The organism is Pseudomonas germanica, assembly GCF_019614655.1.
Taxonomy (GTDB): domain Bacteria; phylum Pseudomonadota; class Gammaproteobacteria; order Pseudomonadales; family Pseudomonadaceae; genus Aquipseudomonas; species Aquipseudomonas neuropathica.
In genome coordinates this window covers 4,760,001-4,817,671 of the sequence record NZ_CP071586.1, presented here as the reverse complement: position 1 = coordinate 4,817,671, position 57,671 = coordinate 4,760,001, and the positions used below count along the sequence as shown (strand labels likewise).

48 protein-coding genes (1 of these 48 only partly in view) are annotated in these 57,671 nt (G+C 60.4%); 19 read left to right on the top strand and 29 right to left on the bottom strand.

Annotation, left to right across the window (positions count from 1 at the left end):
- The 5 genes in view from J0G10_RS21200 to J0G10_RS21180 are tightly spaced (at most 30 nt apart) and all read right to left on the bottom strand, a layout consistent with a single transcriptional unit that may run on beyond the window.
- On the bottom strand, positions 1 to 93 hold the 5' end (the start) of the coding sequence (locus J0G10_RS21200) for an enoyl-CoA hydratase/isomerase family protein (RefSeq protein ID WP_220556640.1). It extends 705 nt beyond the left edge of the window; the window shows 93 of its 798 coding nt (coding positions 1-93); its start codon is at positions 91 to 93; its stop codon lies beyond the left edge, outside the window.
- On the bottom strand, positions 90 to 1,247 hold the full coding sequence (gene atuD / locus J0G10_RS21195; RefSeq protein ID WP_095048430.1) for a citronellyl-CoA dehydrogenase: 1,158 nt from the start codon (positions 1,245 to 1,247) through the stop codon (positions 90 to 92). Before atuD ends, J0G10_RS21200 begins: the two co-directional genes overlap by 4 nt.
- 30 nt (positions 1,248 to 1,277) lie before the next feature.
- Complete coding sequence (gene atuC / locus J0G10_RS21190) at positions 1,278 to 2,894, bottom strand: geranyl-CoA carboxylase subunit beta (protein ID WP_095048429.1); 1,617 nt, start codon at positions 2,892 to 2,894, stop codon at positions 1,278 to 1,280.
- Between the two features lie 3 nt (positions 2,895 to 2,897).
- Positions 2,898 to 3,767, bottom strand: a complete 870-nt coding sequence (locus tag J0G10_RS21185; protein WP_220556639.1) for an SDR family oxidoreductase — start codon at positions 3,765 to 3,767, stop codon at positions 2,898 to 2,900.
- A gap of 12 nt (positions 3,768 to 3,779) precedes the next feature.
- A complete protein-coding gene (locus tag J0G10_RS21180) occupies positions 3,780 to 5,564 on the bottom strand; it encodes an acyclic terpene utilization AtuA family protein (protein WP_095048427.1) in 1,785 nt (594 codons plus the stop codon).
- A 184-nt stretch (positions 5,565 to 5,748) separates the two neighbouring features.
- On the opposite strand from J0G10_RS21180, the gene J0G10_RS21175 reads away from it, so the two are divergent.
- The 3 genes from J0G10_RS21175 to J0G10_RS21165 all read left to right on the top strand — a co-directional run bounded on the left by J0G10_RS21175 (position 5,749) and on the right by J0G10_RS21165 (position 8,363).
- Positions 5,749 to 6,372 carry a TetR/AcrR family transcriptional regulator gene (locus J0G10_RS21175; protein ID WP_095048426.1) on the top strand — a complete coding sequence of 208 codons (624 nt, stop codon included), beginning with the start codon at positions 5,749 to 5,751 and terminating at the stop codon, positions 6,370 to 6,372.
- 92 nt (positions 6,373 to 6,464) lie between these two features.
- Positions 6,465 to 7,262: a substrate-binding periplasmic protein gene (locus J0G10_RS21170; protein ID WP_093435061.1), complete on the top strand. Its 798-nt coding sequence runs from the start codon at positions 6,465 to 6,467 to the stop codon at positions 7,260 to 7,262.
- An 87-nt stretch (positions 7,263 to 7,349) separates the two neighbouring features.
- Complete coding sequence (locus tag J0G10_RS21165) at positions 7,350 to 8,363, top strand: GNAT family N-acetyltransferase (RefSeq protein ID WP_220556638.1); 1,014 nt, start codon at positions 7,350 to 7,352, stop codon at positions 8,361 to 8,363.
- A gap of 108 nt (positions 8,364 to 8,471) precedes the next feature.
- Here the strand turns inward: J0G10_RS21165 and J0G10_RS21160 are convergent, their stop codons facing one another.
- Positions 8,472 to 9,026 carry an RNA polymerase factor sigma-70 gene (locus J0G10_RS21160; protein ID WP_095048423.1) on the bottom strand — a complete coding sequence of 185 codons (555 nt, stop codon included), beginning with the start codon at positions 9,024 to 9,026 and terminating at the stop codon, positions 8,472 to 8,474.
- 372 nt (positions 9,027 to 9,398) lie between these two features.
- Between J0G10_RS21160 and J0G10_RS21155 the strand changes: the two genes are divergently transcribed.
- From J0G10_RS21155 to J0G10_RS21145, 3 genes are all read left to right on the top strand, one after another.
- Positions 9,399 to 22,397 carry a non-ribosomal peptide synthetase gene (locus J0G10_RS21155; RefSeq protein WP_220556637.1) on the top strand — a complete coding sequence of 4,333 codons (12,999 nt, stop codon included), beginning with the start codon at positions 9,399 to 9,401 and terminating at the stop codon, positions 22,395 to 22,397.
- A 184-nt stretch (positions 22,398 to 22,581) separates the two neighbouring features.
- Positions 22,582 to 23,406, top strand: coding sequence for an alpha/beta fold hydrolase (locus tag J0G10_RS21150; protein ID WP_220556636.1), 825 nt, complete (start codon positions 22,582 to 22,584; stop codon positions 23,404 to 23,406).
- A 177-nt stretch (positions 23,407 to 23,583) separates the two neighbouring features.
- Positions 23,584 to 24,612, top strand: a complete 1,029-nt coding sequence (locus J0G10_RS21145) for a ParB/Srx family N-terminal domain-containing protein (protein WP_220556635.1) — start codon at positions 23,584 to 23,586, stop codon at positions 24,610 to 24,612.
- Positions 24,613 to 24,645: 33 nt separating this feature from the next.
- On the opposite strand, the gene dsbG is transcribed toward J0G10_RS21145, so the two are convergent.
- From dsbG to dsbD, 3 genes are read right to left on the bottom strand one after another with little or no spacing between them, the layout of a single operon-like run.
- On the bottom strand, positions 24,646 to 25,416 hold the full coding sequence (gene dsbG / locus J0G10_RS21140) for a thiol:disulfide interchange protein DsbG (RefSeq protein ID WP_095048419.1): 771 nt from the start codon (positions 25,414 to 25,416) through the stop codon (positions 24,646 to 24,648).
- Positions 25,392 to 26,273, bottom strand: a complete 882-nt coding sequence (locus J0G10_RS21135; protein ID WP_095048418.1) for a TlpA disulfide reductase family protein — start codon at positions 26,271 to 26,273, stop codon at positions 25,392 to 25,394. Before J0G10_RS21135 ends, dsbG begins: the two co-directional genes overlap by 25 nt.
- A complete protein-coding gene (dsbD, locus tag J0G10_RS21130) occupies positions 26,273 to 28,030 on the bottom strand; it encodes a protein-disulfide reductase DsbD (protein WP_095125125.1) in 1,758 nt (585 codons plus the stop codon). The genes J0G10_RS21135 and dsbD overlap by 1 nt, the downstream gene beginning before the upstream one ends.
- A 153-nt stretch (positions 28,031 to 28,183) precedes the next feature.
- On the opposite strand from dsbD, the gene J0G10_RS21125 reads away from it, so the two are divergent.
- The 5 genes from J0G10_RS21125 to J0G10_RS21105 all read left to right on the top strand — a co-directional run bounded on the left by J0G10_RS21125 (position 28,184) and on the right by J0G10_RS21105 (position 32,743).
- Positions 28,184 to 28,864 carry a response regulator gene (locus tag J0G10_RS21125; RefSeq protein ID WP_220556634.1) on the top strand — a complete coding sequence of 227 codons (681 nt, stop codon included), beginning with the start codon at positions 28,184 to 28,186 and terminating at the stop codon, positions 28,862 to 28,864.
- A complete protein-coding gene (locus tag J0G10_RS21120) occupies positions 28,864 to 30,186 on the top strand; it encodes an ATP-binding protein (protein WP_220556633.1) in 1,323 nt (440 codons plus the stop codon). The genes J0G10_RS21125 and J0G10_RS21120 overlap by 1 nt, the downstream gene beginning before the upstream one ends.
- Positions 30,187 to 30,394: 208 nt before the next feature.
- Positions 30,395 to 30,880, top strand: coding sequence for a GNAT family N-acetyltransferase (locus J0G10_RS21115; protein WP_220556632.1), 486 nt, complete (start codon positions 30,395 to 30,397; stop codon positions 30,878 to 30,880).
- A gap of 142 nt (positions 30,881 to 31,022) precedes the next feature.
- Positions 31,023 to 32,435, top strand: a complete 1,413-nt coding sequence (locus J0G10_RS21110) for an aspartate aminotransferase family protein (protein WP_095048414.1) — start codon at positions 31,023 to 31,025, stop codon at positions 32,433 to 32,435.
- A gap of 83 nt (positions 32,436 to 32,518) precedes the next feature.
- On the top strand, positions 32,519 to 32,743 hold the full coding sequence (locus J0G10_RS21105) for an MbtH family protein (RefSeq protein ID WP_038364139.1): 225 nt from the start codon (positions 32,519 to 32,521) through the stop codon (positions 32,741 to 32,743).
- Between the two features lie 178 nt (positions 32,744 to 32,921).
- Here the strand turns inward: J0G10_RS21105 and J0G10_RS21100 are convergent, their stop codons facing one another.
- The 8 genes from J0G10_RS21100 to J0G10_RS21065 are packed head-to-tail and all read right to left on the bottom strand — an operon-like array spanning position 32,922 to position 39,182.
- Positions 32,922 to 33,827 carry a metal ABC transporter substrate-binding protein gene (locus tag J0G10_RS21100; RefSeq protein WP_095048413.1) on the bottom strand — a complete coding sequence of 302 codons (906 nt, stop codon included), beginning with the start codon at positions 33,825 to 33,827 and terminating at the stop codon, positions 32,922 to 32,924.
- Positions 33,828 to 34,727 carry a metal ABC transporter permease gene (locus tag J0G10_RS21095; RefSeq protein ID WP_007917717.1) on the bottom strand — a complete coding sequence of 300 codons (900 nt, stop codon included), beginning with the start codon at positions 34,725 to 34,727 and terminating at the stop codon, positions 33,828 to 33,830. It lies immediately after the preceding gene.
- Positions 34,727 to 35,572 carry a metal ABC transporter ATP-binding protein gene (locus J0G10_RS21090; protein ID WP_245397994.1) on the bottom strand — a complete coding sequence of 282 codons (846 nt, stop codon included), beginning with the start codon at positions 35,570 to 35,572 and terminating at the stop codon, positions 34,727 to 34,729. Before J0G10_RS21090 ends, J0G10_RS21095 begins: the two co-directional genes overlap by 1 nt.
- The gene (locus J0G10_RS21085) at positions 35,569 to 36,498 is read right to left on the bottom strand and encodes a metal ABC transporter substrate-binding protein (RefSeq protein WP_093435032.1); all 930 of its coding nucleotides are present in this window, start codon (positions 36,496 to 36,498) and stop codon (positions 35,569 to 35,571) included. Before J0G10_RS21085 ends, J0G10_RS21090 begins: the two co-directional genes overlap by 4 nt.
- Positions 36,499 to 36,533: 35 nt before the next feature.
- On the bottom strand, positions 36,534 to 37,109 hold the full coding sequence (locus J0G10_RS21080) for a DUF6162 family protein (RefSeq protein ID WP_095048411.1): 576 nt from the start codon (positions 37,107 to 37,109) through the stop codon (positions 36,534 to 36,536).
- Positions 37,106 to 37,447, bottom strand: coding sequence for a hypothetical protein (locus J0G10_RS21075; protein WP_095125122.1), 342 nt, complete (start codon positions 37,445 to 37,447; stop codon positions 37,106 to 37,108). Before J0G10_RS21075 ends, J0G10_RS21080 begins: the two co-directional genes overlap by 4 nt.
- The gene (locus J0G10_RS21070; protein WP_220556631.1) at positions 37,444 to 37,986 is read right to left on the bottom strand and encodes a thiamine pyrophosphate-binding protein; all 543 of its coding nucleotides are present in this window, start codon (positions 37,984 to 37,986) and stop codon (positions 37,444 to 37,446) included. The genes J0G10_RS21075 and J0G10_RS21070 overlap by 4 nt, the downstream gene beginning before the upstream one ends.
- Positions 37,983 to 39,182 (bottom strand): PepSY-associated TM helix domain-containing protein, encoded by a 1,200-nt coding sequence (locus J0G10_RS21065; RefSeq protein ID WP_095048408.1) that lies wholly within the window; start codon positions 39,180 to 39,182, stop codon positions 37,983 to 37,985. The genes J0G10_RS21070 and J0G10_RS21065 overlap by 4 nt, the downstream gene beginning before the upstream one ends.
- 406 nt (positions 39,183 to 39,588) lie before the next feature.
- Between J0G10_RS21065 and leuC the strand changes: the two genes are divergently transcribed.
- Together leuC and leuD are read left to right on the top strand one after the other, a co-directional pair.
- On the top strand, positions 39,589 to 41,007 hold the full coding sequence (leuC, locus tag J0G10_RS21060) for a 3-isopropylmalate dehydratase large subunit (protein ID WP_095048407.1): 1,419 nt from the start codon (positions 39,589 to 39,591) through the stop codon (positions 41,005 to 41,007).
- Positions 41,004 to 41,618 carry a 3-isopropylmalate dehydratase small subunit gene (gene leuD / locus J0G10_RS21055; protein WP_220556630.1) on the top strand — a complete coding sequence of 205 codons (615 nt, stop codon included), beginning with the start codon at positions 41,004 to 41,006 and terminating at the stop codon, positions 41,616 to 41,618. Before leuC ends, leuD begins: the two co-directional genes overlap by 4 nt.
- A gap of 150 nt (positions 41,619 to 41,768) precedes the next feature.
- Here leuD and J0G10_RS21050 read toward each other — a convergent pair whose 3' ends face one another.
- The 4 genes from J0G10_RS21050 to soxR all read right to left on the bottom strand — a co-directional run bounded on the left by J0G10_RS21050 (position 41,769) and on the right by soxR (position 44,850).
- The gene (locus J0G10_RS21050) at positions 41,769 to 42,683 is read right to left on the bottom strand and encodes a LysR substrate-binding domain-containing protein (RefSeq protein ID WP_095048643.1); all 915 of its coding nucleotides are present in this window, start codon (positions 42,681 to 42,683) and stop codon (positions 41,769 to 41,771) included.
- A gap of 61 nt (positions 42,684 to 42,744) precedes the next feature.
- Positions 42,745 to 43,620: an alpha/beta fold hydrolase gene (locus J0G10_RS21045; RefSeq protein ID WP_220556629.1), complete on the bottom strand. Its 876-nt coding sequence runs from the start codon at positions 43,618 to 43,620 to the stop codon at positions 42,745 to 42,747.
- 213 nt (positions 43,621 to 43,833) lie between these two features.
- Positions 43,834 to 44,292, bottom strand: coding sequence for a VOC family protein (locus tag J0G10_RS21040; RefSeq protein WP_093435014.1), 459 nt, complete (start codon positions 44,290 to 44,292; stop codon positions 43,834 to 43,836).
- A gap of 105 nt (positions 44,293 to 44,397) precedes the next feature.
- On the bottom strand, positions 44,398 to 44,850 hold the full coding sequence (gene soxR / locus J0G10_RS21035; protein ID WP_220556628.1) for a redox-sensitive transcriptional activator SoxR: 453 nt from the start codon (positions 44,848 to 44,850) through the stop codon (positions 44,398 to 44,400).
- A gap of 93 nt (positions 44,851 to 44,943) precedes the next feature.
- Here soxR and J0G10_RS21030 point away from each other — a divergent pair, with 93 nt between their 5' ends.
- Positions 44,944 to 45,297 (top strand): antibiotic biosynthesis monooxygenase, encoded by a 354-nt coding sequence (locus J0G10_RS21030; RefSeq protein WP_220556627.1) that lies wholly within the window; start codon positions 44,944 to 44,946, stop codon positions 45,295 to 45,297.
- On the opposite strand, the gene J0G10_RS21025 is transcribed toward J0G10_RS21030, so the two are convergent.
- The 4 genes from J0G10_RS21025 to msuE all read right to left on the bottom strand — a co-directional run bounded on the left by J0G10_RS21025 (position 45,294) and on the right by msuE (position 49,464).
- A complete protein-coding gene (locus J0G10_RS21025; RefSeq protein ID WP_220556626.1) occupies positions 45,294 to 46,397 on the bottom strand; it encodes a sigma-54 interaction domain-containing protein in 1,104 nt (367 codons plus the stop codon). The two genes, J0G10_RS21030 and J0G10_RS21025, sit on opposite strands and share 4 nt — an antisense overlap.
- 36 nt (positions 46,398 to 46,433) lie before the next feature.
- Positions 46,434 to 47,621: an acyl-CoA dehydrogenase family protein gene (locus J0G10_RS21020; RefSeq protein ID WP_220556625.1), complete on the bottom strand. Its 1,188-nt coding sequence runs from the start codon at positions 47,619 to 47,621 to the stop codon at positions 46,434 to 46,436.
- Between the two features lie 123 nt (positions 47,622 to 47,744).
- Positions 47,745 to 48,890: an FMNH2-dependent alkanesulfonate monooxygenase gene (ssuD, locus tag J0G10_RS21015; protein WP_007949711.1), complete on the bottom strand. Its 1,146-nt coding sequence runs from the start codon at positions 48,888 to 48,890 to the stop codon at positions 47,745 to 47,747.
- 10 nt (positions 48,891 to 48,900) lie between these two features.
- A complete protein-coding gene (gene msuE / locus J0G10_RS21010; protein ID WP_095125117.1) occupies positions 48,901 to 49,464 on the bottom strand; it encodes an FMN reductase in 564 nt (187 codons plus the stop codon).
- 390 nt (positions 49,465 to 49,854) lie between these two features.
- Between msuE and J0G10_RS21005 the strand changes: the two genes are divergently transcribed.
- The 4 genes from J0G10_RS21005 (at position 49,855) to J0G10_RS20990 (ending at position 54,065) form a co-directional block, all read left to right on the top strand.
- On the top strand, positions 49,855 to 50,112 hold the full coding sequence (locus J0G10_RS21005) for a hypothetical protein (RefSeq protein ID WP_220556624.1): 258 nt from the start codon (positions 49,855 to 49,857) through the stop codon (positions 50,110 to 50,112).
- Between the two features lie 101 nt (positions 50,113 to 50,213).
- Positions 50,214 to 50,828 (top strand): LysE family translocator, encoded by a 615-nt coding sequence (locus tag J0G10_RS21000; RefSeq protein WP_034155169.1) that lies wholly within the window; start codon positions 50,214 to 50,216, stop codon positions 50,826 to 50,828.
- A gap of 205 nt (positions 50,829 to 51,033) precedes the next feature.
- The gene (locus J0G10_RS20995; protein ID WP_095048400.1) at positions 51,034 to 52,200 is read left to right on the top strand and encodes a cysteine desulfurase family protein; all 1,167 of its coding nucleotides are present in this window, start codon (positions 51,034 to 51,036) and stop codon (positions 52,198 to 52,200) included.
- Positions 52,201 to 52,256: 56 nt separating this feature from the next.
- Positions 52,257 to 54,065, top strand: a complete 1,809-nt coding sequence (locus J0G10_RS20990) for an aminopeptidase P family protein (protein ID WP_220556623.1) — start codon at positions 52,257 to 52,259, stop codon at positions 54,063 to 54,065.
- Between the two features lie 42 nt (positions 54,066 to 54,107).
- Here the strand turns inward: J0G10_RS20990 and J0G10_RS20985 are convergent, their stop codons facing one another.
- Both J0G10_RS20985 and J0G10_RS20980 read right to left on the bottom strand, forming a co-directional pair.
- On the bottom strand, positions 54,108 to 54,704 hold the full coding sequence (locus tag J0G10_RS20985; RefSeq protein WP_093434986.1) for a 2-hydroxychromene-2-carboxylate isomerase: 597 nt from the start codon (positions 54,702 to 54,704) through the stop codon (positions 54,108 to 54,110).
- Between the two features lie 35 nt (positions 54,705 to 54,739).
- Positions 54,740 to 55,468: an SDR family oxidoreductase gene (locus J0G10_RS20980; protein WP_095048398.1), complete on the bottom strand. Its 729-nt coding sequence runs from the start codon at positions 55,466 to 55,468 to the stop codon at positions 54,740 to 54,742.
- A gap of 91 nt (positions 55,469 to 55,559) precedes the next feature.
- Here J0G10_RS20980 and J0G10_RS20975 point away from each other — a divergent pair, with 91 nt between their 5' ends.
- Positions 55,560 to 56,123: a TetR/AcrR family transcriptional regulator gene (locus J0G10_RS20975; protein ID WP_095048397.1), complete on the top strand. Its 564-nt coding sequence runs from the start codon at positions 55,560 to 55,562 to the stop codon at positions 56,121 to 56,123.
- Position 56,124: 1 nt separating this feature from the next.
- On the opposite strand, the gene J0G10_RS20970 is transcribed toward J0G10_RS20975, so the two are convergent.
- Both J0G10_RS20970 and rhtA read right to left on the bottom strand, forming a co-directional pair.
- Complete coding sequence (locus tag J0G10_RS20970) at positions 56,125 to 56,406, bottom strand: hypothetical protein (RefSeq protein WP_093434980.1); 282 nt, start codon at positions 56,404 to 56,406, stop codon at positions 56,125 to 56,127.
- 168 nt (positions 56,407 to 56,574) lie between these two features.
- Complete coding sequence (rhtA, locus tag J0G10_RS20965) at positions 56,575 to 57,462, bottom strand: threonine/homoserine exporter RhtA (protein ID WP_095048642.1); 888 nt, start codon at positions 57,460 to 57,462, stop codon at positions 56,575 to 56,577.
- Between the last annotated feature and the right edge of the window lie 209 nt (positions 57,463 to 57,671).

Here is a 57,671-nt window from a genome sequence, read left to right as displayed (position 1 = left end):
CGCATTACGACTGTCCGGCCGATTGAGGGTGACGTGCAGCACGCCGCCATGCAGTTCCAGCAACAGCGTCTGGCATTGCGGCAGGCTGCTCATTTCTTTTTCCCCGGGAGGATGCCCATCAGTTTGCAGATAATCCCCAGCATGATCTCGTCGGCGCCGCCGCCAATCGATACCAGCCGGACATCGCGGTAGGCGCGGGCCACCGGGTTGTCCCACATGAAACCCATGCCGCCCCAATATTGCAGGCAGCTGTCGCTGACTTCGCGGCCGAGGCGTCCGGCCTTGAGCTTGGCCATTGACGCCAGCCGCGTGACGTCCTGGCCTTTTACATACTGTTCGGTGGCCTGATAGACCAGCGCGCGCAGGCATTCGATTTCGGTCTGCAATTCGGCGAGGCGGAAGTGAATGACCTGATTGTCGATCAGCGGATTGCCGAAGGTCTTGCGCTCCTTGCAGTACTCGATGGTGCTGTCGACGCAATATTCCAGGCCCTTGATCATGTTCGCCGCGCCGAACAGACGTTCCTCCTGAAACTGCAGCATCTGCATCATGAATCCGGCGCCTTCATGGCCGATGCGATTGCGCTGCGGCACGCGCACGTTGTCGAAAAACACCTGGGCGGTTTCCGAGCTGCGCATGCCGAGCTTGTCCAGGTGCGAGCTGAGGCTGATCCCAGGCGTGTTCATCGGCACCATGATCAGCGATTTGTTGATGTGTGGTTTGTCGTCCGAGGTGTTGGCCAGCAGGCAGATGAAATCGGCGCTCGGCGAGTTGGTGATCCACATCTTGCTGCCGTTGATCACATAGTCGTCGCCGTCCTTGCGCGCGGTGGTTTTCAGCCCGGCGACATCAGAGCCGGCACCTACTTCGGAAACACCGATACAGCCGACCTGTTCGCCAGTGATTGCCGGGCGCAGGAATTCTTCGCGCAGTTCATCGGAGCCGAAGCGGGCGAGGGCAGGCGTACACATGTCGGTCTGCACGCCGATCGACATCGGAATGCCGCCGCAATGGATGGTGCCGAACTCTTCGGCGGCGACAATCGAATAGCTGTAGTCGAGGCCCATGCCGCCGAATTTTTCCGGTTTGGAAATACCCAGCAAACCGAGGTCGCCGGCCTTGCGGAAAATCTCGTGGATCGGGAAGCGTCCGGCCTTTTCCCATTCATCGACGTGCGGATTGATCTCGTGCTCGACGAACTGGCGGACGGTGCGGCGCAGGGCTTCGTGTTCCGGGGTGAAGATCATTGTTATTGTTCTCCGTAGGGTCCGTGGCGGTCAGAACCGGCTGACGCCGAAGCTATTGGGTTGCAGCTTGCGAATGTCGGCCTCGTGGCAGATGTCCAGCAAGTAGCCAAGCAGGGTGCGCGTGTCGCGGGGGTCGATCAGCCCGTCATCCCACAGATTGGCGCTGCCGTAGAGCGCGGTGGATTGGCTGTCGAGTTTCTGCGCGGTGACCTGTTCGAGCATGTCGAGCATTTTCGGGTCTGGCGTCAGGCCGTCCTTCAACTGCTTGGCTTCGGTAACGATGCGCAAGACTTTGCCGGCCTGCGCACCGCCCATCACCGCCGTGCGGCTGTTCGGCCAGGCGAAGATGAAGCGTGGATCGAGTCCGCGTCCGCACATCGCATAGTTGCCGGCACCGTAGGAACCGCCGACGACCATCGTCAGTTTAGGCACACGTGCATTGGCTACCGCTTGAATCAGTTTCGAGCCGTGTTTGATCACGCCTTGCTGCTCGGATTCGGTGCCGACCATGAAACCGGTGGTGTTGTGAAAGAACAGCAGCGGCGTCTGGCTCTGATCGCACAACTGAATGAACTGCGCCGCTTTGCTCGCGCCGTTGGGTGTGATCGGGCCGTTGTTGCCGATGAACCCGCAGGCGCGGCCCTGAATCTTTAGCTGGCCGCAAACTGTTTGCTGATCGAACTCGCCCTTGAATTCGACGAAGCAGGATTCGTCGGCAATGCGCGCGATGATTTCGCGTACGTCGTAAGGTTTTTTCGGATCGTCGGGGATCAGCCCGAGCAATTCATCGATGGGGTAGAGCGGCTCTTTGTATTGTGGCTCCGGCAGCCACGGCAGTTGCTCGTTCCACGGCAGCATACGGAGAATTTCGCGCACCTGACGCACGCCATCGGCATCGTTTTCCGCCAGGTACTCGGCCGTTCCAGCGACCTGCGCGTGCATCTCGGCACCACCGAGTTCTTCATCGGTGGCGACTTCGCCGGTGGCCGCTTTCAGCAGTGGCGGACCGGCGAGAAACAGCTTGGCCTTGCCGCGCACGACCACCACGTAATCCGACAACCCCGGCTGATAAGCGCCACCGGCTGTGGCCGAACCATGCACCACGGTAATCTGCGGCAAACCCATTGCCGACATCCGCGCCTGATTGGCAAAACTGCGCGCGCCTTCGACAAAAATCTCGGCGGCGTAATTGAGGTTGGCGCCGCCACTTTCGGCGAGGGTGATCACCGGGAGTTTGTTTTCCTGGGCGATCTGTTGCAGGCGCAGGGATTTTTTCAGGCCAGTGGGCGAGATCGTCCCGCCCTTGATTGCGCTGTTGTTCGCCACCACCATCGCGCGAATGCCGCAGACGTAACCGATACCGGCGATCAGTCCGCCACCGGCGGAACTGCCGTCCTTGTCGTCGTGCAACTTGTAGCCGGCGAGGCTGGCCAGTTCGAGAAACGGCGCGCCGGGATCGAGCAACAGATTCAAGCGCTCACGGGGCAGCAGTTGCCCGCGCTTGTCGAACCTGGCTTTGGCTTCGGTGGCCTTGTTCAGCAGACTCTGTTCGAGTTGCTGCACATGTTCGATCGCCGCGAGCATGGCCGAGCGGTTGCGGGCAAACGCTTCGCTGTGCGGGTCGAGTCGGGACTGGATCTGCGGCATGGCTTACTCCTTGTCCTTCAGCACATCGGGTAAATACGCGCGGTGGAAACCGTTGAACGACTCGCTGTGGGTCGCCTTGTGCAACGGCCATGCACGGCTGCCGAGGCTGGCCGCGCCGTCGATTTTCAAGGTGCTGCCACTGATAAATGCGGCGGCCGGGCTAAGCAAAAAAACAATCGCCGCACTGACTTCCGACTCGGTGCCGATACGCTTGAGCGGCACGTGTTCGCGCAGGGTCGGAATCACCGCTTTGAACGCGCCTTCGTAAGTGTCCATGCCGCTGGAGGCAATCCAGCCCGGCGCCACCGCGTTGACCCGCACGCCGGCATAACCCCATTCGAACGCGGCAGTTTTGGTGAAGTTGTCCATGCCCGACCGCGCCGCGCCAGAGTGACCCATGCCGGGCATGCCGCCCCACATGTCGGCGAGCATGTTGACGATGTTGCCGCCGTGTTTGCTCATCGACTGGTTGAACACTTCCCGCGCCATCAGAAAACCGCCGACCAGATTGGTGCGCAGCACGGTTTCGAAACCTTTCTGATTGATCGAGGCCAAGGGCGACGGGTACTGGCCGCCGGCATTGTTGACCAGACCGTGGATCGGTCCGTGTTCAGCAATCAATTCGCTGACCAGTTGTTTTACCGCTTCTTCATCGCGGATATCGCAGGCCTTCCAGTGCGCGCGGCCGCCGTCCTCGGCGATTTCGTCGGTGACCTTTTGCAGTTTCTCCGGCTTGCGCCCGACCAGCAGTACATTGGCGCCGAGGGCCGCCACTTCATGGGCGGTGCAGCGACCGATGCCACTGCCGCCACCGGTGACGATGATGGTCTGGCCGCTGAACAGACCGGCGTTGAAAATCGACGCGTAAGCCATGCAAACAATCCTCTAGTCGAGCTGTTCGGCGATGCTCTGCGGCACCGGGATCTGGATTTCCAACAGTTGCTGGGCGAAGGCTTTGCCTTGCGGATCGATGCGCAGACTGGCCACGCCGCCACCGCCGAGGGCGTTTTCCAATAGAAAATTCAGGCTGTGGGTGCCGGGCAGATACCAGCGTTCGACCCGGCCGTGGATCGGGTCGAGTACGTGGCTCATCCAGTCGACAACCACGGCCGGGGTCAGCGCTTCGGCGATCCACGGCAGGTATTCGGGTTTGCGCGGCATCACGCCAATGTTGCTGTGATTGCCCTTGTCACCGGAGCGCGCGACGGCCAGTTTCACCAGCGCCACACTGGCATCGGCGCGGCCCTGTGGTTTGGGCGGCTGATGGGGCAGGGGCAAATCCGCGCTGTCGAGTGCGCTGAGCGAAGGCAGGGCGCATGGATAACGTTGACCGGCCATGTCGATCTGTACTGTGCAGGCGCTTTTATCGATCAGGAATGAAAACAGACGAATCAGCGGATACACCGTTGGCCGCCCGCCGACGATGCCGGTCAGCCCCGGCGCCATGCCGGTGGCGGCCTGGGCAATCTCCCGGGAAAACAGTACCAGCGCCTGTTTGTCTGGATGACGTACGGCGAGCTTGATAACCACTTCGCGGCTGTCGCGGCGTTGGCCATGAGGGCCGTAGGTGGCTTCGCTGCCGAGCAGTTCGATGTTGATTTCGCTGTAGGGCGCCCAGCCGCGCTGGCTGAACATTTGCGAAGTCTTGTCGATAATCGCCTGACTGACCCGCTGCGCTTTTTCCACTGCATCGATACCGGCGATCAGGCAACTGGCGGTGCAACGAAACCCTTCCGGGTAGGTGGCGCTGACCTTGTATTTATCGCTTGGTGGCAGGCCTTTGGCGCCGTGGACGTGCACGGCATTCTTGCCTTGTTGCTGAAGTCTGACCCCAGTGAAATCGCAGACTACATCGGGCAACAGATACGCCTGCGGATCGCCGATTTCATACAGCATCTGTTCGCCGACAGTCAGCGGGGTGACCAGTCCGCCTGAGCCTTGCGGTTTGCTGACGATGAACTGGCCGTCGGCGCTGACTTCCACGATCGGAAAGCCGATGTGCTCGTAATCCGGCACTTCGCGCCAATCGGTGAAATTGCCGCCGGTGCATTGCGCGCCGCATTCGATGATGTGCCCGGCGAGCGCAGCCTGGGCGAGTTTGTCGTAGTCGTGCCATGACCAGCCGAATTCATGCACCAGCGCCGCACTGACCACCGCGCTGTCGACCACGCGCCCAGTGATGACAATGTCGGCGCCCAGGCGCAGCGCTTCGACAATGCCCGGCGCGCCAAGGTAGGCGTTGGTCGACACGCACATTGGCGGCAGCGGGGCGCCGCTGAACATTTCGGTGATGCCGCTGAGCTGTTTGAGCTGTGGTTGCAGATCATCGCCCAGTAATACGGCGATTTTCAGTGCGACGCCGGCCTTGTCGCAGGCCGCTTGCAGGGCGGCGGCGCAGGCTTGCGGATTGATCCCGCCGGCATTGCTGATCACGCGGATGTTCTGCTCGGCCAGTTGTGGCAGCAGAGGTGTCAGCGCGTCGATGAAGTCGCCGGCAAACCCCGCCTGTGGGTCCTTCATGCGTGCCCCGGCCATGATCGACATCGTGATCTCGGCCAGGTAATCGAACACCAGATAATCCAGCTTGCCGCCGTCCACTAACTGCGCGGCGGCGGTCGAGGTGTCTCCCCAGAATGCACTGGCGCATCCGATGCGAACGGTGGTGGGCATTTTTATCTCCGACTCAGCAACCTGCGACAGAAGTGTCTGGAGGCTACCAAGCAAGCGCTTGGTTTGTAAACAGTTGAAACTATCTTCTGCCCAAGCGCTTGCTTGGTTGCCGCTGGCGGCTTAAATTGCGCGCAACCCTGCGGTTTCAGGGGGCAACAGACTGATCGACTGTAGGAGAGAACGGGTGGACGAGCAAAAAGCCCTGAGGGTCATGCGCGATTTGGTCGACGAAGGCCAGTTGACCGACCCTGACAGCGCCCGCGGCAAATTGCTGCAAGTGGCCGCTCACCTGTTCCGCAACAAAGGCTACGAACGTACCACGGTGCGCGATCTGGCCGGCGCCGTCGGCATCCAGTCGGGAAGCATTTTTCATCACTTCAAAAGCAAGGATGAAATCCTCCGGGCGGTGATGGAGGAAACCATCCGCTACAACACCGCGTTAATGCGGGCAGCTCTGGCCGATGCGGCCAATGTGCGCGAACGCGTGCTGGCGCTGATTCGCTGCGAACTGCAGTCAATCATGGGCGGCAGCGGTGAAGCCATGGCGGTGCTGGTTTATGAGTGGCGTTCGCTGTCCGAAGAAGGTCAGACCCAAGTGCTGGCACTGCGCGATGTCTACGAGGACATCTGGCTGCAAGTGCTGGGTGAGGCCAAGGACGCAGGATTTATCCGTGGCGATGTATTTATTACCCGACGTTTCCTCACTGGCGCACTGTCCTGGACGACCACCTGGTTCCGTGCCGGCGGCAGTTTGAGCCTCGATCAGTTGGCCGACGAGGCGTTGATTCTGGTCCTCGAAGAGCGTTGAAGCACTTTCTATCGGGCCGGGAAACTGGCTAACTGGGCGAAACCGCCTAGCTTGAATGCATTGATCGGTATTTTTTCGGGGAGTGGGGTGTTTTGAAGTCTTTGCCAATTCGGACGGCCGCGGGCTTGATGCTCGCAGCGCTGGCTGCATTTTGGGTATTGCCCGCTCAGGCAGCGCAATTGGTCCGGGTCGGCGCGGCGCATTTTCCGCCTTACACCGTTCGCCCGGAAAACGGTGCCGACACAGGCCTTCTGCCGCAATTGGTCGAGGCCCTCAATCGCCTGCAAAGCGACTATCAGTTCGTCCTCGTGCCCACCTCGATTCCCCGGCGTTTCGGTGACTTCAAGCAGGGCCGGATCGACATGGCAATTTTCGAGAATCCCGATTGGGGCTGGAAGGAAATTCCCCACACAGATGTCGACATGGGTCTTGAGGATGCGGAAATTTTCGTCGCACAACGCGAAGATGGCCGGCAGCAGAATTATTTCGCCGACCTCACTGGCAAGCGCCTGGCTCTGTTCAGCGGTTATCACTACGAGTTCGCCAACTTCAACGCTGACCCGAAATACCTCGCACAGAATTACAACGCCACGCTGACCTATTCCCACGACAGCAACCTGCTGATGGTGCTGCGCGGGCGCGCCGATGTTGCCTTGGTGACCCGTTCCTATCTGTTCGATTACCTGCTGCGTAACGAGAAGGTGCGCGACGAGTTGCTGGTGTCGCAGCGCATCGATCAGGTCTATCACCATTACGCGATTCTTCGTCCGACCGCGCCGATCACCGGCGCGGCGTTTGGCAAGTTGTTGCAGGGTTTGCGCGACAACGGTGAAATGCTGAAGATTTTCGATCCGTACAAGATTGCCGTAGTGCCGGTGCCTCACCACTGAGGCAGCGATTTCTGGGCAAAGCCTAAATTTTCCCTCCCGGATCACGTCCCATCGTTGAACTGTCGACGATTATCGTGAGCCCGACCCATGTCCAATCTGAATGACCTGACTTCCCTGGCCTTGCCTGCGGGCAGTCAACTGATCGCTGATGTCAGCGAAAACCGTCTGAGCCTGAGCCTGGACGGACAACCGCTGATCCGCTTGCGCCTCGATCGAGACGCAAAGGGGCCGATCCAGATCGATGAGCGTTTTGCGTTGCCGCCCGGGCAGGCGTTGTGGGCAGCCTGTTACTGGCTGTTCGCACGGGATCCGGCGTGCCGTCAATTGACCTGGCAACTCGATCAGCCACCGACCGAAGCCTTGCTCAGTGGCTTGCTGGTGAGCACCGAAGTGGCCGGCGAATATCGCTGCGAGCGCACGCTGTTCTGGCAGTTGCCGCAACCGTGGCTCGGCACTTCGCTGAGTGGTAGTTATCCGCAGCAGATGGTCATCAGCCAGGGCAAGCGTCATCCGCTGCGGCCAGTCAAACCGCGCGGTGAAGTGTATCGGCGTTTCGATGCCCGCCTTGGTGCGTGGATTTCCCTGCGCACTGTAGAGATCGAAGCAGACCTGGCGCGCTTCAACCGCTGGCAGAACAGCCCGCGCGTTGCCAGTTTCTGGCAGGAAGAGGGCAGCCTCGAGAAGCATCGCGAATACCTGAGCAAGCTCGATGCTGACCCGCATACGCTGACGCTGATTGGCTGTTTCGATGATCAGCCGTTTGCCTATTTCGAAGCCTACTGGGCCAAGGAAGATCGCATCGCGCCGTTCTACGATGCCGACAACTACGATCGCGGTATTCACATGCTGGTCGGCGAGGAAGAGCACCGTGGCCCGCATAAAGTGGCGAGCTGGTTATCGGCGCTGGTGCATTACCTGTTTCTTGATGATCCGCGCACTCAGCGGGTGGTCGCCGAGCCGCGGGCCGACAACGCGAAGATGATCGGCCATATGCAGAATCAGTGCTTTCACTGCGAGAAGGAATTCGACTTTCCGCACAAGCGCGCGGCGCTGATGATGCTGGGGCGTGAGCGGTTTTTTGATCACTGCAAGTTGGCTTGAGGTCATTTAAAAGCAAAAGATCGCAGCCTTCGGCAGCTCTTACAGAGGAATGCATTTCCATGTAGGAGCTGCCGAAGGCTGCGATCTTTTTTATCTGTCGGCGCGGTCTCAGCGACGACCCACGGCTACCGCATCCTGACGGCTGCCCGAGACCTTGCGGCAGTGCACCAGTGCATCACGAATCATGAAGTTGACCAGGGTTGGCGAAACGCCCAGTTCCTTGGCGATGTCCTTTTGCGGCACGCCGTGCAGCCGGTACATCTCGAACGCATAGCGCGTGCGGCTGGGCAGTTCGGTCAGCGCGTCGGCGATGTTTTCCAGGGTCGAGAAATTGATATGCGAGGTTTCCGGCGAAGCACCCTGGATGACCACATTCAGCCCTTCCTCTTCAGGGCCGGAGTACTTCTGCTCAAGCGCCTGTTTGCGGTAATGATCGATGGCGAGGTTGCGCACGATCTGGAACAGATAGCTCAGTTGAGCCTTGATCGACGACGTGATCGGTGGCGCCGATTGCAGTCGGAAAAACGCATCCTGCACCACATCTTCGGCGCGCGACCGGCAGCCGGTAATGCGGGCTGCAATCTTGACCAGAATCAGTCGATTGTCGACGAATGCCTGAAGTAGCGGTGAATCGCACTTGCTTGTGGATACTTGTTCCGTCATGGAAATCACCTTGCTGCCAAATAGGTTCGTGGGACGCCTTGGGGGATGGGGGCGTCCTACACATCGAGCGACAAATTATGTTGAATGATAATGATTGTCAATTGAGAAAGAGAAGTAATGCGCCACAAAGGTGCGTTCTGAGAACTGCGACACGCCGCCACACCCCGGCCCCATTGGCGATCCAGCCTGCCGACTAATTATTTCAAGACGTCATCCGTTCTCATTGGTGAATGGTTCCCGGTGCACAACCCCGGCCACACCGCATTCCGCAGCCTTGCGCGGTCGGCACAGACCGCGCCCTGCATGCCCTTCGAGGGGCGTGACGCAGCAAACCCGATTCCATTAGCAAGCCGAATTCAGGCAGGAAACCTCATGACCGACGCGTTCGAACTCCCCAGCACCCTGGTCCAAGCCCTCCAGCGCCGCGCGGCCCTGACGCCGGATCGACTGGCCTTGCGTTTTCTCGCCGAAAACGAAGAGCAGGCTGTGGTACTCAGTTATCGTGAGCTGGATGAGCGCGCACGCATGATCGCCGCCGCGTTGCAGGCTGACGCTGAATTCGGCGACCGTGCGGTGCTGCTGTTCCCCAGCGGTCCGGATTACGTCGCGGCATTTTTTGGCTGCCTATACGCCGGCGTGATCGCAGTGCCGGCCTATCCGCCGGAATCCGCGCGCCGTCACCATCAGGAGCGTTTGCTGTCGATCATTGCCGACGCCGAACCGCGTCTGCTGCTGACCAGCGCCGACCTGCGCGACGCCTTGCAGCAGATCGAGGGTGCGCCGCCGTTGTTGTGTGTCGACACTCTCGACAAGACACTGGCGCAAAACTGGGTTGAACCGAGCCTGCCGCAAGACCACATCGCCTTCCTGCAATACACCTCCGGTTCGACTGCACTGCCCAAAGGCGTGCAAGTCAGCCACGGCAATCTGGTCGCCAACGAACTCCTGATCCGTCACGGTTTCGGCATCGACGTGAACCCTGACGATGTCATCGTCAGCTGGCTGCCGCTGTACCACGACATGGGTTTGATCGGTGGTCTGCTGCAGCCAATTTTCAGCGGCGTGCCATGCATTCTGATGTCGCCGGCGTACTTCCTCGGTCGGCCATTGCGCTGGCTGGAAGCGATCAGCGAATACGGCGGCACCATCAGCGGCGGACCGGACTTCGCCTATCGCTTGTGCAGCGAACGGGTCAGCGAGTCGGCGCTGGAACGTCTCGATCTGAGTCGCTGGCGCGTGGCCTATTCTGGTTCCGAGCCAATCCGTCTCGACACCCTGGAGCGCTTCGCCGAGAAGTTCGCCGCATGCGGTTTCAGTGAGCACAGCTTCATGGCCTCGTACGGTTTGGCCGAAGCCACGCTGTTCGTCGCCGGCACCCCGCGCGGCACCGGTATCCCGGCACTGCGCGTGGACGATCAGGCGCTGGCACAAAACCGCGCCGAGCCGGGCGATGGCAGCCCAATCATGAGTTGTGGTATCAGCCAACCGGAACACGCGGTGCTGATCGTCGAGCCAAACACACTCGTCGAACTCGCCGACAACGCGGTCGGCGAAGTCTGGGCCGCAGGCCCGAGCATCGCCCACGGCTACTGGCGCAATCCTGAAGCGAGCGCCAAGACCTTCGTCCAGCACGCCGGCCGCACCTGGCTGCGCACCGGCGACCTGGGCTTCATGCGCGACGGTGAGCTGTTCATCACCGGACGCCTGAAAGACATGCTGATCGTGCGCGGCCACAACCTGTATCCACAGGACATCGAAAAAACGGTCGAGAACGAAGTGGAAGTGGTGCGCAAGGGTCGCGTCGCTGCATTTGCGGTCAATCAGGATGGCGAGGAGGGCATCGGCATTGCGGCGGAAATCAGCCGCAGCGTGCAGAAAATCCTCCCGCCGGAGGCGTTGATCAAAGCCATTCGCCAAGCCGTGGCTGAGGCTTTTCAGGAAGCCCCGAGCGTGGTGGTGCTGCTTAATCCCGGCGCCTTGCCGAAAACTTCCAGTGGCAAATTGCAGCGTTCGGCGTGCCGCAATCGTCTGGCCGATGGCAGCCTCGACAGCTACGCGGTGTTCCCGTCGAGCACCGCTGAAAGCCAGGGCGCAGTCACCAGCGCCTCAGAACTTGAGGGCTTGATCGGCAAGATCTGGGCTGAGCAACTCAACGTCAAACAGGTCAACGCCGACGATCACTTCTTCCTGCTCGGCGGCAACTCGATCGCCGCTACGCAAGTGGTCGCCCGTGTGCGTGAAGAGCTCGCGCTTGAGCTGAACCTGCGCCTGTTGTTCGAAGCACCGACCCTGTCAGCGTTCGCCGCAGCCGTTGCGCAACAGCAGCAGGACGGCGGCAGCGCCCAAGGTGCAATCACCACACTGTCGCGCAGCGAGCCGATGCCGCAATCGCTGGCACAAAACCGTTTGTGGATCACCTGGCAACTCGACCCACAGAGCAGCGCCTATAACATTCCCGGTGCCCTGCGTTTGCGCGGCGAACTGGACGAAGACGCCTTGCATGCCAGCTTCCAGCAACTGATCGAGCGCCATGAATCCCTGCGCACGCGTTTCTTCGAGCGCGACGGCGTGGCTCTGCAACAAGTGATTGCCGGCACCGAATTCAACCTGCAACTGATCGACATCAGCGACTTGCCGGCGCCCGAGCGCGAGGCCCGTGCGCAACAAATCCGCGAAGACGAAGCACGCACCCGGTTCGACCTGGAAAAAGGTCCGCTGCTGCGGGTGACGCTGGTGCGTCTCGACGACGAAGATCACCAATTGCTGGTGACGCTGCACCACATCATTGCCGACGGCTGGTCCCTGAACGTATTGATCGACGAATTCTCGCGCCTTTACGCCGCTGCTTCGCAAGGAGCGACAGCCAACCTCGCGCCATTGCCAACCCAGTACGCCGACTACGGCAGCTGGCAGCGTCAATGGCTAGCGCAAGGCGAGAGCGCGCGGCAACTGGCGTGGTGGAAAGCGCAGTTGGGCGACGAGCATCCAGCGCTGGAGCTGGCCACCGATTACCCACGATCCGCCAAACAAACTCACAGCGCCGCACGTCACTCCGTGCGTCTGGGCGCGAGCCTCAGCGATGCGATCCGTAACACGGCACAGGCTCAGCAATCGACCCCGTTCATGCTGTTGCTCGCGGCATTGCAGAGCCTGCTGCATCGCTACAGCGGTCAGCGCGACATCCGCATCGGCGTACCGAACGCCAACCGTCCACGCCTGGAAACCCAGGGCCTGATCGGCTTCTTCATCAACACCCAAGTGCTGCGAGCAGAGATCGATTCGCGCCTGTCATTCGTTGCGCTGTTGGCCCAGACCCGCAACGCCACACTCGGTGCCCAGGCGAATCAGGATCTGCCCTTCGAACAACTCCTCGAAGCCTTCCCGCAGGCCCGCGAACAAGGTCTGTTCCAGGTCATGTTCAACCACCAGCAACGTGATCTGAGTGCGCTCAAACGTCTGCCGGGTCTGCTCGCCGAAGAACTGCCGTGGCACAGCCGCGAAGCCAAGTTCGACCTGCAATTGCACAGCGAAGAAGACCGTAACGGTCGCCTGACCCTGTCTTTCGACTACGCCAGCGAACTGTTCGATGTGGCGACCATCGAGCGTCTGGCCGAGCATTTCAGCAACCTGTTGCGCGACGTCTGCGAACGTCCGGAGCAAGCCATCGGTGATCTGCAACTGCTGACCGCCACTGAGCACGATCAGCAACAACACTGGGGCGTTGCGCCATGCACCCCGACGCAACAATGGCTGCCAGAACTGCTCAATGAACAGGCGCGCCTGACCCCGGAACGCACCGCGCTGGTGTGGGACGGTGGCAGCCTCGATTTCGCCGAACTGCACACGCAAGCCAACCGCCTTGCGCATTATCTGCGCGACAAAGGCGTCGGCCCGGATGTCTGCGTGGCCATCGCCGCCGAGCGTTCGCCGCAACTGCTGATCGGCCTGCTGGCGATCATCAAGGCCGGCGGCGCCTATGTGCCATTGGACCCGGATTACCCGGCGGATCGCCTGGCTTACATGCTCAGCGACAGCGGCGTCGAACTGCTGCTGACCCAAACCGAATTGCTCGGCCGCTTGCCGGCCAGCGATGGCGTCAGTGTCATCGCCATGGACGCGTTGCACTTGGAAAACTGGCCGAGCCAGGCACCGGGCTTGCACCTGCACGGCGACAACCTCGCTTACGTGATTTACACCTCGGGTTCCACCGGCCAACCGAAAGGCGTCGGCAACACCCACGCGGCACTGGCCGAGCGTCTGCAATGGATGCAGAACACCTACCGCCTCGATGAAACCGATGTGCTGATGCAAAAGGCACCGATCAGTTTCGACGTGTCGGTGTGGGAATGCTTCTGGCCACTGATCACCGGCGCGCGTCTGTTGATTGCCGGCCCCGGCGAACATCGCGATCCGCATCGCATCGCCCAGTTGGTTCAGGCCTATGGCGTGACCACGCTGCACTTTGTGCCGCCATTGCTCTCGCTGTTCATCGACGAACCACTGAGCACTGAATGTACCAGCCTGCGCCGGGTATTCTCTGGCGGTGAAGCGCTGCCCGCCGAACTGCGCAACCGCGTCCTCGCGCAACTGCCAGCGGTGCAACTGCACAACCGTTACGGCCCGACCGAAACCGCGATCAACGTCACCCACTGGCATTGCACCACTGCCGATGGTGAGCGCTCGCCGATTGGTCGTCCGCTGGGCAACGTGATCTGCCGCGTGCTCGACGCCGATCTCAATCCAGTGCCGGCAGGCGTGCCGGGTGAGTTGTGCATCAGCGGTATCGGCCTGGCTCGTGGTTACCTTGGTCGTCCATCGATGACCGCTGAACGTTTTGTGGTCGATCCATTGGGCGAGCAGGGCGCGCGGTTGTACCGCACCGGCGACCGCGCGCGCTGGACCTCCGATGGCGTGATCGAATACCTCGGCCGTCTCGATCAGCAAGTCAAACTGCGTGGCTTTCGCGTCGAACCGGAAGAAATCGAAGCACGCTTGCTCGCACAGGACGGCGTCGCCCAAGCCGTGGTCTTGGTGCGTGAAACCGCTGCCGGCGCGCAATTGATCGGCTACTTCACCGCCACCGATGCCAGCGAAGATCACGACGAACAAAACACTCGCCTGAAAACCGCGCTGGCCGCCGAGCTGCCGGAATACATGGTCCCGGCGCAACTGATGCGTCTCGACGCCATGCCACTCAGCCCCAGCGGCAAACTCGACCGCCGCGCCTTGCCCGAGCCGCAATGGCAAGTGCGTGAACACGTCGAACCGGTCACTGCACTTGAACAGCAGATCGCCGCGATCTGGCGCGAAGTGCTCGGTCTGCCTCAAGTCGGTCTGCGCGACGACTTCTTCGCCCTTGGTGGCCACTCGCTGCTGGCCACGCAAATCATCTCGCGTACTCGTCAGGCCTGCGACGTCGAGCTGCCGTTGCGCGCCTTGTTCGAACACAGCGAACTCGGTGATTTTGCCGAACAGATCCACCTGATCCAGGCCAGCGGTCGCACGAACAAACAGCCACCGATCGACAAGGTCGATCGCAGCCAACCGGTGCCGTTGTCGTACTCGCAACAGCGCATGTGGTTCCTCTGGCAGATGGAGCCGGACAGCCCGGCGTACAACGTTGGCGGCATGGCGCGCCTGCGCGGCGTGTTGCATGTCGAGTGTTTCGAGGCGGCGTTGCAAGCGCTGATCCTGCGCCACGAAACCCTGCGCACCACGTTCCCGAGCGTCGACGGCGTCGCCCGTCAGCAGGTGCATGGCGAAACCGGTGTGCGCATGGGTTGGAAGGATTTTTCAAAACTTGCCGCCGATGTGCGTGAGCAAAAGGTTCAGCAACTGGCCGATGACGAAGCTCATCTGCCGTTCGATCTGGAAACCGGCCCGCTGCTGCGCGCCTGTCTGGTGAAGACTGCCGAGCACGAACATTACTTTGTCCTGACTCTGCACCACATCGTCACCGAAGGCTGGGCGATGGATATTTTCGCCCGAGAACTCAGTGCGCTGTACGAAGCCTTTGTCGATGACCGTGATTCGCCGCTTGAGCCGCTGCCGGTGCAGTACCTCGACTACAGCGTCTGGCAACGCAACTGGCTGGAATCCGGCGAGCGTCAGCGCCAACTCGACTACTGGACCGCGCAACTCGGTCGTGAACATCCGCTGCTGGAATTGCCGGGTGACCGTCCGCGTCCCCCAGTGCAAAGCCATCAGGGTGAGCTGTTCCGTTTCGACCTTAGCGACGAACTCGCCGCGCGGGTTCGTGCGTTCAACGCGCAAAACGGTCTGACCCTGTTCATGACCATGACCGCCGCACTCGCGACGCTGCTTTACCGCTATAGCGGCCAGACTGATCTGCGCATTGGCGCGCCGGTGGCCAACCGCATTCGCCCGGAAAGTGAAGGGCTGATCGGTGCATTCCTCAACACCCAAGTGCTACGTTGCCAGCTCGACGGCATGATGTCGGTCGGCGAACTCTTCGAGCAGGTGCGTCACACCGTGATCGAAGGCCAGTCGCATCAGGATCTGCCATTCGATCATCTGGTTGAAGCCTTGCAACCGCCGCGCAGCGCTGCGTACAACCCGCTGTTTCAGGTGATGTGCAACGTGCAGCGCTGGGAATTCCAGCAGAGCCGCATGCTCGCTGGCATGACCGTCGAGTACCTGGCCAACGATGCACGAGCGACCAAGTTCGACCTCAACCTGGAAGTCACCGACCTCGACCATCGCCTCGGTTGCTGCCTGACTTACAGCACCGATCTGTTCGACGAGCCGACCATCGCGCGCATGGCCAAGCATTGGCGCAATCTGCTCGAAGCGCTGATCGCCGATCCGCAACAGCGCCTCAGTGAATTGCCGCTGCTCGATGCGCCTGAGCAACAGCACCTGCTCGATAGCCTCGGCATCGAGTCGGGTGAGCATCGTCTCGATCAGTGCATCCATCACCTGTTCGCCGAACAGGCGCTGGCGCGCAAAGACGCGCCGGCCCTGACCTTCGCCGGGCAGACCCTGAACTACGCCGAACTCGACGCCCGCGCCAATCGTCTGGCCTGGGCCTTGCGTGAGCGCGGTGTCGGCCCGCAAGTGCGCGTTGGCCTGGCGCTGGAGCGTTCGCTGGAAATGGTCATCGGCCTGCTGGCGATTCTCAAGGCCGGCGGTGCGTACGTGCCGCTAGACCCGGAATACCCGCTCGACCGTCTGCATTACATGATCGAAGACAGCCGCATCGGCCTGCTGCTCAGTGATCGCGCCATGTTCAAAGCTCTCGGCGATCTGCCGCCAAGTGTGGCGCGCTGGTGTCTGGAAGACGACAGCGCGGCACTCGCCGCTTACCCGGCCAGCGAGCTGCCGTTTATCAGTCTGCCGCAGCATCAGGCGTACCTGATTTACACCTCGGGTTCGACCGGTAAACCGAAAGGCGTGGTGGTCTCCCACGGTGAAATTGCTATGCACTGCCAAGCCGTGATCGAACGTTTCGGCATGCGCCCGGACGACTGCGAACTGCATTTCTATTCGATCAACTTCGACGCGGCGACCGAGCGTCTGTTGGTGCCGTTGCTCAGTGGCGCGCAGGTGGTGTTGCGTGCGCAGGGTCAGTGGGACGCGGAAGAAATCTGCGGTTTGATCCGCACGTATAAAATCAACGTGCTTGGTTTCACCCCGAGCTACGGCAGCCAGTTGGCGCAGTTCCTCTCAACGCAAAACGAAATCTTGCCGGTGCGGATGATCATTACCGGCGGCGAAGCGCTGACCGGTGAACACCTGCAACGGATTCGCGCGGCGTTCAAACCGGCGATGTTCTTCAACGCTTACGGCCCGACCGAAACCGTGGTCATGCCGCTGGCCAGTCTGGCGCCGGAGGTGCTGGACGAGGGCGCCGGCAGCGTGCCGATTGGCAGCGTGATTGGCGCGCGTGTCGCGTACATTCTCGACGCCGATTTGGCATTGGTACCGCAAGGTGCGACCGGTGAGTTGTTCGTCGGTGGGGCCGGTCTGGCGCAGGCGTATCACGACCGTCCGGGCATTACCGCCGAGCGTTTTGTCGCTGACCCGTTCGCCACCGATGGCGGGCGCATGTATCGCACCGGTGACCTGGTGCGCCAGCGTGCCGATGGTTTGGTGGAATATTTGGGACGAATCGACCATCAGGTGAAAATCCGTGGATTCCGTATCGAACTGGGCGAAATCGAAACGCGTCTGCTTGATCACGATTCGATCCGTGAAGCCGTGGTGCTCGCACTGGATGCCCCGAGCGGCAAACAACTGGTTGGCTATCTGGTCACCGAAGTTGCTGAGCAAAGTGAAGCCCGTCAGGCTGAACTGCGCGACGCCCTCAAGGCGCACCTCAAGGCACAACTGCCGGATTACATGGTGCCGACCCACCTGATTCTGCTGGCGAGCATGCCGCTGACCGCCAACGGCAAACTCGACCGCCGCGCCTTGCCGGCGCCGGATCCTGAGTTGAATCGTCAGGACTACGTCGCGCCGAGTAACGAACTGGAGCAGACCCTGGCGCAGATCTGGTGCGAGGTACTCAACGTCGAACAGGTCGGCCTCAACGACAACTTCTTCGAACTCGGCGGCGATTCGATTCTGTCGATTCAAGTGGTCAGCCGTGCGCGTCAGCAAAGTATTCATTTCAGCCCGCGTGATCTGTTCCAGCATCAGACCGTACAGACTTTGGCCGCTGTAGCCAGTCGTACCGAGCAGGTGACGGCCGAGCAGGGCCTGGTGGCTGGCGAATCGGCCCTGACGCCGATTCAACATTGGTTCTTCGACACGGAAATCCCTGAACGTCAGCACTGGAACCAGGCGTTGTTGCTGGAGCCAACTGTGGCGCTGGAACCGCATCGTCTGGAGCAGGCGCTGCTGGCGGTGATTGAGCAGCATGACGCCTTGCGTCTGCGCTTCACCGAGGCCAATGCTGAGTGGCAAGCCACGCATCAACCGGTGTCCGACGTTGCTGTTCTCTGGCAAGTACGCGTCGCATCGATGGACAAGTGCGAAGCGCTGTTCGCTGATGCCCAACGCAGCTTGAATCTTGCGCAAGGTCCGTTGTTGCGTGCCCTGCTGGTTGACGGCCCTGAAGGTCAGCAACGCCTGTTCATCGCGATTCATCACTTGGTGGTCGACGGCGTGTCGTGGCGCGTTTTGCTCGACGATCTGCAAACCGTGTATCGCCAACTCGACGCCGAACAAGCGGTAAAACTGCCGGCGAAAACCAGCTCTTTCAAGGACTGGGCTGCGCGTTTGCAGGCCTACGCCGGCAGCGAATCACTGCGCGAAGAACTCGACTGGTGGCAGACCCAACTGGCCGGGCCGAACGCTGATCTGCCCTGCGAAAATCCACAGGGCGGCCAGCAGAATCGCCATGCGCAAACTGTCAGCGTGCGCCTCGATGCCGAGCACACCAAACAGTTGTTGCAACAGGCTCCGGCGGCCTATCGCACGCAGGTCAATGACCTGCTGCTGACGGCGTTGGCCCGAGTGTTGTGCCGCTGGAGCGGTCAACCGTCGGCGCTGATTCAACTGGAAGGTCACGGCCGCGAAACCCTGTTCGACGAGATCGACCTGACCCGCACCGTCGGCTGGTTCACCAGCGCTTACCCGCTGCGTCTGACCCCGCACAACATCGAAGAAGCTGCGGGGCAGGGCGCTTCGATCAAGGCAATCAAGGAGCAACTGCGCGCGGTGCCGCACAAAGGCCTAGGTTATGGCGTGCTGCGTTATCTCGCCGATGACCTCAGCCAGCGCAGCATGGCCGCGCTGCCGCATGCGCCGGTCACCTTCAACTACCTCGGCCAGTTCGACCAGAGCTTCGGCAGTGATGCGCTGTTCCGTCCGCTGGACGAGCCGGTCGGTGCCGCCCACGATCCGCAGGCGCCATTGCCCAACGAGTTGAGCATTGATAGTCAGGTTTACGGCGGTGAATTGCTCCTGCGCTGGACCTTCAGCGCCGAGCGTTATGACGCGCAAACCATCAACGATCTGGCCGACGCCTACCTTGGTGAACTGCAAAGCCTGATCACCCATTGCCTGCAAGACGAGGCCGGCGGCCTGACGCCATCGGACTTCCCGCTGGCCAGACTGACTCAGGCGCAACTCGATGCCTTGCCGGTGCCGGCCGCGCACATCGAAGACGTTTATCCGCTGACGCCGATGCAGGAAGGCATGTTGCTGCACACCTTGCTCGAACCGGGCACTGGCCTGTACTACATGCAGGATCGCTACCGCATCAACAGCGAACTCGACCCGCAGCGTTTCGCTGAGGCCTGGCAAGCGGTGGTCGCCCGTCACGAAGCGCTGCGAGCCTCGTTCTGCTGGAACGTCGGCGAAGACATGCTGCAAGTGATTCATACGCCGGGTCGTACGCCAATCGAATATCTGGACTGGAGCGCCATTGCTGAAAACGAGCAGGAACCGAAGCTGCAAGCCCTGCTGAAAAGCGAGCGCGAGGCCGGTTTCGATCTGCTCAATCAGGCGCCGTTCCACTTGCGCCTGATCAAGGTCGGCGCGGCGCGTTACTGGTTCATGATGAGCAACCACCACATCCTCATCGATGCCTGGTGCCGCTCGTTGCTGATGAACGACTTCTTCGAGATTTACACCGCACTGGGTGAGGACCGTGAAACGCAACTCGCCGTGCCGCCGCGTTATCGTGATTACATTGGCTGGCTGCAACGTCAGAGCCTGGCCGAGGCGCGGCAGTGGTGGCAGCACAATCTGCAAGGGTTTGAGCGCACCACGCCGATCCCGAGCGACCGTCCATTCCTGCGTGAACATGCCGGTGAAAGCGGCGGCATGGTCGTCGGCGACCGCTACACCCGCCTCAATGTCGAGGACGGGGCGCGTCTGCGGGAACTGGCGCAGGCCCATCAACTGACCATCAACACCTTCGCCCAAGCGGCGTGGGCCTTGGTCCTGCGGCGCCTGAGCGGCGATCGTGACGTGCTCTTCGGTGTGACCGTGGCCGGGCGCCCGGTGGACATGCCGGAAATGCAGCGAACTGTCGGCCTGTTCATCAACAGCATCGCGCTGCGGGTGAAAATGCCTGAGGACGATCAGCGCAGCAGCGTGCGTCAGTGGCTCAGTGGTTTGCTCGACAGCAACATGCAACTGCGCGAGTACGAATACCTGCCGCTGGTGAACATCCAGGAACAGAGCGAATTGCCGAAAGGCCAGCCGCTGTTCGACAGCCTGTTTGTCTTCGAAAACGCCCCGGTGGAAGTTTCGGTACTCGATCATGCGCAGAGCTTGAATGCGACTTCGGACTCGGGCCGTACGCACACCAACTTCCCGCTGACGGCGGTGTGTTACCCAGGCGATGACCTCGGTCTGCACCTGTCGTATGACCAGCGTTATTTCGACGAATCGACCATCGAACGCATGCTCGGCGAGTTCAAACGTCTGCTGCTGGCGCTGGTCGATGGCTTCCATGGCGACATGGCCGATCTGCCGCTGCTAGGCACAGAGGAACAGGACTTCCTGCTGCACGGTTGCAACCAGAGTGCCCACGATTATCCGCTGGAGCAAAGCTACGTTGCGCTGTTCGAAGCGCAGGTCGCTGCGCATCCGCAACGGATTGCCGCTACGTGCCTTGATCAACAACAGAGCTACGTCGAGCTGAACCACAACGCCAACCGTCTCGGTCATGCACTGATCGCCGCCGGTGTGCAGATGGATCAACCGGTGGCCTTGCTCGGCGAACGTAACCTTGATCTTCTCGGCATGATCATCGGTAGCTTCAAGGCCGGCGCGGGTTATCTGCCGCTGGATCCGGGCCTGCCGAGCCAGCGTCTGCAACGCATCATCGAGCTGAGTCGCACGCCGGTGCTGGTCTGCTCCAAAGCATGCTTTGAACAAGCGCAGACTTTGCTGGATGAATTCAGCTGCGCCAATCGCCCGCGCTTGCTGGTGTGGGAGGAGATTCAGGCGGCAGCGACTTCGGCGCAGAACCTGGGCATTTACAGCGGCCCGGACAACCTCGCCTACGTGATCTACACCTCGGGCTCCACCGGCCTGCCGAAAGGCGTGATGGTCGAGCAGCGCGGGATGCTCAATAACCAGTTGAGCAAGGTGCCGTACTTGGATCTGAGTGATGCCGATGTGATTGCACAGACCGCTTCGCAAAGCTTCGATATTTCGGTCTGGCAGTTCCTTGCCGCGCCGTTGTTCGGAGCGCGAGTGGACATCGTGCCGAACACCATCGCCCACGATCCGCAAGGTTTGCTGGTGCATGTGCAAGCGCAGGGCATCACCGTGCTGGAGAGTGTGCCCTCGTTGATTCAGGGCATGCTCGCCTCGGAGCGCCTGAGTCTTGATGGCTTGCGCTGGATGCTGCCGACCGGTGAAGCAATGCCGCCGGAGCTGGCGCACCAATGGCTGCTGCGTTATCCGGACATTGGTTTGGTCAATGCGTACGGCCCGGCGGAGTGCTCGGACGACGTGGCGTTCTTCCGCGTCGACATGGCCTCGACGCGCGGCAGTTACCTGCCGATCGGCACGCCGACCGACAACAACTTGCTGTACCTGGTCGATGGCGCGCTGGAACTGGTGCCGTTGGGCGCAGTGGGTGAGTTGTGTGTTGCCGGGACCGGCGTCGGGCGCGGTTATGTCAGCGATCCGTTGCGTACGGCGCCGGTGTTTGTACCAAACCCGTTCGGTGCGCCGGGCGAGCGTCTGTATCGCACCGGTGACTTGGCGCGGCGTCGCAGTGACGGTGTGCTGGAGTACGTTGGCCGGGTCGATCACCAAGTGAAGATTCGCGGTTATCGCATTGAGCTGGGCGAGATCGAAGCGCGCCTGCATGAACAGCCGGAAGTGCGCGATGGCGCGGTCGCTGTGCAGGAGGGCGTCAACGGTAAACACTTGGTCGGTTATCTGGTTGCGGCCGATTCAGCACTCAATCCGAGCGAACGCCTGGAGCGGATCAAGCAGCGCCTGCGCGCCGAACTGCCAGAGTACATGGTGCCGCTGCACTGGTTGTGGCTCGAGCAAATGCCGCTGAATGCCAACGGCAAGCTCGACCGCAAGGCCCTCCCGGCGCTGGAGATCGGCCTGTTGCAGAGCCAGGATTATCTGGCCCCGCGCAATGATCTTGAACAGACGTTGGCTGATATTTGGGCCGAGGTGCTGAAGGTCGAAAAGGTCGGTGTACGCGACAACTTCTTCGAGCTGGGCGGGCATTCGTTGCTGGCCACGCAGATCGCCTCGCGGGTGCAGAAAACCCTGCAACGCGATGTGCCGCTGCGGGCGATGTTCGAGTGCAGCACGGTAGAGGAGTTGGCTGAGTACGTCGATGGATTGGCGGCGAGTGATATCACCGAGGAGAAGGTTGATCGGTTGAATGATCTGATGGCGGAGCTGGAGGGCTTCTAGTTCCTTAGCGCCTGCAATGGCCTCATCGCGAGCAGGCTCACTCCTACAGGGGAACGCATTCCAAAATGTAGGAGTGAGCCTGCTCGCGATGAGGCCGGTACATTCATGTACATTTCCAAGGTTGACGATAAAGAACCGGCAGCTCAGTCTGCCGGTTCTCTTTTTTTGTCGCGGGGGGTGGTCGATGCCTTTTTTCACGGTTGACGGACAAGCGCTGCATTACATTGATCAAGGCACTGGTCCGGCAGTTTTGCTGGCCGGCAGTTATCTGTGGGATCAGGCCATGTGGGCGCCGCAGATCGCCGCGTTATCGCCGCACTATCGGGTGATTGCCCTGGATCTGTGGGGCCACGGTGAGTCGGGACGGTTGCCTGAAGGCACGACATCACTGGATGACATTGCCAGTCAGGCGCAGGCTCTGCTCGATCATCTGGATATCGACCGCGTCACCCTGATTGGCCTGTCGGTCGGCGGCATGTGGGGCGTGCGTCTGGCGTTGTCGGCACCGCAACGGATCAACGGTCTGGTATTGATGGACACCTACGTTGGCGTCGAACCTGAACCCACCCGTCAGTATTACTTCTCGCTGTTCAAGCAAATTGAGGAAACCGGCGAAATCTCCGAGCAACTACTGGATATCGTTGTGCCGATTTTCTTCCGTCCGGGGATCGATCCGCAGTCGGCGCTGTATCAGGATTTCCGCGCGAAACTGGCGGCGTACTCTTCGGATCGGCTGCGCGAAAGCATCGTGCCGATGGGGCGAATCACCTTTGGCCGTGATGACTTGTTGCCACGGTTGGGCAAGTTGAATGCGGCGACCACGCTGGTCATGTGCGGCGATCAGGACAAACCACGGCCACCGTCAGAAGCTAAAGAAATGGCCGAGCTGATCGGTTGCCCGTGGGTGTTGGTGCCGGAAGCGGGGCATATCTCCAATCTGGAGAATCCGCAGTTTGTCACCGAGGCGTTGCTTACCTTCCTCAGCGAGCGCAACCGAATTACCGGGTAATTGCACTTCGCGGGCAAGCTCGCTCCGATACTCGACCGCACCCTGACTGAGGACGCGCGGCTAAAAGCAGGAGCGAGCCGGCTTCGCGCGCAGATCCGCCGATGGGGCCAGCCCAGGCACCGCAAAGCTGAAATCTGAGATACTGCCGCCCGCAAAGACAATCATTAAGGGACTGATGTGGAGCAATTTTACTGGCGCGATCTCAAGGATCTTGAGGACAAGTGGGCCGGCTTGAGCGTTGAAGTCAAACGAGCGAAATCAGCCAAACCTCCGCTGCATCTGCAGAGCGGTAACAACGGTCGGATGAAGCTGATGCTCAACGACATCCCGTTGTTTTGGGGCACCATCGCCACCTCGTATTACGGTGCGTGGCTGGTTCGCAATCCGCAGTCCACTCAACTGGACTCGTCACCGGTTCCTGCCATTGGTGCGGCTGACGTTCAGGAACATTTTGATTTACCCCCTGATGAGCGCATCCGCCACTGGTGCCGTTATTTCATCAACAGGTTGATGGATAATCAGGCGGACTTTCTCTATCCCGGCCATTGGGTGGCGCGTCCTCTGCTGCCCGCTGCTGCCCGCTATACCTACGGTGAAGGCGCAAAGGGCTGGTATTTCTCAACGCCTGCAGAAGCTTCCAGCCATTTGCCGAAATGGTACGCGCGCGGTGACGGCATTCTCGACAATGTGCAGCCGCAAACCGTGCATTGGCTCGATTGGGATCTGGGTCATCTGATCGGCTTGCACACGGTGGATCCATTGGCAGGCCGGATGAAATGGTGGCGTAAAAAAGCCAGGGAAGGCAGCTTGCCGCCCATCTTGCTCTGGTATGTGGGCGCGTTGTGCTCGTACGTGATCATCGATGGCCACTACCGGTTGCAGGCAGCGCTCGACGAGGGCATCAAGCCCGACTTTATCGTTTTGAGCTCCACAGAGGCCCGGCAGGTCAAATTGTGCGAAGACACACAACAGCGAGTGTTCAGCTCACTGATGATGCAAAGCGCAAAAAATCCGGATTTTGATGTACGAACATTGAATCAGGCGCTGATCAGCACCTTTGATGATCGTCCCTATCACTGGGCGGTTACGCACGCCTGGGCGGGCATCACGTCGGATCAACAGTGGATCGCTGAGGTTACGACGTTCCTGAAAGAGCAGGGGACAACGGAGTATCTGGAGGACATTATCGGCCGAAGCGAATATTGATGGCTCCCGCACTGAGGCGGGAGCCAGTAATCGTTACTTGGGGCCGAGAATCTTCACCAACTTGTCCGGCGAAGGCGCGCCTTGTTGCTGTTGCAACTCACCCTTGTCATCCATGTAGAAAATCGCCGGCGTCGCCTGCAAATCCAGGTCTTCCATCAACTGCATGTTCGCTGCCAGTTTGGTCTGCACGGCCGCCGGAATGTCTTTCAGCGCTTTGAGCGAGCTGCCCTTGCCTGCTTTTTCGTGATCCTCCAGGGCCTTGGCCGGATCTTTCGCGGCCAGCAACGCGGCGGATTTGCCCGGGCTGTCCTCGCGGATGATGCCAACCATGATGTGCCGCAGTTGCACCTTGCCGGCCTTGACCCATGGCCGTGCCTGTTCCCAGAACATGTTGCAGTACGGGCAGTTCGGATCGCTGAACAGGTACACCGTGCGCGGTGCATCCTTGTTGCCGTCCTGAATCCAGTTGCTCGCCTCGAATTTGGCCCAGACTTCCTTGGCCATCGGCGCATAGACCAGTTTTTGCAGTGGCTCGCTGCTCAGGTCTTTACCGTCGGCGTCGTACAGATTGCCCAGCAACACGTGTTTGCCATCCGGGGTCAGGTACAGCGCCATGCCGCGATTCTGATACTGCGCCGCATACCCGCGCAGGCCATCGGGGGCGTCGAACTGGCCGACGATTTTCGCGCCTTTGGCTTCGATCTGCTTGATCGCCGCGGGCAGTTCTTCAGCAGCCTGCACCGACGGCAAGTGCAGCAGGGCGGTGCCCAGAGTCAGCGTCAGCAGGTGGCGGAGGCGGGGCATGGCAGTTTCCTTGCAGAGGTGGCCGGTGCAGTGGCCGGGTTCGAATTCGGGGTTGGGGTGGCGAAGTTTTCCAGCGCGCGCGCCAGGCTGGCGTTGGACAGCTCACCCAGGTGGCTGGTCAGCAGCCGACCGTCAGGGCTATAGAACAGCGTAGTCGGCAATGCCATGGAACCGACGGCCTGACCCAGCCGACCACTGCGGTCGAACAGCACGTTATTGAGGCTCAGGCCCTGGGTTTCGAGAAACGTCGCCACGCTCTGCATGCTTTCGGCCTGATTGACGAACAGGAAGGTCAGATCCGGGCGTTGTTGCTGAGCGCTTTCCAGCACCGGCATCTCGCGCCGGCACGGCGGGCACCAGGTCGCCCACAGGTTGATTACCAGCGGGCCGCCCTGATAATCGCTGAGCTGGATGGTTTCCCCGGCCGCGTTGCGCAGAGAGATGTCCGGCAGTCGGGTGCCTTGTTCGTAGAGGTTTAACGACAACGTCGCCAACAGCCAGAACGCCACGCCGCTGGCCACGCCAAAACCCAACGGGCGACGCAGCCCTGGACGCCGCCAGCCGCGATACAGGGCGACCAGCAACAGCACGATCACCCCCGGCCAGGCGAGGAAACCACCGTCGCGCAAATCGATGATCTGCCACGGGTCATTGCGATAGTGCGACCAGTACAGCAGCACAAAGGCAATTCGCGCCGCGAGCATGCCCAGCAGAAACAGGCTGAACAATGCTGACTCGGGGTTATCACCGCCACGCTTGGCCACCCGCCAGCCGACAAAGGTCGCCAGCGCCAGGGCACTGATCAGCAGCAGGTGGTTAAGCGCGATGGCAAAGGTGCCGAGGGTGAAAGTCAGCATTAATGGGCATCTCGGGTGGCAGTCCAGTGTTGCAGGAACGTCTCGGCGTCGACTTCGCCGGTGATGCGCTGGCTGCGGCGCTCCAGACCATCAGCACCGATCCAGATGAACGTCGGCGGTCCCGGCACTTTGTAGCGGCTGAGCAGTTCAGCGCTGGCGGCATTGTCGTCGGTGACATCAAGCCTGAGCAGGCGCACGTTGCTCAACGCCTGCATCACGTTGTCCTTACCGAACACCTGCTTCTCCATGATCAGGCAAGACTTGCACCAGTCGGCGTAGTAATCGAGCAGCACCCACTGACCCTGAGCCTTGGCGGCATCGAGTTCGCGTTGCAGCGCCGCCGGCTCCTTGATCGTGGTGAACGCTTCATGACCCGAAGGCGCGGCGGCGCCAGCGCGGCCGGCACTGTAGACCTGCAACGGTTGATACGGATCATCGCTGCCGCCCGCCGCACCAATCACCAGCAAACTGCCCCACAGCCCGAGCAGCAGCGAACTGGCGCCGAACAACTGCGCAACGCGGCCAAAACCTTCGGACTGTTTCCAGGCGCAGAACGCGGCGATCAACAGCAGCGCGCCGCACAGGCCCAGCCATAACGACGCATCCAGCACCGGGCGCAACATCACCAGCGCAGTGGCGAGGAAGAAGAATCCGAACACGCCTTTGAGCAGGTTCATCCACGCACCGGGTTTGGGCAGGAAGCCATTGCCAACGGTCACCAGCAACAGCAGCGGCACACCGATGCCGATGCCCAGCGAAAACAGAATCAAACCACCGTGCAGCGCGTTGCCGGTCTGCGCGATATACAGTAAGACACCCGCCAGTGGCGCGGTCATGCACGGGCCGACCAGCAGACCGGACAATGCACCGAGCGCTCCGGCACCGATCACGCTGCCACCGCTGCGACTGCGCGAGGCGTGTTCCAGGCGATCGCGCAGGGCCACCGGCAATTGCAGTTCAAAGAAGCCAAACATCGGCAACGCCAACACCACGAAGATCGCGGCAAAGGTCCCCAGCAGCCATGGATTTTGCAACCATGCCTGCAGGTTCGCGCCGAGCAGCGCGGCAATCACGCCCATCGCTGCATACACCAGCGCCATGCAAATCACATAACTGCCGGCCAGTACAAATCCGCGACGCGGGGTGGCACCACTGCCGACGACCATTCCGGCCAGAATCGGCAGCATCGGCAATGAGCACGGCGCAAATGCCAGCAGCAAGCCGAAACCGAAAAACGCCAGCAAGCTCCAGCCCAACGCGTGTTCTTGCAGGCTGCTGGCCAGGGCTTGATCCGGTGCCTGGTCGTTCGTTGTCGCTGTTGTCGCCGGTGTTGTCGTGGCTGGCGCTTTACCGCCCAGGTCGATGACCCGGGTTTGCGGTGGATAGCACAGGCCGGCATCGGCACAGCCCTGATAGCCGACCTTGATCTGCCCCGTGGCCGAGGCTGGAATTTTAATTTCCAGCCCTTGGCGATAGACCGGTTGCTCACCGAAAAACTCGTCGCTGTGGGATTCGCCTTCAGGCAGCGCGGGCTGTTGCTCTGCGCTCAGCCCTTCGAATTTCAGGCGTTTCTGATACAGGTAATAACCGTCGGCGATTTGCCAGAACAACTGGGTCTCACCGGATTCTAGGCGCTCGGATGTCAGCACGAATGCCTGGTCGACCAGGAGAAACTCCGGTTTTGTCTCAAATGGATTGTTCCCGGCCTGGGCCAGGCTGGAGATCAGCAGAGCAAACAAAAGAAAAAAATGACGCATGGAGGAGCCTTGTCCCTGTGCAAGTGAGGTGCACAATGGGCGGCGGCGATTAACCGATGATTAACCGCCACGCCCTTGTCGCTGTGACGTTCGGGGCATAATGTCAGCTTAATCGGCCAACTGCCTAATCGGCTTTTTTCTACGGGACTCACCATGCACGTACTGGTTTGCGAAGACGATGAGCTGATTGCCAGCGGCATCGTTGCCGGTCTCACGGCTCAGGGTTTGACCGTTGAGCACGTCAACACCGCATCGAAAGCGCGGGCGATGCTCAAGGTTGCCGAATTTGACGTGATGGTGCTCGATCTCGGCTTGCCCGACGAAGATGGCCTCAAGTTGCTGCAACAACTGCGGCAGAGCCGCCTGGAAATTCCGGTGCTGATTCTGACCGCGCGCGACTCGGTCACCGACCGCGTTGACGGCTTGCAGGCCGGGGCTGACGATTACCTGCTCAAGCCGTTTGATCTGCGCGAACTGTTCGCCCGCCTGCAAACCCTGTTGCGCCGGGTCGCCGGGCGCAGCGTCAACCTGATCGAGCATGGCGCACTGACGTACGACCCGAGCAGCCGCGAAACCACGCTGGCCGGGCAACCGGTGGACCTGTCGCGTCGCGAGCAGTCGCTGTTGCAGGCGCTGCTGCACAATCGTGGCCGGGTGCTGTCCACCGAGCAATTGAAGGACAGTGTCTACGGCTTCAACGATGAACTGGAAAGCAACGCGCTGAACGTGCACATCCATCACCTGCGCAGCAAGCTGGGCAAAGGCATCGTCGAAACCGTGCGCGGTCTGGGCTATCGCCTTGGCCCGGCCGACGGTGGAGATCAAGGCAAGTGATGAGTCTGCGACTGCGCCTGAGCCTGACCCTCGGCGCTGCATTTGCGCTGATCTGGGCGCTGGCGGCGGCCTGGATGCTCAGTGACCTGCGCAATCAGATGATGTTCTCTCTCGACCAGCGTCTGGTGGCCTCGGCGCGCATGGTCGCCGGGCTGCTGGAACAGTTGCCGACGCTGCCGAGCAAAGGCGAGGGCACGCATTTCAGTGCCGAACAACTGAATATCCCCGGTGGCATGGCCTGTCAGGTCAGCTCCTTGCGTGGGGAAATTCTTGCGCGCAGCCACAACAATCCCGAACAAGCGCTGGAAGCCGAGAAAATGGGCTTCCATGACCAGATGATCGACGGTGCACCGTGGCGCAGCTTCACCCTCGCCCGGGGCGATGTGCGCATTACCACAGCCGACCGGCAGATCGAGCGCGAGGCGCTGAACATGTCGATCCTGCTGGCAGCGTCGGTGCCGGTGGGCGTGGCGCTGCTCGGTTGTCTGTGCCTGTTGTGGCTGGGTATCGGCCAAGGGCTGGCGCCGCTCAACCGTCTACGTGAAGCGTTGATGCGGCGCAATGCCGACTCGCTTGAGCCGTTGCAGATCCAGACCTTCCCCAGCGAATTGAAGCCGCTGCTGGAAACGCAAAATCAGTTGTTTCAACGCATCGGCAAAACCATCGAGCGCGAGCGGCGCCTGACCGGTGACGCGGCGCATGAACTGCGCAGCCCGCTGACGGCGATCAAGACCCACCTGCAAGTTGCGCGCATGACCGATGGCAGCGCCCGCGATCAGTCGCTGGCGCGGGCCGAGGAGGGCGCCGATCGCTTGCATCGCACCCTCGAACAGTTGCTGTTGCTGGCGCGGGTCGAGGGTAGTCTGTCGTTCGATGACGGTTCGCAGTGCAGCGCCGAGCAAGTGGCACGCCTGGCGATCCAGGACGCCACCGGTGGCGAGCACCAGCGCATCAAACTGCAACTGCCGACCGGACTTTCCGTTGCACCGCTGCAAATGCCGGCGGTGCTGTCGATTGCGGCGCTGCGCAATCTGCTCGACAACGCCCTGCGCCATACGCCAGAAAACTGCGCGGTTGAGCTGAGCCTGGAAACCATTGGCAACCGTGTGCGGTTTGTCGTGCGCGACCATGGCCCGGGGATTGCGGCGGATGATCTGCAACACCTGACCCAACGCTTCTGGCGCAACGGCCAGAGCACCGGTTGCGGCCTTGGCCTGGCGATTGTTCAGGCGATCGTCCAGCGCTGCGACTGCGCCCTGCATTTCGACAGCCGCCCGGATGGCCTGAGTGTCGAGCTGACCATGCCATTGCAACCTGTCTGATTCCAGTAGAACTTGTGTAGGAGCTGTCGAAGGCTGCGATCTTTTGATTTTGTTTTTCAAGATCAAGATCAAAAGATCGCAGCCTTCGGCAGCTCCTACAGGAAATCGCGCCAGACACATCAAATGTAACTTTTCGACATTCGCTATCCGGCAGGGGTGGGGGTAAGGTCAACGCAGCTTTGACTCAATGGATTGAGGGAATTGCGCCATGGAAGCACCCATCTGCATTCGTCCCGCCACACTGGCCGACGCCGGCATCATCAGCCGCATCATCGAACGTTCGATCCGTATCGGTTGTGCGCTCGACCACCGTAACGATCCGACACGGGTCAGCACCTGGATCACTCAGCAATCCGCCGACTTCATCAGCGCCCGCCTCGCCGACCCGCACTTCTATTTATGCATGGCTTTACTGGCGGACAAACCGGTCGGTGTCGGCATGGCACAGGCCAGTGGTGACATTTCCCTGTGTTACGTGCAGCCGGAATCCTTTCGCCGGGGCGTCGGGCGCGCGTTGATGCACGATCTGGAAGGCTGGTTGCGGGTTCGCGACGTTGCTCAAGCGAATCTCAACAGCACGCGCACCGGCCGTACTTTTTATCGCCGTCTGGGCTATCGCGAGTCAGCGCCGCCCGTCGAATACCAAGGCGTGCAGACCCTGCCCATGCACAAGTCGTTGGCAGCGCCGGCCTGACAACACGATCACGGGCTAAATCCTCAGGCCCCTTAAGCGTTTCCAGAACAGGAAAACCTGCAAGTGCGCCCCGCGATCGGAATGCGCACCTGTCCGGTGTGCTGTTTTGGTCACTATCCATAGCCAATTGAGGGGTCGAGAGATGTCAGTCGCCACCAGCCTTATCGAAGAGTCGTCGGCCCGGGTTACCTCGGCGCCGGCCGAAACGCTGTACCAGTTCAATGAATCGCCATTGCTGGCTCGTCAGGCCCGGCAGGAGTCCAACGCGCGCAGCTATCCACGACGCATTCCATTGGCACTGAAGCGCGCCAAAGGCCTGTATGTCGAAGACGTTGAAGGGCGCACGTTCATCGACTGCCTCGCCGGGGCCGGCACGCTGGCGCTGGGGCATAACCACCCGGTGGTGATCGAAGCGATCCAGCAGGTACTGGCCGATGAATTGCCATTGCATACCCTCGACCTGACCACGCCGGTCAAGGATCAGTTCGTCCAGGACCTGTTCGGCCTGCTGCCATCTGCCCTCGCGGCTGAAGCGAAAATCCAGTTCTGCGGCCCGACCGGTACCGATGCCGTGGAAGCGGCATTGAAGCTGGTACGCACGGCGACCGGGCGCAGCACCGTGCTGTCGTTCTCCGGTGGTTATCACGGTATGAGCCAGGGCGCGCTGAGCCTGATGGGCAGCCTGGGGCCGAAAAAACCGCTAGGTGCGTTGCTCAGCAATGGCGTGCAGTTCATGCCGTTCCCGTATGACTACCGTTGCCCGTTCGGCCTTGGTGGCGCGGCGGGCGTGAAGGCTAACCTGAGCTATCTGGAAAACTTGCTCAACGACCCGGAAGCCGGCGTGCAACTGCCCGCAGCGGTGATCGTCGAAGCGGTGCAGGGCGAGGGCGGTGTGATTCCGGCGGACATCGAGTGGCTGCGCGGCTTGCGCCGGATCACCGAAAAGGCGGGTGTGGCGTTGATCGTCGACGAGATCCAGAGCGGTTTCGCCCGCACCGGCAAGATGTTTGCCTTCGAACACGCCGGTATCACCCCGGATGTGGTGGTGTTGTCCAAAGCCATCGGCGGCAGCCTGCCGTTGGCCGTGGTGGTCTATCGCGACTGGCTCGACACCTGGCAGCCGGGCGCGCACGCCGGCACGTTCCGTGGCAATCAAATGGCCATGGCGGCAGGTTCTGCGGTGATGCGTTATCTGGTTGAGCACAAGGTCTGCGAACACGCTGCTGCCATGGGCGAGCGCCTCAGCGAGCACCTGCGCATCCTGCAACGGGACTTCCCGCAATTGGGCGACATTCGTGGTCGCGGCCTGATGCTCGGCGTCGAGCTGGTCGAGCCGAACGGCACACCGGATGCGCTCGGTCATCCGCCGGCGTTCGCACGACTGGCGCCGCTGGTCCAGCGCGAATGCCTCAAGCGTGGGCTGATTCTGGAGCTGGGCGGTCGGCATGGCGCAGTAGTACGTTTCCTGCCGCCGCTGGTGATCACTGCCGCCGAAATCGACCGTGTCGCAGAAATCTTTGGCCGTGCTTTGGCCGCTGCCACCGCTGCGCTGTAAATTTTTCGCCGCGCCGAACGTTCTTTCTACATACCCGGCTGCACTCAGCGTGCAGCCCACCCTTATAACGATGGAGAACCAGCATGACGTCAGTATTCGACCGCGAGGACATCCTCTTTCAGGTCGTGGTCAACCACGAAGAGCAATACTCGATCTGGCCGGACTACAAAGCCGTGCCGCAAGGCTGGCGCACCGTGGGCAAGAGCGGCCTGAAAAAGGAATGCCTGGCCTATATCGAAGAAGTCTGGACCGACATGCGTCCGCTGAGTCTGCGTCAGAAGATGGAAGCCCAGGCCGCCGCGCAATAAGCGGCCGGGCAAAAAGAAACCCGCTGGACTGGAAACAGTCAGCGGGTTTTTTCTTGCCTTGAATTTGTGTCGGCGGGGCTGGCCTCATCGCGAGCAGGCTCACTCCTACATTTGGAATGCGCTCGCCCTGTAGGAGTGATCCTGCTCGCGATGAACGATAACGCGGTTCCGGCTGAAACTAAGCCCCGCTCAAACCCTTAAGCAACAAATCCACATTGCCTTCCAGCTCCGCCACCGGATCTACCGCATCGGTACTCAACACCACCAAACGACTGCCTGACTCAGCAATTGCCGCTTTCACCGGCTCCGATGGCTGCCGATGATGCAGCACCACCGCCACATCATTGTCCTTGAGCGTCGCCGTCAGTTTTTTCAGATCCTGCGGCGTCCATTCCGCATCAGGGCGTGGATCCTCGCCGATCAGTTCCAGATTCAGACTACCGATCAGATAACCAAAGTGATCACTCAAACTCATCACACTCAGATTGTCGGCACTCGCCAACCGCGCCTCGCTGTCGGCGCTGAGCTTCAGCAAACGCTGCTTCAACGTCGCCAGATTCGCCTCGATCGCAGGCTTGGCGCTAGGTGCCAGGCGCACCAGATCCGCCGCCATCACGTCCGCCATGCGCCCCATGTTGTTGCTCGCCAGCCACGGTTGACTGTTCAAACCATCAACCTTCAGATCCGGTTGCACGGCAATGCCCGGGAGGGCGCCGTCGACCGGGCGCGCCGCATCAACTTCAACGATGCGAATATTGCTGCGACGGGCGATCGGGTACAGCGGATCATCGGCCCACAGTGAACGCACGCCAATGACCGCGTCCGCTCCGGTTGCCAGTTTGCTCAGCGCCGGCGCACCGCGACCGGTGAAATACGCGGTCTGGCGACTGCCCGGCAAATTGGCGGGGGCTGCACGTTCCAGACTGACGTCAGTGCCTTTGAGCAGCACTTCGCCCAAGCCATACGTGATCGGCAACGAGGCCAGCACTCGCAGCGGTTTAGTGTTTTCGGCGGCCATCAACGGCGTGCAGATCACACCGCACAGGGTCATGGCCAGGGTCAGTTTGCGCAGTGAAAAACTCATTTATCCAAGATTCCCTTTCAGACTCGGGACAACCCCGCGCGCAATGGCGGCGAGGGCGAAGGCAATGCCGGCGACCAGAATGATCGCGGCGCCGGACGGAATCGGCAGATCAAACACGATCGGCGCGAGGATCCCGCACAGTGTGCTGACCGTGGCGATCAACACCGAGCACCAGAAGAAGCCCTTGAGCGACTGGCTGAGCAAACGTGCCGCCGCCGCTGGAATCACCAGCAGCGCGCCGACCAGAATCGCGCCGATGACTTTCACCGCTGCGACGGTGATCAGCGTCACCAGAATCACGAACAGATAATCCAGGGTCTTCACCGCCACCCCGCGCACCGCCGCGAGTTGTGGGTTGAAACTGGCAAGCATGATGCGGTTGTAGAGCGGCAGGGCCAGCGCCATGACCAGCGAACCGACGATGGCCAATACCGCCAGATCGTTGCCGTTGACCGTCAGTACCGAACCGAACAGTACGTTCTCGAGAATGTGCACATTGATCTTGCCCGCCAGAATCAGCAGCAGGCTTGCGCCCAGTGCCAGTGACACCGAGAGGAATACGCCGATCAAAGTGTCCGGTGCCAGACCGGTACGGTTGCGCAGGTAATTGAGCAGGATGCCGAACAGCAGGCAGTAGCCGAACAGGCTGCCGTAGGGCCCGGTGTAAGGTTCGCCGAGCAGAATGCCGATGGCTACACCGGTGAGCGCCGCATGGCCCACCGCTTCGGAAAAAAACGCGAAGCGCTTGACCACTACCAGAGTGCCAAGGCCGCCGAGTACCGGGCCGATCAACAGGCCGGCAAGCAACGCATTGACCACAAAACCGTAGGCCAGCGCTTCCGGCAGATAACCGGACGAGGCCCAGCCTTGCACCATCAAACGAAAGGCTTCGTAACTCATCAGGCAGCGCTCCGTGGATGGGTCGAGAACAAGGTCAGCAGACGTTCCGGGGTCAGCGCCTCTTGCGGTGAGGCATCGAACAGCACGCGGCGGTTTAGACCAGTGACACGGCTGGCCAGACGCCCAACCGCTTCCAGATCGTGCTCGATCCACAGCACGGTGATGCCCGCTGCACGCCAATCGCCGAGCAGACGTTCGAACACTTGAATCCCAGCTTCATCAAGGGCCGACATCGGTTCATCCAGCACCAGCAATTGCGGCGCCGGAATCAAACCTTGGGCGAGCAGCACCCGCTGCCGCTCACCGCCAGACAGCGCGCCCATGCGGCGCTTGCGTTTGTCCTGCATGCCGACGCGTTCCAGCGCTTCACCAATGGCGCCGGCGTAACGCTTGCTCAAACCGAGAAACGCCGGACGTCGCTGGCACATGGCAGCCATGAAATCGTCGACGGTCATCGGCAGACCGCGATCGAATTCCAGCGCTTGCGGTACATAACCGATGGTGCCGGGTTCGCCGGGCCATTGCAGGCTGAGCTGGCCCTGATGGGGCATTTGCCCGAGCAGGGTCTTGATCAGCGAACTCTTGCCGCCACCGTTTGGGCCGACCAGGGCATGTACGCTGCCGGGCTGCACCTGGAAGGTGACGTTATCCAAAATCGTCGTGCGCCCCAGCGTCAGACAAACCTCCGCAAAATCCAAAGTCGGCCCCGAAACCTGTGGGAGCGAGCTTGCTCGCGAATGCAGTGTGTCATTCGATAAAGATGTTGGCTGACCTGGCGCCTTCGCGAGCAAGCTCGCTCCCACAGGGGATTCGAGTTCGTTCGAGATCGTTTCTCTGGAAGTCATGCGCCAGACTCCTGAATCGCCCGCACCACGGTGTTGAGGTTGCCGGTCATTTCCTTTTCGTACTTGTCGGCGGTGTATTCGCCGTAGGAAATGTGCGACAGCGGGTACAGTTTCACGCCGGATTCACGCTGAATGGTGTCGACGTAAGTGGACGGGAAATCCATCTCCGAGAAGATCACTTTCACGTCCAGTTCACGCAACTGGTCGATGGTCTTCTTCAACTGGCTTGGGCTCGGCTCGATACCGTGGGCCGGCTCGACCACGGCGGTCACTTCCAGGCCGAACTCACGCAGCAGATAGTCGTAAGCCGCGTGCACCGTGGCCACGCGCAGTTCCGCGTTCGGCGCTTGCGTCAGTTTTGCCAGCGCGTCGGCGCGCATCTGCCGCAGGCGTTTGCCGTAGGCGCGGGCGTTCTGGGTGTAGGTCTTGGCGTTGTCCGGATCGAGTTTGCCCAGTTCGCGAGCAATGTTGTTGACCTGGGCAATAGAAGCGCTGATCGACAGGAACGTGTGCGGGTTCACCACTTTGCCGGCCCCGCGTGCGGCGACCCCGGTGGCCGCCAGCAACGGCACGTTTTCGTTGGCTTCGATGGTTTTGATGTTTGGCGTTTCGCTGGCGGCGATCATGCGGTCGGCGAAGTCGTCATGGCCAACGCCGTTGAGCACGATCACATCCAGCCCGCTGATGCGTTTGATGTCTTCGGCCCGTGGCTCGTAGGCATGCGGGTTGAAACCGGCCGGGATCAGCGGCACCACCTCGGCCTTGTCGCCGACGATGTTGGCCACATAGCTGTAGTAAGGGTGCAGGGTGATGCCAATGCGCAGGCGTTTGGCCTGATCGGCGCTGGCCAACGGGCTCAGCAGACAGGCACACAGGCCCAATAAAAAGAGGCGTAACAATGGACGGCGTGGCGATGAAATAGACATGGGCAAGCGGTCTTCTCTCGGAGGAGGGCGAGGAATCAATGGCGATGTTCGCGGGTAACCCCGGCATCGTATTGCGCGACGATCTGTTTCCAGCCGGCAGCGGACAGCGCCGCCGCAGTGAGTTGCGCCGGGGCTTGAGCGGCAGCATCGCGGCTGAGCCAGATGTCCGGCGCAGCCTTGTCATCGGCGCTGAGCAGCATCACAAACGAACCGGCGACGGCCGGATTCTGGCTTTGGCCGAAATACGCAGCGTCCGCCAGCAATTGCCAGGCATGACCACCGCGGCTGACCGAACTCGCATCCTGGGCAAATGGCGCAAACCCTTCGTCGGCCAGATTCTGCGGCGTCGGCAGGGCTTGTTGTTCCTCGCGCAGCAAGCGGATTTCATCGAGGGTCACCCGCAGGTCGGCATAGATGCCTTGCTCGGCAGCACTGAGGTCGCGGCGTGCGTCGAGCTGGTTAGTCGCCACTGGCTCGGGCTCATGGGAAACCCCGCGCCACGCGACCACAGAACCTGCGACCGCGAGGATCAACAGGCACAACAGCAGCACATTGAGGGTTTCATGACCGGCACCGGCCGGACGCACGATTTGTCGAGTGGGCGTACTCATGGGGCTTCGATATCCGCTTGGTCGATTTCCACCACGTGGCCCGGGCCCGCGTCGAACAGCACGTAAAATTCGCTGCCGGGTTTCTTGAACGTCAGTGTGGAATCGGCGCCGAGTTTGCCCGGCACCAGAATGGTTTCGTCGTAACCGATCACATCGAGGGTCACCCCCGGCGCGCCGCTGCCGTCGGAGAACCCGCCGGTGCATTTGATCTGCTCGGCGTCGATGGCTTTACATTCGCACATCGGGTTGTGAGCCAGCGCACTGGCGCTGAAACCGGCGCACAGCACCAGCAGCACGGCCTTCAGGCGCAGGCGGGAAGGGCGTTGGGAACAAGTCATGGTTTGACTCCTTGTTTGTTCAGCCAGGCGAAGGTGGCGGGGGAGGCCTGACTCAGGGGAATCGAAGCCTGATGCATGCTGCCGTCCCAGCCTTCCATGGTGATCCACAGTTCGGCGTCGGGTCTGGTCTTCTCCGGGATCGGCATCTGCGTGCCCATGCGGTATGGCGTGCCAAAGAAAATCGTACCGGCGGCGCGCAGGCTGCGTGGCTTGCCGATGCGCAGGTAGGTGGCCTTGACCTGCTCGACACAGGCATCGCAAAGGGCGGCGCTGAAGTCTTTCATGTAGCCGGCCGGGCCAGTGAGCACCGGCGCTTCGTTGCGCAGTTCGGCCAGGCGCAGGCTCCACGGGCCAACCTGGATATTGCCGATTTCATGTTGGCCCAGCCCGCTGTCACCGCGAAACAGAGAGGCGTCGGCGAAGTATTTGGGCATGAACCCCAGCGGGATCAACAGCAGCAGGACATTGATGTGGAAGCGCCATTTGTGCCAGAAACGCGCGATTCGAGAAGGCTGTGCCTTGGTGATTGATTTGCTCACAGGCTGGCCTCCGAGGTTTCACGGCTCATCGCCGGTTGTGCCTTGAGGCGGTGTTTCTTGTCTTCGCGCTTCAACGCGTTGGCGGTGGCCAGCGCAGTGCGTTTGGTCCAGATCAACAAGCCGCTGAGGATCATCATGCTCAGGATCAAACCGAAGAAGAACCAGATCAGCTTGATCCAGATGCCGCCGAAGTCGCCGGTGTGCAGTGGCCGCATGGACTCGGTGACGAACTCCAGCGACGAACGATCGGACAGAAGCCGTGAAGCGGCGATGTCGCCGTTGTACGGATTGAGCGTGGCGGTCTGGAACATCAACGGATACCAGCCGCGCCCACCGACGCTCATGTGGCTGTAGGCATTGCCCGGCAGGCTGACGAAGCTGGCTTCCAGCCCCGGAATCTTCTCTTGCGCGAGCTCGACGGCACGGTCCAGGCTGATCCGTGGCGGCGGTGTGCCGGCGGCAGAGATCGGCACGCTCTCGCGGGACATGGCCGGAATGATCGGCTCGCTGGAAATGGCGATCTGGTTGTCGAACAGAATCGCCCGAATCAGAAACCAAATCCCGGTGATGGAAATCACCGCAATGAACCAGATCGACCAGATACCGCACAAGCGATGGAAGTCACCCCAGAAGATCCGCGCGCCGTGACGCACGCGCAGGGTCGGACGCAGAAAACCTTTCCAGAAGCGCTTGTAGACCACTAGACCTGTGATCAGCGACACCAGCATCGGCACGCCGAGGAACGACACCAGATACCAGCCCCAACTGAAACCGTTGGTGAACGGCACCAGCCACCAGCCATGCAGGGCGCGGGTGAAGGCCTTGAAATCGAACGTCGGGGCAGGGCCCTGAATCACCCCGGTGTAAGGATTGACGTAGACCGTCTGCGAACGACCGTCCGGATAGCTGACCGCAACGTCGAGGGCGAAGTGGGATTCGTCGGGACGACTGATACTTTCAACGATGGTCTGTGGTTCGGCTGTTTTGATCGCTGCCATGATCTGGTCATAGCTGAGCAGCGGCGCATCGTCCGCAGGCTGGCTGGCGCGCATCTGCGGGTTGGCCAGCCAGACGATTTCCTGGCTGACCACCGCCAGCGTGCCGGTGACACAGACGATCAGGACAAAGAACCAGATCGGTAACGCCAGCCAGCTATGAACGAGGAACCACAGTTTGGAGCGGGATTTCTTCGACATGATTGCGCGTCTTTATAGCGGTGAAAGGGCGCGTGGCTACGGGCTTCGCAGCACGGCAGACCCCGAAAGACCGAACGTGGCTTTTGCCTACGCGAACGGCCTGCATCTCTATAGGACGAATGAGCGGGACAAATCCCGAAAGGTGATATGAAAGCAAATGTTTCCCAATTCCCCGCTCACCACAAATCCCTTTGTGGGAGCGAGCCTGCTCGCGAAAGCGCCGGGTCAGTCACTTCATCCGTTGCCTGATCCACCGCTTTCGCGAGCAGGCTCGCTCCCACAGGGCTTTGCTGCGTACAGGGGATCAAACACGATTCATGATCCACGCCATCACTGTCTGCCAATTGATGGCCGACCCGCGCTCCCTATGATGGGAATCACCTGATTTCCCTGAGTGAGCGCCTTGATGACCGCCAGAACCCTCTATGACAAACACATCGATTCGCACACGGTGTGCCGCCTCGACGATCAGGGTCATGTCCTGTTGTATATCGATCGTCAGGTGATCAACGAATACACCAGCCCGCAGGCTTTCAGCGGTTTGCGCGCGGCCGGGCGCGACGTCTGGCGGCCGGGCACGGCGCTGGCGGTGGTCGATCACGTCAACCCGACCACGCCTGTGCGTATCGCAGCAATGCCCGACGCCGGCGGCGCGCGGCAAGTGTCGTATCTGGCGGAGAACTGCCGGGACTTCGGCATCGAGTTGCTGGACATCCTCGACAAGCGTCAGGGCATCGAACACGTTATCGCCCCCGAGCAGGGCTTTATTCTGCCTGGCATGGTCATTGCCGCTGGCGACAGCCACACCACCACCTATGGCGCACTCGGTGCTTTCGGTTTCGGCATCGGCACCTCCGAGATCGAACACCTGCTGGCTTCGCAGACGCTGGTCTACAAACGACTGAAAAGCCTGCGCGTGACCGTCGACGGCGAGTTGGCGCCGGGTTTGACCTCGAAAGACGTGATCATGGCCCTGATCGGCCGCATCGGTGCTTCCGGGGCCAGCGGTTACGCGATCGAATTCTGCGGCTCGACCATTGATGCCCTCAGCGTTGAAGCGCGCATGACCATTTGCAACATGGCTGTCGAGGCTGGAGCGCGCGGCGCATTCATGGCCCCGGATGACAAAGTCTTCGCCTATCTCAAGGGCAAGCCGCGAACGCCGCAAGGAGAGCTATGGGAACAGGGCGTGAAGAAGTGGCGCGAACTGCGCAGTGATCCCGGTGCGCTGTTTGACCGCGAGATTCACCTTGACGCCAGCGTCCTGGAACCGATGGTCACCTGGGGCACCAGCCCCGATCAGGCAGCTGCAATTGGTGCGCGGGTACCAGATCCGCAAGCGATCAGCGATCCGATCCTGCGTCAGGACATGCGCCGCGCCCTCAACTATATGGGCCTCGAAGCGGGCATGGCGCTCAGCGACATTGTTATCAGCCACGCCTTTATCGGCTCGTGCACCAACGCGCGGATAGAAGACCTGCGCGATGCCGCCAGCGTCGTGCGCGGTCAGCAAGTGGCCGGACATGTGCGGGCGATGATCGTCCCCGGCTCCAGCGAAGTTCGCGCTCAGGCCGAGGCCGAAGGGTTGGCGCAGATCTTTATCGATGCCGGTTTTGAATGGCGTCAGTCTGGCTGCTCGATGTGCCTGGCGATGAACGACGACGTACTTGCGCCCGGCGACCGCTGCGCGTCGAGTACCAACCGCAATTTCGAAGGCCGTCAGGGCGCCGGTGCGCGCACTCATTTGATGAGCCCGGCCATGGTCGCCGCCGCTGCGATCTGCGGTCGACTCACCGATATTCGCCAATTTGGAGAACGCCCATGAGCCTGCAACCCTTCACCCACATCAGCGGTCGGGCCGCACCGTTACTGGCGGCCAACGTCGACACGGACGTGATCATGCCCAAACAATTCCTCAAAGGCATTGACCGCCAAGGACTCGATCGCGGGCTGTTTTTCGATCTGCGGTTTCTGCGCGATGGCAGCCCCGATCCCGATTTTGTGTTGAACAAACCGACATGGCAGGGCGCGAGTTTTCTAGTAGTCGGAGCGAATTTTGGCTGCGGTTCCAGCCGCGAACATGCGGTTTGGGGCTTGCAGCAGATGGGCATCCGCGCGTTGATCGGCAGCAGTTTTGCCGGGATCTTCTACGACAATTGCCAGCGTAACGGGGTGTTGTTGATCACCCTGGATGAAGCGCAGGTGCAACGCATCGGACAGCTTGTCGGTCAGGCTGAAACGGCGCGGATCAGTATTGATCTGGAGGCGCAGCGGATTAGTCTTGCGGATGGCAGCGTGATCGATTTTCAGATCGACACCCTGCGCAAGACTGCGTTGATCCTCGGTCTGGATGCTATCGGCAGTACCTTGCAACGGCGCGAGCAGATCAAAACCTTCGAACGCCAACATCTGGCCAACAACCCTTGGTTAGGCTGAACGCATAACCTGTGGGAGCTGGCTTGTCGGAACGCCGCATCGCAGCGATGAGGCCGGCACTTCCAGCATTTGTGTTGGCTGAGCTGACGCCATCGCTGCGATACGGCGTTCCGACAAGCCAGCTCCCACAGGTTTTTGTGGTGTTTTGAGCTATAGCGACAGGCTTTTGAAATGCGCCTGCAAAAACTCCACACACGCGCGCAACTTCCCCGAATGTGCCAGCCGCGTCGGGTACACCGCCCAGACATTGGCACTCTGGCTGTAATCCTCCAGCACCTGCACCAGGCGTCCTTGCTCCAGCAACGGCTTCACATCCCACAACGACCGCAACAAAACCCCACGTCCATCCAGCGCCCATTGCAAAACGATTTCGCCGTTGTTTGATGACAATGGCCCGCTGACCCGCACGCTCTCTTGCCCGCCATCGCGATCCAGATTCCAGATCCCAAAGGCGTTGTCGCGCTCCTTGATCACCAGGCAATCGTGCTGTTGCAGTTCGTCCAGCGTCTGCGGTGTGCCGCGACGTTGCAGATAACCGGGAGCGGCGCACAGCACCCGCCGGTTACTGACCAGGCGTCGACCGATGTGCTGGCCGGGCAGGTCATCGCCGACGCGGATCTCCAGATCGAAGCCTTCGTTGATGATGTCCACCACCCGGTCAAACAGGTCGAGGCGAATCTCCAGTTCTGGATAACGTTCGGCCAGCAACGACACCGCCGGGGCTACGTGATTGCGACCGAAACCGAAACTGCTGCAAATGTGCAAACGCCCACGCGGGCTGCCGTGGGCGTCGGAGAGTTCATCGTGCAACTGCTGGAAATCATCGAGAATGCGCAACGCCCAGCGCTGCACGCGCTCACCGTCCTCGGTCAGCGAGACACGACGGCTGGTGCGGTGCAGCAGGCGCGTGCCGAGGGTGGTTTCGAGAATCTGGATGCGTTTGCTGACGTAGGCCGGTGACAGGCCCAACTCATCCGCTGCAGCGGCAAAGCCGTTCTTGCGGATTACGGTGAGCAGTACGCGCAGGTCTTCGGGCAGGGGCACGGTGTCTTTCTTCTGGGACATGTCAAAAACGAACACTGGCGGCAGAAGCCGCCAGCATAGCACCGAGATCCAGTGTTTCCGGTCAGCGCAGAAAGGCCAGTGCTTCGGCGAGCAACCGTTCGGGGACTTCTTCGGCAATGTAATGGCCAGCGGGCAATGCCTGACCGCTGACGTTCGACGCCACTTGCTGCCATTCCTTGAGCGGATCGAAGCAGCGCCCGACCGTACCTTCGGCGCCCCACAACACGCGCAGCGGTAGATTCAGCTGATGCCCGGCGGCGATGTCGGCGCGGTCGTGCGCAAGATCGATGCCGGCGCTGGCGCGATAGTCTTCGCAGATGCCGCGAGCGCTGCCCGGTCGTTGCAGGCAGCGCAGGTATTCGCCAAAGGCTTCATCGGTAAACGGCTTGAGTCCTGCGCTGCGGCTGCCCATCACGCTGCGCAGATAGCCTTCCGGATCCGCTTCGATCAGGGTTTCCGGCAGTGGTGCCGGGCGGATCAGGAAGAACCAGTGCCAATACGCGCGGGCAAAGGCTTCGTTGGTTTGCGTATACATCGACAGGGTCGGGGCGATGTCGAGCAGCATCATGCGCTGCACGGCGTTCGGGTGATCAAGCGCGAGACGATGGGCGACCCGCGCGCCACGGTCGTGAGCGAGAATCGAAAACTGCTCGAAGCCCAGCGCCTGCATCAACTCGACATTGTCGCGGGCCATTTCGCGTTTCGAGTAATGGGCGTGCAGCTCATCAGCGGCCGGGCGACTGCTGTCGCCGTAACCGCGCAGGTCGGCGGCGACCACGGTGAAGTGTTCGGCCAGTTGTTCGGCAATCTTGTGCCAGATCACATGGGTCTGCGGGTGCCCGTGCAACAGCAACAGGCCCGGGCCGCTGCCGCCGAGGCGGTAGGCAATGTCGACGCCGTTGACGTGACGCTGGTCTTTGCGGAATCCGGCAAACATCGGGCTGATCCTTTTTCAGGGTTCTGGTTGGCTGCATCCTGAAATTGTCCGGCGTTTGCGGCAATGGGCAAAGCGTGGTGGGCAGGTTCATGAAGTGTGATGGGTGTTGATAGTTATGGCCTCATCGCGAGCAGGCTCACTCCTACAGTTGGAATGCGTTCCCCTGTAGGAGTGAGCCTGCTCGCGATAGTGCCAGTCCAGACACTGAGATGCTCAACCCTGCTGAAACATCTCCATCGCCCGCTGTTTGATCTGTTCCTCGGTCAGATCCTCCTTGCGCGAGGCCAGAAACCACAGATGCCCATACGGATCCTTCAATGTTCCGCTGCGATCACCGTAAAACTGATCCTTGACCTCGGACACCGTCGTCGCCCCCGCGTCCAGCGCTCGCTGAAAGGACTTGTCGACATCGGTTACGTACAGATGCAAACCAACTGACACGCTTTTATCGGGATTGCTCAACGGTCCCTGATCGCACGGCGAGCCGAGCATGATCGCGCTGTCGCCAATGCGTAGTTCGGCGTGACCGATGCCGCCGTCAGGCATGGCCAGGCGCATGACTTCGGTGGCGCCGAAGGCTTTTTTATAGAAATCGATGGCCTCGGCCGCTTTGTGGATGCCGAGATACGGGGTAATGCTGTGATACCCCTCGGGAATGGGTTTGACGCTCATGACGTTCTCCCTGAATTGTTGTTCTATGGGACAGGACTCCACCGGATTTGTGGAAGACTCACTATAGAACCGTCCTCGCCGTGCAGGTTTTTGCCCGACGAGCAGTCAATCCTTTGGAAAGTGCGGCCCCGGGCCTTGTTCGCCGAGTACATCGCCCTGATTGCGCAGCGGGCAGGCCTCCATCGACAAACACCCGCAACCGATGCAGCCATTGAGCCGGTCACGCAGTAGCGTCAGTTGTTCGATCCGTTCATCCAATTCTCGGCGCCATTGCTCCGAGAGGATTTTCCAGTCGGCCGCGCTGGGCGCACGATCATCCGGAAGGATTTTCAGCGCCTCGCCAATCTCCGCCAATGGAATCCCCAGCCGCTGCGCGACTTTGATCAACGCCACCCGGCGCAGCACTTCGCGCGGATAACGGCGCTGATTGCCGGCATTGCGCTGGCTCTTGATCAAGCCTTTGGACTCATAAAAGTGCAGGGCGGTGACGGCGACACCGCTGCGCGCCGCGACTTCGCCGACTGTTAACTGCTTGTGCACATTTTCTTTGCTGATCATCTGCAGACAGCTCTTGACCTTGACTTAACTAGAGGTTTTACCCTGCAGGTCTTCGAGTCGCAAGGCTCGTCTTACGCTGACTGGGGGCATTCCATGAACAACCGCAGTTTTACCCAACTGATCGAATTTGAAATCGAACCACGCCAACAACCTGCGCTGGTGACTGCACTATCGAGGCAAACCGAGCGTCTGGCTCAGCGCTACGACGGTTTTGTCAGTGCCAGTGTGCAGGCCAGCGATGACGGCCGGCGCGTGCTGAGTTTTCTCCAATGGCAGACCCGCGAGGCGGGGGAGGCGGCGTTTCGCAGCTTTGAAAGCGGCGAGCAGGATTTCTGGCAACTGATTCACACCCATCAGGCGAAAACCATCACCTTCAATTCATTTCAGGTGCTGAGCAGCATCGCCCGCAGTCACGACGATGCGCTGCACTGCCACCTGGTCGGCTAGATCGACAACTGGATCAGGCGCTCGCCCTGCAGGTTTTCCGTGAGTCGCCGCTTGTTGACTGCCAGTTCGCCGATCTTGATCAAACGCGTGCGGGTGACGTTGCGGCTCAGACCGAGCAGTGCTGCGGTGTGCACCTGGTTGTAATGGCAAAAGCGATACGCTGCGCGCAGCAAGGCGTCTTCGACTTTCTCGTGCAAAGCACCGGCCTGTTGCGCGAACAGTTTTTGAAAGGCCTGTTCCAGCAACGCTTCCGGTGAATCATCGGCGCTGCTGTGATGATCGTCCGGGCGATCGATACGCAGGTTCGACAGGCGCAGATCATCGCGTTCGATCACGCCATTGCGGCAGATCAGCAGGGTGTGATGGATGACGTTTTCCAGTTCGCGAATGTTGCCCGGCCAACTGTAGCCACGCAGTTTGTGCTCGGCACCGGGGCTGATACTGACGCGGCCATAACCCAGGCGCTGGCTGTAGGCCTCGATGAAATGGCGCGTGAGCGGGAGGATATCGCCGGGACGCTCACGCAACGGGCTCAATTCCAGATTGACCACGTTGAGGCGGTAATACAGATCCTCGCGGAAATGGCCGGCATTGATGGCCTTCTCCAACTGCACGTTGGTCGCTGCCAGCACCCGCACATCGATGGGAATGCTTTTGCGCGAGCCCAGCCGCACCACTTCGCGCTCCTGCAACACCCGCAGCAACTTCACCTGAATCGCCATCGGCAGATCGCCAATCTCATCGAGAAACAACGTGCCGCCGTCCGCTTCCTCGAACCATCCGGCCTTGGCGCTCAGCGCACCGGTGAACGCGCCTTTTTCATGACCGAACAATTCCGCTTCCACCAGCGACTCGGAAAACGCCCCGCAATTGACCGCGATAAACGGCCGATGACGGCGGTTGCTGAGGTTATGAATATGCCGCGCTACCAGCTCTTTGCCGGTGCCGGTCTCACCGATGATCAGCACACTGGCTTCACTCGGCGCGACCTGTTGCAAATGCGCGAGCAGGGCCTGGGATTTCGGGTCTTCGAACACCTGCGCGGTGGCGCGGATCGACGTGGCGAGCGCGGGGGAGGGCGGTAGGGTCAGCAGTTGCATGGGCTCGTCCTTCTTTTTAGTTCAAATGCAGGCAAGTCAGGAATAGAAAGTCGGCACCGGCAGCGACTGGTTCAGCGCCCAGTCGCCCAGCTCATGGAGTTTGTAGTCCAGCGGGTCGTGCAGGGTTTGCGTGCGCAGATTGCGCCAGTGACGATCGAGGCGCAGGGAAGCATGGGTGGAACGCGCGCCGGTCACTTCGAACAGACGGCTGCAAATCTCCAGGCCCTGACGGCTGGCGGCAACTTTCGCGGTGGCAATCGCTGTCGCGACTTGGCCGCGCTCCTCGGCACTGAGATTCGCACCCTTGGCCCAGGCTTCATCGAGCAATGCGGCCGCGCGTTCGACCAGCAGACGAATGCCTTCCAGCGCCACCCAGAACTCGCCGTAATGCGCGAGCACGTATGGATCTTCACGCACATCGCGCGCCGAGGATTTATGCCAGAGCCGGGTTTCATTGAGGGTGTATTGCCGCGCGTCTTCAAAGGCGCCTTCGGCAATCCCGAGAAACATATGCGTGAAAGTCAGTTGCGCGATCAATGGCCGCAGGCAGGCGAACGGCGTGCTCAGCGGGCCGGGATCGAGGAGCAATTCCGACTCTTCGACCCGCACCCGTTCAAAGGTCGCGCTGCCGCTGTCGCTCTGGCGCTGGCCGATGTTGTTCCAGTCGTTGTGCAGGGTGATACCACTGCGGCCGCTGGGAATCGCCGCGATCAGTAATTTGCCGCCAGCGCTCTCATCGACGGCCGAGGCGATCAGCATTTGTGAGTCGCTGGCGCCGGAACAGAAGCTTTTCTTCCCGGAAAATTCGCGCCAGCCGCCGAGATCCTTGACCACGGTCCGAGTGTCGAGCGGGTTGAGCGCATTGCCCCAGAACCAGTTCTGCCGCGCGGTCTGTTCGAACCACGGCTGCCATTGTTCCGGCCGGGAAAACAGGCGCACGGTGGCGAGCATCAAATGATGAAAACCGAAAACGTGGGCGATCGAGCTGTCGACCTTGGCGAATTCGCGAACGACCTGCAGGGTTTCGCTCCAGCTCGCGCCGAGGCCGCCGTAGCGGGTGGGAATGCTCAGGGCCAGCAGGCCGCTGTCGCGCAGGGCATCGCGCTCGACTTTTGGCGTGCCACCACGTTCGTCACGTTCGACGGCGGTCAGGGCAAACTCGGCAGTCAGTTGGCGGGCGGTCTGCAATGGGGATAACAAGGCACTTTGCGGTTTGGCGGTCACACCAACACTCCTGAATTCAAACTGCCCTTGTAGGAGCTGCCGCAGGCTGCGATCTTTTGATCTGGTTTTTAGAAATCAAAGTCAAAAGATCGCAGCCTGCAGCAGCTCCTACAGGGGATTTGTTTACGCCGAGGCTTTTGTGGGCAACACATCATTGGCAATCATTTCGCCAAACGGCCCGGTCAGATTGGTCACGCCACGCCCGGCCAGACTGGCGTAAGGCTCGGGCAACAGCGGGAACACCAGCTCGGCAAAGCGGTAAGCCTCTTCCAGATGCGGATAACCGGAGAAGATGAAACTCTCGATGCCCAGATCCGCGTATTCCTTGATCCGCGCCGCCACTTGCTGCGGATCGCCGACCAGCGCCGTACCGGCACCGCCACGCACCAGACCGACACCGGCCCACAGGTTGGGGGCAATTTCGAGGTTGTCGCGACGACCATCGTGCAAAGCCGCCATGCGTCGCTGGCCTTCGGAGTCGAACCGGGAAAAGGATTTCTGTGCCGCCTCAATAGTCTCGTCGCTGATGTGTTCGATCAGTTTGTCCGCCGCTTTCCACGCCTCTTCGGCGGTCTCGCGCACGATCACGTGCAAGCGGATGCCGAACTTCACTTTGCGCCCATGCCGCGCCGCTCGTTCGCGCACGTCGGCGAGTTTTTCCGCAACCGCGGCCGGCGGTTCGCCCCAGGTCAGATAGACATCGACCTGTTCGGCGGCCAGATCATGCGCGGCATCGGATGAGCCGCCGAAGTACAGCGGCGGATAGGGTTTCTGCACGGGCGGATAGAGGGCTTTGGCGTTCTGCACCTTCAGGTGTTTGCCGTCGAAATCCACCGCCTCGCCCTGCAACACGCGGCGCCAGATTTTCAGGAATTCATCGGTAACTTCATAGCGCTCGGCGTGACTGAGAAAACTGCCGTCGCCACGGTTTTCGTCCGGATCGCCGCCGGTCACGACGTTGATCAGCAAGCGGCCGTTGGATAACCGGTCAAGCGTCGCAGCCATGCGCGCCGACACCGTCGGCGAGATGATTCCCGGACGGATCGCCACCAGATAACGCAGACGTTCGGTCAGCGGCACCAGCGCCGAGGCGATCACCCAGGAGTCTTCGCAGGAGCGTCCGGTGGGGATCAGCACGCCGTGGTAGCCGAGGCTGTCAGCCGCCTGCGCCACTTGTTTCAGATAATTGAGGGTGACCGGGCGCGCACCTTGGGTAGTGCCCAGATAGTGGCCGTCACCGTGGGTCGGCAGGAACCAGAAAACATCCATGAACGGCTCCTCAGGCGATTTTCAGCAAAGGTTTGATTTGGGTGGCGAACAGCGGCGCGGCGCGTTCGGCCGCCAGGCGGATGCGCGCCTTCAGCAGCTCGCTGGTGATCTGGTAATCGGCGAAGTCGGCTTCGGTGGCGTACACGCCGATCGGCAAGGTCATGGCCTGGAAGAAGCTCAACAGCGGCCGCAACTGGTGATCGAGCACCAGCGCATGGCGTTCGCTGCCGCCGGTAGCGGCGAGCAGCACCGGGGTGTCGATCAAGGCGTTGAGGTCGATCAGGTCGAACAGATGCTTGAGCAAGCCCGGATAAGAACCGCGATAAACCGGCGCGGCAACAATTAGCAGATCGGCCTGTTCAATGGCCTGCAACTCGGCTTCAACCTCGGCACTGAGCTCCTGACGCGACAGCGCGCCACCGAGCGGGCGAGCGATATCACCGAGTTCGATCAAATGGCTTTCGATGGTCAGATGCCCGGCCAGTTCGGCGAGCAAGGCTTGGGTCAGCACCAAAGTACGGGACGGACGCCAGGTGCCGCCGGAGAGGGCGACGACTTTCAGGGGACGCGACATGATCAGTTCCTTTTTTCAACAGTTGCTCAGCGAGCAGTGAGTGAGTCACCGGGTCAGAGCAAGCGCTGTACCAATTCCTGGAAGCCCCGGTTTACAAGGCGCTGAGCGTTAGCGCGGCGGTCGCGCCTGTGAGTAGCAGGGTGCTTTGTTGAATCAGTGTTGGCTGAGCAACAGTTGCTGGAGCAACAGTGCTCAGCGCATGCAGGGAGTTATAAAGGCAGTTTGTTATTCCGTAAAAGAACGTTAATTGATATTTATAGATCGTTAAGACATATGCGCCAGCACGTGTCGATTTCCTGATAGCCACTATTGAGAGCGTTGATTTCTGCGCAAGCGTGCCCGGGCGTAGCCTTTGTCCATCGACCCCCCATTGCTCGCCAGGACGCTCCCATGAATCGTTTACTCACCGTTTCCCTGTTGCTCGCTGTCTCCGTACTCGCCGGTTGTGCTGGGCATGTAGCACCGGAACTGCGCCCTTACACCGATGAAGAATCCCGTGAATTGGCGATGGAAGCACTGAATCGCAGCGGCTTGTCCTTCGACGAATACCACGCAAAAAAAGCGCAATTGCTCGGTCAGACTCAGTTCGACAAGAAAGCTGAAATGAGCGCCGAACGTGCCGTACAGCTGCACGGTCGTCCTAGCTGAAAACAAACTGTACTGGTGGAAGTTTTCCCCAACTGTCCGTGGGCTTGCCGGGCGGCGTGGGATAGGGTCTACACCTGAATGACCCTGATGGATTGCCTGCCATGAACCTCTCGCTTGACCTGCTGTTGGGCTTTGCCCTGTTTGCCCTAGTCACCTCTATTACGCCGGGGCCGAACAACACCATGTTGCTGGCATCGGGAGTGAATTTCGGCTTCAACCGCACCATCCCGCACATGCTCGGGATCACTTGCGGCTTCTTCGTTCTGGTCGTGGCCGTGGGCTTTGGCCTCGGTGCGGTGTTTCAGACCTACCCGATTCTCTACACGGTTCTGCGCTATGTCGGCGCAGCCTATCTGCTGTATCTGGCTTGGAAAATTGCTCACTCGGGACCGGTCGGCGACAGCGCCGAAGGCGAGGCAAAGCCGATCAGCTACCTCGGCGCGGCCGCGTTTCAGTGGGTCAATCCCAAGGCGTGGATCATGGCCATCGGGGCCATCAGCACCTACACGCCGATGCAGGGCTATTTCACCAATGTCGTGGTGATTGCTGCAGTGTTCGCCATCATCAACCTGCCGAGCGTCGGCGTCTGGGCCGCCTGCGGTACTTTGTTGCGCAATGTGCTGAAGGATCCGCGCTGGTTGCGCGTGTTCAACTGGGGCATGGCCGCATTGCTGGTGATTTCGCTGTACCCGTTACTTCTCGAAAGCTTTAGCTGACGCATTGCTTCAACCGCAGGCCGGATGCCTGTTAAGCTCGGCTTCAGGAGCGTTCCTACGCACTTTTAAATGAAGTTGTTCTTCTTTAACGGCATCCGATCAGGTATTGATGACGCTCTCGAACCGACGCGCAGCTCACAAGGCTGCGCCGTGCCGTTTGCAGACACGAGCCTCCTGATCCCGGAACACGCTCTGCGAGTCTTTTATGAACACACGTCCGTTGTATTTCGATTACGCCGCCACCACCCCGGTTGACGAGCGGGTCATCCAGGTGATGATCGAGTGTCTGGGGTTTCACGGTAACTTTGGCAACCCGGCTTCCAGCTCCCACGCGTTCGGCCAGCAAGCCCGACACACGGTCGAGCAGGCCCGCCGACAGGTCGCCGAACTGGTCGGCGCCAAGGCTGAGCAGATCGTCTGGACCTCCGGTGCCACCGAGTCCAATAACCTTGCCCTCAAAGGCGTGGCGCAGGCCCGCGGTGTCCCCGGCGGCCACATCATTACCAGTCAGATCGAACACAAAGCCATTCTCGATACCGCCCGCCAATTGCAGGACGCCGGCGTCGCCGTAACCTATCTGGTGCCGGATGCCGATGGCCTGATCACCCCGCAAGCGGTCAGTGAAGCTATGCGCGACGATACCTTTCTGGTGTCGCTGATGCTGGTCAACAACGAGTTGGGTACCGTCAATGATGTTCAAGCGATTGGCGAAGTGGTGCGTAGTCGCGAGGCATTGTTCCACGTCGATGCGGCGCAGGGCGCCGGCAAAGTGGCAATCGATCTGGGGCAATGGCCGGTGGATCTGATGTCCTTCTCCGCACACAAACTCTACGGCCCCAAAGGCATCGGCGCATTGTATGTTGGCCCACGGGCGCAGCAGCGGTTACAGGCGCAGATTCACGGCGGCGGACATGAAGGTGGCTTGCGCTCCGGGACGTTGGCGACGCACCAGATTGCCGGCATGGGCGCAGCGTTCGCGCTGGCCGCCGAGACGTTCGATGACGAGAAAAAAACTATCGTCGTGTTGCGTGAACGCTTGCTCGAACAACTGCTCAGCCTGCCGGGCGTACGTCTCAATGGTTGCGCCACTCAACGCATTCCGCACACCTTGAGCCTGACCTTCAGCGAAGGTGAATTCAACAGTGCGGCGTTGAGCCATTCGATTGCCTTTTCCGCGACCTCGGCCTGCAACTCGGCCAGTAACACGCCATCCCACGTGTTGTTGGCGCTGGGGCATGACGCGCACCTGGCCGGTCGCACCATTCGGCTGAGCCTCGGTCGTTTCACCACCGCCGAGGATATCGACAAGGCTTGTGCATTGATCAAGACCGCCTGCGCCAGTGCTCCGGCATTCTGGGCGACCGGGCTTTAAACGAGCCGATCTCTCGGCTACGAACAATAACGATGAAGTGATTAGCAGGAGACATGATGAGTACCCAGACCTCGACCGAAGGATCGGTGCCCCAGCGCCTGGCGCAGACCCGTGAACTGATGCGCCGTGAAGGCATTCATGCGTTGTTGGTGCCGTCCGCCGACCCGCACTTGTCGGAATACCTGCCGGGTTACTGGCAGGGCCGGCAGTGGTTGTCGGGCTTCCATGGTTCGGTCGGGACATTGATCGTCACCGCTGATTTCGCCGGTGTCTGGGCCGACAGCCGTTATTGGGAGCAAGCGACCAAGGAACTCAAGGGCAGCGGCATCGAACTGGTCAAACTGCAACCGGGTCAGCCGAGTCCGCTGGACTGGCTGGCCGAGCAAACACCGGAAGGTGGTGTGGTCGCGGTTGACGGTGCGGTGATGGCCGTGGCGTCGGCGCGTACCCTGAGCAGCAAGCTTGAAGCACGCGGTGCGCGCCTGCGTACCGATATCGATCTGCTGCAGGAAGTCTGGAGTGATCGCCCGAGCCTGCCGAATGCACCGATCTATCAGCATCTGCCACCGCAGGCGACGGTCAGCCGTGGCGAGAAACTCGCCAAACTGCGCGAAACTTTGCGGGAGCGCGGGGCCGACTGGCATTTCATCGCCACCCTCGACGACATTGCCTGGCTGTTCAACCTGCGCGGCGGCGATGTGTCGTTCAACCCGGTGTTTGTTTCGTTTGCTTTGATCGATCAGCAGCAGGCGACGTTGTTCGTGGCGCTGAGCAAAGTTGATGGCGAATTGCGCGCTGTGCTGGAACAGGATGGCGTAACGCTGCGTGATTACAGCGAAGTCGCTGATGCCCTGCGTGCCGTACCGAGTGGCGCGAGCCTGCTGGTCGATCCGGCACGAGTGACCAGCGGTTTACTGGATAATCTCGACAGCGCAGTGAAACTGGTCGAAGGCTTGAATCCGACCACGCTGGCCAAGTCGCAGAAAAGTGAAGCCGATGCTCAACACATCCGCCAAGCCATGGAGCAGGACGGTGCGGCGCTGTGCGAATTCTTTACCTGGCTGGAATCTGCTTGGGGCCGCGAACGCATTACCGAACTGACCATCGATGAGAAGCTCACCGCTGCTCGCGAGCGTCGTCCGGATTATGTCTCGCTGAGTTTCAACACCATTGCTGCGTTTAACGCCAATGGCGCGATGCCGCATTACCACGCGACCGAAGAAGAACACGCGGTGATCGAGGGTGACGGCTTGCTGCTGATCGACTCGGGTGGACAGTACCTGGGCGGCACCACGGACATCACGCGGATGGTGCCGGTCGGTACGCCGAGCGAAGAGCAGAAGCGCGATTGCACGCGCGTGCTCAAGGGCGTGATCGCGCTGTCGCGCGCGCAGTTCCCGAAAGGCATTCTCTCGCCGCTGCTGGACGCCATCGCCCGTGCGCCGATCTGGGCCGACAGCGTGGATTACGGCCACGGCACTGGTCACGGCGTTGGCTACTTCCTTAACGTCCATGAAGGACCACAGGTGATTGCCTATCAGGCCGCGCCTGCGCCGCAGACGGCCATGCAGCCGGGGATGATCACGTCGATCGAGCCGGGTACGTATCGTCCGGGCCGTTGGGGCGTGCGTATCGAGAATCTGGCGATGAACCGTGAGGCGGGTAGCAGCGAATTCGGTGAATTCCTCAAGTTTGAAACCTTGACGCTGTGCCCGATCGATACGCGATGCCTGCTGCCGGCGCTGCTGACTGAGGAAGAGAAGCAATGGTTCAACAGCTACCACACAGAAGTGCGTGAGCGCCTGAGTCCGTTGCTTGAGGGGGCTGCGCTGGAGTGGTTGAACACCCGTACTGCGGCGATCTGATCGGCTGAATTCAGGCGCTGTGTCCAGCGCCTGAATGATCGCTTAGCCTTGGCGCAAGGCTTCCTCAACGAAGTCGAGCCGATCCTGGCCGAAGAACAGCTGATTACCGATGAACATGCTCGGTGCGCCGAACACGCCGCGTTTAACCGCCGTTTCGGTGTTCTCCTTAAGCGCTGCTTTGACAGATTCATCGTTGCTCAGCGCCAGAACTTCCTGCGGGTCGAAACCGTGTTCGCTCAGTACAGCGGCGACAGTCGCGGGCTCGTCAAGGCTGCGTCCTTCAACCCATAGCGCCGTGAACAGACAATCGATAAACGCCTCAAAGCGTTCTGGCTGACGTAATTGGATACCCGTGACCGCACGCATCAGCATCAGTGTGTTGATCGGGAAATGCGGATTAAATCTCAGCGGTACCCCGTAGCGTTTCGCGTAGCGATCCAGATCCTGAAACATATACCGACCCTTCGCCGGAATCATTGCCGGTGACGCGTTGCCGGTTGCCTTGAATACGCCACCGAGCAGCATCGGGATGTAAATCAGCTCACTGTTCGTCTCGGCACAAATCTTCGGCAATTGGGTGTAGGCCAGATAGGTGGCAGGGCTGCCAAGGTCGAAATAGAACTCCACGGTTTTAGTCATTTTCGCGTCTCTGTCGTTATTGTTATGGCGGGGCCTTACCAGCGTTCGTTCCAGGGGCGCAGATCCAGCTCGAACGTCCAGGCATCCCGTGGCTGACTGTGCAGATACCAGTAGTTCTCGGCGATGTGCTCGGGATTGAGGATGCCATCCTGATCTTTGGTGGCGTACTTCTCGGGGAAACTGTTGCGAATGAAATCGGTGTCGATCGCACCATCGACCACCACATGGGCGACGTGGATGTTCATCGGCCCGAGTTCCCGCGCCATGCTTTGCGCCAGTGCGCGGATGCCGTGCTTAGCGCCGGCGAATGCGGCGAATCCGGAAGCGCCACGCAGCCCAGCGGTGGCACCGGTGAAGAGAATCGTGCCGCGATTGCGCGTGACCATGCGTTTGGCCACTTCACGGGCATTGAGGAAGCCTGAGAAACAGGCCATTTCCCAAATCTTGAAATACTTGCGTGCGGTTTCTTCAAGAATGCTGCACGGCACATTGGCGCCGATATTGAATACAAAAGCTTCGATCGGACCGAGGCGAGTCTCGATGTCTTCAATCAGAGCGATTACGTCTTCTTCTTTGCGCGCATCGCAGGCAAAACCGTGGGCTTCACCGCCTTCAGCCTTGATCGCGTCCACCAGCGGCTGCAATTTGTCGGCGCTGCGTCGGGTGACGCAGGCGATGAATCCTTCTTTGGCAAAACGCTTGGCAATCGCCCCTCCCGTGGCATCGCCGGCGCCAACCACTAATACGACCTTCTTGTTATTCATGGATAGATGCCTTTATTAAACGATCGTTAAGTGAACGAACGTTATGCTAGGATCCAGACCACGTCAAGGCAGTCGATTCGAGGGCAAACACATGCGTTACTCCGCCAGTCACAAGTTGGAAACTCGGGAAAAGCTATTGCAGAGCAGTTCGCTGTCAGCAAAGCGTTCGGGGTTTTCCACGGTAGGCGTCGACGGCTTGATGAAGGCTATCGGATTGAGTGGCGCGGCGTTCTATAGTCACTTTTCGTCGAAAGATGCGTTGTTCACCGCCATCGTCGAGCGAGAGTTGGGGCAAAGCCTTGAGCGACTGGGGGGCGAGGGCGCGCAGGATCGTGAGCGACTGGAGCGCTGTCTCAAGCACTATCTGAGCATGGCTCACGTAGAACAACCTGAAGCCGGTTGCGCGTTGCCGGCGCTGGGCGCGGAAATTGCCCGATCGGATATCCAAGTACGGGAGCAAGCCGAGTTATGGATTCGTCGGCTGCAAGAGCGCTGGGCACAGATACTTGAGAGCGAGACCCTGGCGTGGTCGGTGCTGTCGCAATGCGTCGGGGCCTTGGTGGTGGCGCGCATGTTGGCCACGCCGGACGTTCAGCAAGCGGTGCTGAAGTCCAGCCATAAAGAAATTGGCCGGCAGATTGCCGCGCAGCGCTGATCTATTTACAGATGACAATCATGCTGCGACTGGTGTAACCCGCAGGATTGAGACCGAACGGGTAATCGCCGGGTTCTTCCACGGTGTCACCGGATTTGGCGATGACCTTATAGCCTTTCGGCAAGCAAGCATTGGCGGCGCTGGCGTAGCATTTGTCCCAGGAGGACGATAGCCCTGAGCAGTTGATGTGCAGCCCTTTTTTTCCGCGTTTTACCTTGGTTTCCGAAGTCGCCGCACAACCCGCAATAGCCAGTATGGCGATCAGTATCAAAATTCGTTTCATTACCGTCCTTATAGCGGCCACGAGTCTAATGCCCGGGTTTGCCTGTGTTCGCCTGCGCTCTAAGCGTTTTGAAATCCCTGTCCGAAAAAATCCATGTCTGGCATTGGGTTACGGGTCTAAACATGGCCTAAATACGCACCAATTGCCAGACCTTCGTCAAAACCTCTTTCAGTCAGCCGCTATTGCAGGCTTCGCGGCGCTACCCATGGTCATGGTTGCGCCGACAGACGCCAGAATAATGCATAGGATCGCCATCCATTGTGACAGTGTGAGGAATTCGTGCAGAAACAGCAGGCCCGATAAGGCTCCGAAAGCCGGTTCGATACTCATCAGTGTGCCGAATGTACGTGCCGGCATGCGGGTAAGTGCGACCATCTCCAGTGTGTAGGGCAGGGCGGTGGATAGAATGGCTACGCCAATGGCAATGGGAATCAGGGAGGGGGTCAAAAGCGCTGAACCAGCATGCACGATGCCAATAGGGGCCACGAACAATGCCGCGATCATTACGCCTAATGCAGCGGTCGTCACACCGTTATCGGCACCTGCCTTCTGGCCGAACAGGATATAGAGCGCCCAACAGATACCTGCTCCCAATGCATACCCAGCGCCGACCAGATCGATTCCGGCGCTGGTGGCACCTGTTGGAATCAGCAACATCAATCCCGCGGCGGCGAGAGCGATCCAGAGAAAGTCGATAGCACGACGGGAGGCATAGATGGCTACGGCCAGCGGCCCGGTGAACTCGAGGGCAACGGCAATCCCCAGCGGTACAGTGCGCAATGACATATAGAAGAGGAAATTCATTCCGCCTAGAGCCATGCCGTAAACGATGACCGTGCGTAGCGACTTGGCGGTCAGCCTGGCTCGCCAGGGACGCAGTATCAACAGCATGATTACACTGGCAAAGATCAGCCGCAGCGTAGTGGTTCCCTGAGCGCCCACGATGGGGAACATGCTTTTGGCAAGTGAGGCGCCGGACTGGATTGATGCCATGGCTATTAATAGCAGGCCAACCGGGAACAGCATTGAGGCAAGAGAGCGTGGCTGGTCATTCATTGCGCGGCATCGTCCAAGGTAAAAAAGCAGGGTTTTATTTTGATAGTGGGCAATATACTGCGCATTCGTTGCGATCACGTCTATATAGAGGCCGTCTTTTCCGCCAATCGATAGAAAAGTGAAATTAACGGTTGACGGCAGATTCAGGATGTCTATAATTCGCCCCACTTCCGGCGCAGTCGAAACGGAAAACTCCTTGAGATTCAATG

Coding starts and splice junctions, on each gene's coding strand:
- J0G10_RS21100 (WP_095048413.1), bottom strand. CDS start 33,827: ATGAGTTTTTCACTGCGCAAACTGACCCTGGCCATGACCCTGTGCGGT.
- msuE (WP_095125117.1), bottom strand. CDS start 49,464: ATGTCGCGTCCCCTGAAAGTCGTCGCCCTCTCCGGCGGCACCTGGCGT.
- J0G10_RS21085 (WP_093435032.1), bottom strand. CDS start 36,498: ATGTCTATTTCATCGCCACGCCGTCCATTGTTACGCCTCTTTTTATTG.
- J0G10_RS21030 (WP_220556627.1), top strand. CDS start 44,944: ATGAACAACCGCAGTTTTACCCAACTGATCGAATTTGAAATCGAACCA.
- soxR (WP_220556628.1), bottom strand. CDS start 44,850: ATGATCAGCAAAGAAAATGTGCACAAGCAGTTAACAGTCGGCGAAGTC.
- J0G10_RS21135 (WP_095048418.1), bottom strand. CDS start 26,273: ATGCTGACTTTCACCCTCGGCACCTTTGCCATCGCGCTTAACCACCTG.
- rhtA (WP_095048642.1), bottom strand. CDS start 57,462: ATGAATGACCAGCCACGCTCTCTTGCCTCAATGCTGTTCCCGGTTGGC.
- J0G10_RS21120 (WP_220556633.1), top strand. CDS start 28,864: ATGAGTCTGCGACTGCGCCTGAGCCTGACCCTCGGCGCTGCATTTGCG.
- dsbD (WP_095125125.1), bottom strand. CDS start 28,030: ATGCGTCATTTTTTTCTTTTGTTTGCTCTGCTGATCTCCAGCCTGGCC.
- J0G10_RS21180 (WP_095048427.1), bottom strand. CDS start 5,564: ATGCCCACCACCGTTCGCATCGGATGCGCCAGTGCATTCTGGGGAGAC.
- leuC (WP_095048407.1), top strand. CDS start 39,589: ATGACCGCCAGAACCCTCTATGACAAACACATCGATTCGCACACGGTG.
- dsbG (WP_095048419.1), bottom strand. CDS start 25,416: ATGCCCCGCCTCCGCCACCTGCTGACGCTGACTCTGGGCACCGCCCTG.
- ssuD (WP_007949711.1), bottom strand. CDS start 48,890: ATGGATGTTTTCTGGTTCCTGCCGACCCACGGTGACGGCCACTATCTG.
- J0G10_RS20990 (WP_220556623.1), top strand. CDS start 52,257: ATGAGTACCCAGACCTCGACCGAAGGATCGGTGCCCCAGCGCCTGGCG.
- J0G10_RS20980 (WP_095048398.1), bottom strand. CDS start 55,468: ATGAATAACAAGAAGGTCGTATTAGTGGTTGGCGCCGGCGATGCCACG.
- J0G10_RS21150 (WP_220556636.1), top strand. CDS start 22,582: ATGCCTTTTTTCACGGTTGACGGACAAGCGCTGCATTACATTGATCAA.
- J0G10_RS21075 (WP_095125122.1), bottom strand. CDS start 37,447: ATGACTTGTTCCCAACGCCCTTCCCGCCTGCGCCTGAAGGCCGTGCTG.
- J0G10_RS21090 (WP_245397994.1), bottom strand. CDS start 35,572: ATGACTTCCAGAGAAACGATCTCGAACGAACTCGAATCCCCTGTGGGA.
- J0G10_RS21185 (WP_220556639.1), bottom strand. CDS start 3,767: ATGGCTTACGCGTCGATTTTCAACGCCGGTCTGTTCAGCGGCCAGACC.
- J0G10_RS21000 (WP_034155169.1), top strand. CDS start 50,214: ATGAACCTCTCGCTTGACCTGCTGTTGGGCTTTGCCCTGTTTGCCCTA.
- J0G10_RS21095 (WP_007917717.1), bottom strand. CDS start 34,727: ATGAGTTACGAAGCCTTTCGTTTGATGGTGCAAGGCTGGGCCTCGTCC.
- J0G10_RS21105 (WP_038364139.1), top strand. CDS start 32,519: ATGACGTCAGTATTCGACCGCGAGGACATCCTCTTTCAGGTCGTGGTC.
- J0G10_RS21040 (WP_093435014.1), bottom strand. CDS start 44,292: ATGAGCGTCAAACCCATTCCCGAGGGGTATCACAGCATTACCCCGTAT.
- J0G10_RS20975 (WP_095048397.1), top strand. CDS start 55,560: ATGCGTTACTCCGCCAGTCACAAGTTGGAAACTCGGGAAAAGCTATTG.
- J0G10_RS20970 (WP_093434980.1), bottom strand. CDS start 56,406: ATGAAACGAATTTTGATACTGATCGCCATACTGGCTATTGCGGGTTGT.
- leuD (WP_220556630.1), top strand. CDS start 41,004: ATGAGCCTGCAACCCTTCACCCACATCAGCGGTCGGGCCGCACCGTTA.
- J0G10_RS21050 (WP_095048643.1), bottom strand. CDS start 42,683: ATGTCCCAGAAGAAAGACACCGTGCCCCTGCCCGAAGACCTGCGCGTA.
- J0G10_RS21065 (WP_095048408.1), bottom strand. CDS start 39,182: ATGTCGAAGAAATCCCGCTCCAAACTGTGGTTCCTCGTTCATAGCTGG.
- J0G10_RS21165 (WP_220556638.1), top strand. CDS start 7,350: ATGTCCAATCTGAATGACCTGACTTCCCTGGCCTTGCCTGCGGGCAGT.
- J0G10_RS21045 (WP_220556629.1), bottom strand. CDS start 43,620: ATGTTTGCCGGATTCCGCAAAGACCAGCGTCACGTCAACGGCGTCGAC.
- J0G10_RS21110 (WP_095048414.1), top strand. CDS start 31,023: ATGTCAGTCGCCACCAGCCTTATCGAAGAGTCGTCGGCCCGGGTTACC.
- atuC (WP_095048429.1), bottom strand. CDS start 2,894: ATGCCGCAGATCCAGTCCCGACTCGACCCGCACAGCGAAGCGTTTGCC.
- J0G10_RS20995 (WP_095048400.1), top strand. CDS start 51,034: ATGAACACACGTCCGTTGTATTTCGATTACGCCGCCACCACCCCGGTT.
- J0G10_RS21005 (WP_220556624.1), top strand. CDS start 49,855: ATGAATCGTTTACTCACCGTTTCCCTGTTGCTCGCTGTCTCCGTACTC.
- J0G10_RS21125 (WP_220556634.1), top strand. CDS start 28,184: ATGCACGTACTGGTTTGCGAAGACGATGAGCTGATTGCCAGCGGCATC.
- J0G10_RS20985 (WP_093434986.1), bottom strand. CDS start 54,704: ATGACTAAAACCGTGGAGTTCTATTTCGACCTTGGCAGCCCTGCCACC.
- J0G10_RS21155 (WP_220556637.1), top strand. CDS start 9,399: ATGACCGACGCGTTCGAACTCCCCAGCACCCTGGTCCAAGCCCTCCAG.
- J0G10_RS21025 (WP_220556626.1), bottom strand. CDS start 46,397: ATGCAACTGCTGACCCTACCGCCCTCCCCCGCGCTCGCCACGTCGATC.
- J0G10_RS21115 (WP_220556632.1), top strand. CDS start 30,395: ATGGAAGCACCCATCTGCATTCGTCCCGCCACACTGGCCGACGCCGGC.
- atuD (WP_095048430.1), bottom strand. CDS start 1,247: ATGATCTTCACCCCGGAACACGAAGCCCTGCGCCGCACCGTCCGCCAG.
- J0G10_RS21160 (WP_095048423.1), bottom strand. CDS start 9,026: ATGACGGAACAAGTATCCACAAGCAAGTGCGATTCACCGCTACTTCAG.
- J0G10_RS21080 (WP_095048411.1), bottom strand. CDS start 37,109: ATGAGTACGCCCACTCGACAAATCGTGCGTCCGGCCGGTGCCGGTCAT.